We start from the raw sequence: 54,254 nt of genomic DNA, 5'->3' as shown, positions 1-54,254 counted from the left end.
GGTTGACGACATCATTGTCTTCCCTCAGCTCACGCAGGACGAGATCATCGAGATCGTGGACTTGATGATCGGACGGTTGGAGCAGCATCTGGCCGACAAGAACATGGGCATCGAGCTGACAGCCGCCGCCAAGGTTCTCCTGGCCACGCGTGGCTACAATCCCGCCATGGGTGCCCGTCCGCTGCGCCGCACCATCCAGCGCGAGATCGAGGACCAGCTCTCCGAGAAGATCCTCTTCGGCGAACTGCACCCGGGCGACATCGTGGTGGTCGACGTGGACGGCGAAGGCGATGACGCGAAGTTCACCTTCGCGGGCAACGCCAAGCCGCGCATCCCCGACGCGCTGCCCGCAGTGGGCTAACGCGAGTTAAGCGCACGAGTCCGGCTGCCGTCGGGGTCGCTCAGCTTGGGGTGGCTCAGCTTGGGGTGGCTCAGTCACACGGCATGGCCGAGGCCCGAGAGCAAGCGGGCGACGGCGTCCTCCGCAGTGGGCGGTGGGCCGAAGACCTCGCTTTGCCTGGCGGTGTCTGCGACATAGCGGCCTGTTGCGAACCAGTCCATCATGGCCTTGAAGTCCTTGGCCATGGTGTTGCTCGTCCCGGGGATGGCCAGTACCTGCCTGCCGAGCAACCGGGCGGAGATCGCGGCGATTTCCTCCATGCTCACCGGTCGGTCCCAGCCGATGTCGATTCGTTGCCCGTCGACGCCGGTTGCGTCCACTGCTGCTGCCAGGTATATCGCAAGGTCACGGGTGAGTACGAAGGTCAGTGGAACGCTCAAGGACCCGAACCATGTGAGTTGCCCTTTGCTGAAAGGGTCGCCACCGAAACGCGTGACCTGGTCAAGGAAAGCGCCTGGCCGTAGGCCCACGAACGGAACCCCGAGTTCTTCCAAGCGATCCTCGGCGAGTTTCTTGTGCCAGAAATGCGGCACGTCCGGGGTTTGATCGCACGTGAGGATGCTCGTCAGGACGAATCTCCGAATGCCTGCCTGGCTGGCCGCGTTGACGAGATTAATGTTGCCCACGGTGTCGATGAGGGGGCTGTCTCCCTCCCGGTGGCGGGTGTATCCCGCCGCCGAAGTCACCACGCTATCGACGCCGTCCATGGCCCGCAGCAGCGAGTCCGGCTCCATCATGTCGCCTCGTGCGATCGTGGCCCCGAGGGTTTCCAAGCGCGCCGCGTCCGAACCGTGACGCACCAAGGCTCGGACTTGTTTGCCTCGCGCCAACAGCTCGGATACCACTTGGGCACCCAGCAGCCCGGTGCCACCGACCACTAGCACTGGTCCGGGGCCAGCCATTATCGCCCTTCAATTCCACGAGACTCGATGAACTCCTTGAATTTGTTCAAGTCCGCCGTCACCTGCATCTCGTCAACTTGGAGCGCGGCTCCGGCCTTCTCCACGAGCGTTTCAGGTGCCCATTCGAAATGGACCTTGACGTGCGTGTGATTGGCGTCCAAGGGTGAAAACCTGATGATGCCTGCGTGCGACTTTCCATCAATGCTCCGCCAGGCAATCCGGTCGTCGGGTTCCTGATCGACTATTTCCGTATCGAATTCCCGTTCCACGCCGCCGACCTTGGTGACCCAATGGTTGGTTGTGTCACTCAGCCGGGTAACGGATTCAACACCCGACATGAATCGGGGAAACGACTCGAACCGGGTCCACTGCTCGTAGGCCGCCCGAACGGGTACAGCTACGTCAATCGTCTCTTCAACCTTTTTCATTTTCCAACCTCCCTGGGACTTGCGTGAACTGGCCGCAGAGATTGCCCGTGGGGGCCGTCCGACGGGAAGCCAGCCACTCTTGAACATTAAGCCTGCCCATTATCCAAGTCCAGACCGGCCACCTCTTTGCCGAGATCAGATATTTTCGCGACTGTTGTGTTCGCTGAGTGCCTGCCCGCGGCGGATTTCCTCTTCATCCTGCTCCTGCAGCTTCTTGCTGCGCTTGGTTCCCCGCGGACGCAGTTGGATGGTTTCCTCCGCGTTGATTCCCGCCTGGAGTTCCCGTCCGCGTTCCATTTCGGCGTCGAACTCCGCGCCGAAGAGGAGGGACATGTTCAGTATCCATAGCCACAGGAGCGCCACGATCACACCGCCGATTGTCCCGTAGGTCTTGTTGTAGCTGCTGAAGTTGGCCACGTAGAAGGCGAAGGCCAGCGAAGCCAGGACGAAGACCAGGAGGGCCATGAACGAGCCGATGCTCATCCAGCGGAACCTCGGCTGTTTCACGTTCGGCGTGGCGTAGTAGAGGACGGCGATGACCGAGATGACCAGCAGAATGATGACCGGCCATTTGGCGACACCCCAGACCGCGAGCAGGTCGCCGCCGAGGCCCAAAGCAGTGCCCGCGGCGTCCGCCACCGGTCCGCTCATGGCCAGCATGCCGGCGATCATGGCGACGACGGCAATTCCCAGCACGGTGACTCCAAGCATGGTTGCGCGAAGCTTGAGGAACGCCCGGCCCTCGTCGACTTCGTAGACGCGGTTCATGGCCCGGCTGAAGGCCCCCACGTAGCCGGAGGCGGACCAGAGGGCCGTGGCAATGCCTATGACGAGGGCGAAGCCGGCCGATCCCGAGGTGGTTAGTTCCTCAATGGGCTGCCGGATGGCGTCCACCGTGGAGCCCGGAGCGATCTTTTGGACCACATCGAGGAGCGCCCCGGTGGTCTTTCCTGCCTGCCCGAAAAGTCCGAGGAGGGAGACGAGCGCGAGCAGTGCGGGGAAGAGCGAAAGCACCGCATAATAGGTCAAGCCGGCTGCGGCGTCAGGGCATTGGTCCTTGCCGAACTCGCGCAGGGTTCTTTTGGCGATATACGCCCAGGTCGGTTTGGCCACTTGCGTCGGGCTGGTCGGTTTTCGGGAATCGTCGGCAGCGGGGGCTCCGTCCGCCTTGACGGTGCTTGTCTGGGCGGGAGGTTCCGTCGTCATGGTTGTCCCTCCTTCCTATAAGGGTGGAGGAGTGCCGGCCCCGCTCCCGGGAATGTGGGAAAGCGGGAGGGGGTCGGCACGCCTTCGCCGGGATCAGGACGGCTGGATCCTGTCCTTTGCTTCCGCCGCACTTTCCGTGACGTCGGAGACCGCGGCCTGACTCTCTTCCTTGACGTGGTCGGCCGCCTCGAATGCTGCATCCTTAACGTTGTCCACGGCTTCCTGGGCGGGCTCCTGAAGACCCTGCGCCACGTCCTTCGCAGCGTCGGCGAGTTCGGTGGTCAGCGGTTCCGCAGCTTCCTTGAGGGCGACGGCCGCTTCTTTTTCCTTTTCGCTCGCCGGGGCGAGGGAAGCCAACAGCATTCCGGCGCCAAAGGCTATCAGCCCGGCGGCCAGCGGATTTCCCTCGGTCTGTCTGCTCAGCCTGCGGGGAGCGTCGGCGATCGCCGTACCGGCGTCGTCGATTGCCGAGCGGCCCCGATCAGCGACGTCGCCTGCAGCACCCATGACGTTCTCCCTGGCACCGAACACGGCGTCCCTGACCTTGTCGGTCTGGCGGCGGACGACGTGCGACGGCGTCACCTTGTCCGCCACGGCGTCGACATTGGTTCCGAGCCGCCTGCGGGTTTCTTCAATCTCTGCACGGATGTCATCCGGGTTTTCACTCATCGTTGTTCCTCGCGTGGTTTGAGTGTTTCTGGGATTTCCTGGATTGTTTCGGCTGTCTGGGGCATGCCCTTGATGGATTTGAGCTCCGCGCGTCCCTTGGATGCCAGGACGGCGCCCACGATCGCCCACAAGACCGCCACAACGACGGCGGACCACCCCAGCCCCATCAGAACGCCCAACGCGTACCAAAGGGCCACCGACAGGAAGAGGAGGACGAAATGCCCGGCAACGCCGGCACCCGCCAGCATCCCCGCTCCTCTTCCCGCCCGTGCGGTGGACTGTTTCAGTTCCACCTTCGCCAGCTCCACTTCCTGGCGTATCAGGGTGGAAATGTCCTGGCTGACTTCCCCCAGGAGGTCTCCGAGGGAGGTCGTGTCCGCCTTTGCTTGTGCCGGGGTCGGCGGGAATTCGCTATCGGTCATCGTTGCCCACCGCGGTCCGTACCGGTTCCGAATCGTTGCCCTGCCTCATCCGGTTCCGTCCTGACGACCGGAACCTCGGCATGCAGACCCTTCGAGCGGTCGCGGGTAAGCGGTTCCGTCAGGTTTTCCTCCGGTTGGAGCTGATTCGTCCCCCCGCCGGCCCACGATTGCCCTTCCTGCGGGTTCCCGTAGACGGGGTCAGCGGGATAGGCGGTGGGTGCCTCCCGGGTGCGCTCATTAGAGGAGGCGAGCCTGCCGCCATCGTTCACCGGGACCTCCGTGGCGTCAGGGTAAGCAGCCTTTGTCACGCTCGGACCCGGGAGGTGGACAGGGGGAGGGGGAACCGAGTTTCCGGCTGCGGGGGCGTATCCCTCAGTTGCCCTGTCGCCGGGCCGCGGCGCGGTCACGCCGGTGCTCTGCGTGCGGGCAGGGGCGTCCCCGACGTCGCTGAGGCTCCGACCGAGCCTTCCGGCCAGGACGCCGGCGCCTGCTGCGAGCAGGAGGAACGCGCCCGGACGCCGCCGGGCGAAGGTCTTCACTTCGTCGACGATCGAGCCCGGCTCCCGGTCGTCCAACCAGGTTGCCGCGGATGACGTCCGTTCCGCCGCTTGTCGCACCAGATCTGTGGCAACTCCGGGGTCATTCGTGGCCTCGGCCATGGAACGAAGCTCTTCCGAAATGGACCGAAGCCCGGCGGCGACCTTTTGCTGCTGTATGCCGGCTTGGTCGCTCAGCTCCAGTTTCGCCTGGCTGAGCAGGTCCTTCGCGTTCGCTTTCACTTCGGACGCAACGTTGGCCGCTTCGGCCTTTGTGGTGTCCACCACGGACGTCGCAGATTGTCTGGCCTGTTCCGCGGTGTTCCCGGCCTCGTCCGTGATGGTGTCCAAGGTAGATGTATCAGCGGCCGGATCCGGCATGGTGCCTCGTGTGTCCGGTGCTCGTTGAGTGGTCGGGGAGGAGGCGTAGCTCCCGTCCATCGGCCATTGGTTCTCTGTCATCTTCGCTCTCTTTCCAAGAAGCTCTGCTGCGGATCAAGAACCAGAAGTACTGGCCTTAAGATACTAAGCGTGCTTACCTTTCTGGCGAAAGCCCCCAATCATGGCAACTTATGACCGAATGCGGATGCGAGCTAATTCTGCGCGCAGGCGCAGGCGCCGGCGTTGGCGGCCCGCCGCTCGGCTTTCAGCAGGCGCAGGCCGTCGGCCAGCACGCCCACATGGCTGGAAGGCTGAGGGCAGAGGGTACGCCGTTTCCCTATCTGACAGGGGCCGAGCCGCGGTATCCCCGCAACGGCGGGTCCTGCAACCTCATCGGGCGGCTGGGAGCCATCCAGCGCGTACATCACGTGCGGGACACCGTCCCGCTCAACGTTCGTCAGAACCCAGGCAAGGAAAATACACGGTTTGGTCCATGAGTTTCTTGCTTTCCGGACGCTGCCGGAGGCGGAACCGACCCGACCAGCGCAGGACCATGGTCAATGTTTCTCCCGCGCGAAGCGTCGCCGATAGGTCTCGCCGTTCCCGCCCGCACGCTCCAGCCGATGTTCCGTCGCTTGCGAGGGTGGTTTGCCTAGGGGGTGAGCAGGACCTTGATGGCCCGCCGTTCGTCCATCGCGCGGTAGGCCTCGGGCGCTTCCTCGAGTGGCATCACAGTGTCGAAGACCCTGCCGGGATTGATCGTGCCATCGAGCACGTCAGCAAGCAGTTCCGGGATATAAGTCCGGGCTGGGGCCATTCCGCCGGCAACGGAAATATTCGTGTCGAAGAGGTAGCGCAGCGGGGCTTCGGCGCCACCGGTCGGGACGCCGACGAAACCAAGAGCGCCACCGGGACGGACACTGTGTAGAGCCTGTTCCATGGATTCCTTGGTGCCGACGCACTCCAGGACGGAATCCGCGAGGACGCCTCCGAGTAACTCGCGGACCTTCGCGACACCGTCCTCGCCACGCTCTGCAATGATATCTGTGGCTCCGAACTCGCGGGCTATCGCTTGGCGGTCCGCGTGCTTGGACATGGCAATGATCCGCTCGGCTCCGAGCCGCTTCGCCGCGAGCACGCCGCAGAGCCCCACCGCGCCGTCGCCGACAACGACGACCGTCCTACCCGGGCCGGCCTTCGCCGCAAGAGCCGCGTGGTGGCCGGTGGCCATCACGTCGGACAACGTCAGCAGGCTCGCCCGGAGGGCTTCGTCAGGTTCAGTCACGCCGGGAACCTTGACCAAGGTGGATTCGGCGAGCGGTACCCGCACTGCCTGACCTTGGCCGCCGTCGATCGCGTGGCCACTGTCATCCTTTCCGCCCCAGCCTGCCAAATGATCGCAGGCCACCGTGACGCCGTCCAAGCACTGGGGACAACTGCCGCAGCTGACCACGAACGGAGCAATCACGAAGTCGCCCACTGCCAGGGTGGTGATGTCGTCGCCGATCCTCTCAACGGTGCCGATGAACTCGTGCCCGATCGCGGACGGCTGGTGCGTGGGCTTGACGCCGCGGTACGGCCAAAGGTCCGAACCGCAGACACAGGAGGCGGTGACTTTCACGATGACGTCGGTGGGCAGCTGGACCGTGGGGTAGTTACGGTCTTCAACACGGATGTCGCCGGGACCGTGGATGATGGTGGCGCGCATGGGGCTCCTCAAATGGTGGTTGTTGGGCTTGAACCGAGTCTATCCCCGGGGCACGGCTCGTCGCTTCCCCTGCGTCGAGCGAGCCGGCGCTGGCAGGGCCTCCACCTCCCGGACGAGGATGAGTCTGCTTCTCAGCCTGGCGTGCTAGTGTCCACGCGAGCTTCCTCTTGTGGCTGGCGCTGCCGGGGATCCACCTGCCCGTCCGCCATCCGCACAAACAACCGAATGGAAACCGCATGACCGTACCTATTTTGACCGCTCGCGAGCTCACTAAGTCCTACGGACGTGGTCCCGATCGCTTCGACGCCCTGAAGGGCGTCTCGCTGGACATTGAGCCCGGGGAATCCGTAGCGATCGTCGGGAAGAGCGGATCGGGCAAATCAACGCTGATGCACCTTCTTGCCCTCCTGGACACGCCGGGGAGTGGCACCATCACCGTGGACGGGACGGCGGCCCGGAGCTTGAACGGGCGCAAACTCAACGGGCTACGCAACGAGATGTTCGGATTCGTTTTCCAGCAGTTCTTCCTCAACCCGGCTGCGAGCGTGCTCGAGAACGTGGTGCTTCCCCTGAAAATCGCCGGCATCGGGGCAAGGGAACGTCGCCGCCGCGGCATGGAAGTCCTGGAACAGCTCCAGATGGCAGACAAGGCCCGGAACAAGGCCGCCAATCTTTCCGGTGGACAGAAGCAGCGTGTGGTGATCGCCCGCGCGTTGGTGAACAAGCCCCGGGTCTTGTTCGCCGATGAACCGACGGGAAACCTCGACACCGCCACGAGGCGGATCGTCGAAGACATCCTGTTCGACTTGAACCAAAACCATGGCATCACCCTGATCGTGGTAACCCACGACCACGAGCTGGCCGAGCGCTTCCAGCGCCGCCTGTACATCCGAGATGGCCTGCTCATCACTACCGACGAGGAGCACGCGGCATGAAACCGCTCGAAATACTGAAGACCGCCATCGCGAACAGCTTCCGCAGCAAACTGCGCACTACGCTAACTGTCCTGGCGATCTTCGTCGGCGCATTCACGCTGACCATCACCAATGGGCTGGGCACCGGCATCTCCAACTATATCGACTTGCAGCTTGCCGCCGTGGGACCGGGCAACGCCTTCACGGTGACCAAAACCGACACCAGCGGCAATCCGGGAACCGGACCCAAGAAATACGACCCCACCATCAAGCGCGTGGCTACCAGCGGCAGGCCCGGATCCTCGCAGCTGGCCCTGGACCAATCCGACCTGGACAAAATCGGGGCGGTACCTGGTATCACTGGAGTTGCGCCCGTCACCAGGATCAACCCGGAATACATCCAGTGGAGCACTCACGACAAGTACCAACTCTCCGTAAGCGCACTTGCCGGAGCCCAGCCCCAACTAGCTTCGGGCACCAACCTCGATGACACCAACAGCCAGGCCCAGCTTCTTTTGCCGGTGGGATACATCGCCCCGCTCGGATTCGCCGACAACAACCAGGCGATCGGCCAAGTCGTCACTATCGGGATCACCGACGCCACTGGCACGATGCACACGGTGGCTGGGAGCGTCGCCGGCGTAGAGCAGGACAGCCTGCTCAGCAGCTCCGGTATAGCCGTGAACAAATCCCTCTCCGCTGCCCTGAGCCAAGCCCAGGCTACCGGTGCCGTTGCCGTAGTTGCCAGCACCTGGACGGACGCGACCGCGAGCTTCGCGACGTCGTCGTCGGCCCAAGTGAGCGACATGAAATCCAAGCTCTCCGCCGCCGGTTACACCGCCCAGACACTTGACGACAGGATTGGCACGGTCAAGACCGTGATCAGCGGGATCATCGGGGTCCTGGACGCCTTCGCCGTCATCGCCCTTCTGGCCGCGGGATTCGGCATCGTCAATACCCTGCTCATGTCCGTCCAGGAACGTACCCGCGAAATCGGTCTCATGAAAGCCATGGGCATGGGAAGCGGTTCCGTGTTTGCGCTTTTCAGCACGGAGGCGGCGTTCATCGGCTTGCTGGGGAGTGTGATCGGTTCAGCCGCAGCCATCGGCCTCGGGACCGCAGTGAGCGGCGCTCTCGCCCGCGGTCCGCTGAGCGACCTTGCAGGACTACACATCCTTGCTTTCGCACCGGGACCCGTGGGGGCCGTTGTCCTCCTCGTCATGGTGATCGCGTTCATCGCAGGCACGCTGCCGGCGTGGCGGGCAGCACGGCAGAACCCCATTGATTCGCTGCGCTACGAATAGGGGATGGTGCTCGAACGCGCGTCACGGTGGAACGTCAGCCGTGAAACCGGGACCCGTGCCGTGGGTTCCCAGCCGATCATCACCGGGCTACTATCGTCCTCTGAGACCGCTGTGACCTAGGTCATGCGGCGGCAGTCCGACGAACTGGAGGCGCCCGATGGTGAATCCCTTGCAATGGCCCGTTCTGCGTCAGCTCCTTGAACACGACCCCACCGGCAGACATCATGCTGCCAAGTCACCCGCGACTGAACGGCTCACCGCCCGGATTGCGACGGCCGACCGGGTGGTGCCCTCGGTCTGCCCGTTCTGTGCGGTGGGCTGTGCGCAGAACGTCTACGTCAAAGACGAAAAGGTCATCCAGATCGAGGGCAACCCGGATTCGCCCATCAGCAGGGGACGTCTGTGCCCCAAAGGCTCCGCGTCGCTGCAATTGACCACGGGGGAATCACGCGAGAAGCATGTGCTTTATCGCCGTCCCTACGGCACCGACTGGGAACGCCTCGATCTCGACACGGCGATGGACATGGTCGCCCGGCGGGTCGTGGACACCCGGCGTCGGACGTGGGAGTGGGAGAAAGAAGGCGTCCGGACCCGGCGGACACTCGGCATCGCGAGCCTGGGCGGGGCGACGCTGGACAATGAGGAGAACTACCTCATCAAGAAGTTGTTCACCTCGCTCGGAATCGTCCAAGTGGAAAATCAGGCCCGGGTGTGCCACAGCTCCACTGTGGCCGGCCTCGGCACGAGCTTCGGCCGGGGCGGGTCGACGACCTACCTGCAGGACCTCCAGCGGGCGGACTGCATCATTATCCAGGGTTCCAACTTCGCCGAAGCACACCCCGTCGGCTTCCAGTGGGTGATGGAGGCCAAGGACCGCGGGGCCAAGATCATCCACGTTGACCCGAGGTTCTCCCGCACCAGCGCTTTGGCCGACACCTTCGTGCCGATCCGGGCCGGCACCGACATCGCGTTCCTTGGCGGCCTGATCAACTGGGTCCTCACCCATGAGGCCTATTTCCGCGAGTACGTCGTCAACTACACCAATGCAGCCACCATCCTGCGGGACGATTTCCGCGACACCGAAGACCTTGACGGCCTGTTTTCCGGCTTCAATCCCGAGGGACCCTCCTACGATCCTGAGAGCTGGCAATACGAGGGAGCCAACGTTGCCGCTTCCTCCGGAGAGCGGGAGTCGCAGGCGCACGAAGAGGGAAGCACGCTGGGGGAGTCCGGTCACGCCCATTCCCATGGTTCCGGCGGCCCGTCGCTCCGCGGCCATTGGCACCGGGACGAAACGCTGCAGGACCCGCGGTGCGTGTTCCAGACGCTGCGTCGCCACTACGCCAGGTACACCCCGGAGATGGTCGAACAGATCTGCGGCGTGCCGCAGGAGCTGTTCAACGAGGTAGCGGAAGCAATCACCGCGAACTCCGGCCGCGAGCGCACCACCGCGTTCGCCTACGCCGTCGGATGGACCCAGCACACCACCGGCGTGCAATACATCCGGGCCGCCTCGGTCCTGCAACTGCTGCTCGGGAACATCGGCCGGCCCGGCGGCGGGATCATGGCCCTCCGCGGCCACGCGAGCATCCAAGGCTCCAGCGACATTCCGACGCTTTTCGACCTCTTGCCCGGATACCTGCCGATGCCGCACGCCGAGCAGCATATCGACCTGGACGGATACATTGCGGCCGACGCGGCGGAGCGCGGCTTCTGGGCCAACATGCGCGCCTACACGGTCAGCCTGCTCAAGGCCTGGTGGGGAGACGCCGCCACTCCGGAGAACGATTTCTGCTTCGACTACCTGCCCCGGATCACGGGGAGCCACAGCACCTATGACACGGTCGCGGCCCAGCTTGACGGAAGCTGCAAGGGATATTTCCTCATGGGCGAGAATCCCGCCGTCGGTTCGGCCAACGCACATTTGCAACGCGCGGGCATGGCCGAGCTCGAGTGGCTCGTGGTGCGCGACTTCTCCTTGATCGAAAGCGCTACGTGGTGGAAAGACGGCCCGGAGATCGCCACGGGACAGATGCGGACGGAGGACCTTGCCACCGAGGTGTTCTTCTTCCCGGCTGCCGCCCACACCGAAAAGGCCGGCAGCTTTACCAACACCAACCGGCTGCTCCAGTGGCGCGAGCAGGCCATCGAGCCCGAGGCGGACCGCCGCAGCGATCTGTGGTTCATGTGGCACCTCGGGAATCGAATCCGCGGCCTCCTTGCGGGATCGAGCGACCCGGCCGACCAGCCGGTGCTGGATCTGACCTGGGATTATCCGACCGTCGGAAGCCAGGCTGAGCCGGACTCGGACGCCGTCTTCGCTGAGATCAACGGCACGAAGGCCGACGGTACGCCCCTTTCGGCGTACACCGAGTTGAAGGACGACGGATCGACGTCGTGCGGCTGCTGGATCTACTGCGGATGCCGGTCCGACGGCGTCAACCAGGCTGCGCGCCGGAAGCCCCACAACGAGCAGGGCATCTCGAGCCGCGAATGGGGCTGGGCCTGGCCGGCAAACCGCCGGGAACTCTATAACCGGGCCTCCGCGGACCCGGAGGGGCGCCCGTGGAGCGAGCGGAAGAAGCTCATCTGGTGGGACGAGGAAGCCGGGAAATGGACCGGCGACGACGTACCGGACTTCGAGCCGACGAAGCCGCCGTCCTATCGCCCCGACAAGGATGCGATGGGCACGGAGGCGATCTCCGGCGTCGACCCTTTCATCATGCAGGCAGACGGGAAAGGCTGGCTCTACACGCCCTCGGGTCTGGTCGACGGACCAATGCCGGCCCATTACGAGCCCCAGGAGTCCCCGTTCGAGAACATGCTGTATGGCCAACAGCGGAACCCGGTGCGCAAGCTCATGCCCCGGGAAGGAAACCGGTACCACCCCAGCGGGCGGGACCCAGGGGCGGAGGTATTCCCTTATGTGCTGACCACCTACCGGCTCACCGAGCACTTCACCGCAGGGGCCATGACCCGCTGGCTGCCGTACCTCGCGGAACTCCAGCCGGAGTCCTTCTGCGAAGTCTCGCCCGAGTTGGCCGAAGCACGCGGCCTGACGCACAAGGGCTGGGCAACCCTCGTCTCGGCCCGGGGCGCCATCGAAGCCCGTGTCTTGGTAACGCACCGAATGAAGCCGCTCATGGTACAGGGGCGTGTTGTCCACCAGATTGGAATGCCCTACCACTGGGGGCCAAACGGCCTGTCAAAGGGAGACGCCATGAACGAGCTCTCTTCCATCGCTATGGATCCGAACGTCCACATCCAGGAGGTCAAGGCGCTGACCGTAGACATACGTCCCGGGAGGCGGCCCCGGGGGCAAGCTCTGTTGTCTCTGGTCAAGGATTACCGCTTGCGGGCCGCCATTGACGAGAACACCGGAATTGAAGGAGCGAAGGCATGAGTGTCACGCAATTGGGAATGCCGTCGATCGGAGTGCCGCGCAAGGGTTTCTTCACCGACACGAGCCTGTGCATCGGCTGCAAAGCGTGCGAGGTGGCGTGCAAGGAGTGGAACTCCGTGCCGGCAGACACCGCGCTCGAACTGAGCGGTGAATCGTTCGACAATACCTCCGCCTTGGGCGCGAATTCATGGCGGCACGTCGCGTTCATCGAGCAAAAAGTCCCCGCCACGGATCCTTCCGCGAACGACGGCGTCAAGTGGCTGATGTCCTCGGACGTCTGCAAGCACTGCACCCACGCCGCGTGCCTGGACGTTTGCCCCACCGGTGCGCTGTTCCGCACCGAGCACGGCACCGTCGTCGTACAACAGGACATCTGCAACGGGTGCGGCTATTGCGTTTCCGCGTGCCCTTACGGAGTGATCGACCAGCGCCCGGAGGATGGCCGGGTATTCAAATGCACGATGTGCTACGACCGGCTCGGTGCCGGCGAGGAGCCCGCCTGCGCGAAGGCCTGCCCCACCAAGTCCATCCAGTACGGCGAACTCGACGAGCTACGCGAACGGGCGGATGCCCGCGTGGCCGAGTTGCACGAACGCGGCGAAGAAGGCGCCAGGCTGTACGGGCACAACCCGGAAGACGGGGTCGGCGGGGACGGCGCGTTCTTCCTGCTGCTGGATGAGCCCGAGGCGTACGGCCTGCCCCCGGACCCGGTGGTGACCACGAAGGACCTGCCGGTGATGTGGAAGCGCGCCGCGGGCGCCGCAGCCGGACTTCTGCTCGGCGCCGTCGCCGTTTTCTGGGGAGCCAAAAATTGAGCCCGCGCCGGAAGCATCCCGAGGAGTTCACTTCCTACTACGGCCGGCCGATTCTCAAGAAGCCGACATGGAGCGCGGTAGACATCGCGGGCTACATCTTTGCCGGTGGATTGGCAGGGGCGAGCTCCATGCTGGCAGCCGGAGCACAGCACAGCGGTAGGCCGTCGCTCGAGCGGCGCTCCAAGGTCTTGGCCCTGACCGCGATTTCAGCCTCTGCGGTGTCCCTCGTGCATGACCTTGGGCGCCCGGAACGGTTCCTCAATATGCTGCGCATGGCCAAGCCGACGTCGCCGATGAGTATGGGTTCCTGGATCCTTTCCATTTATGGCCCGCTGGCCGGGGCGAGTGCCGCATCCAACGTACTTGGCATCCTGCCGCGTGCCGGCCGTGCCTGCGGAGTCGGCGCAGCCGTGGCCGGGGCTGCCGTTGCCACCTACACGGGCGTGCTGCTCGCCGATACCGCAGTGCCCACATGGCACGACGCCCACGAAGTGCTGCCGTTCGTCTTCGCCGGGTCCGCGGCGGCCTCGGCCGGGGGCGTCGGCGCCGCCCTTGCTCCGCTCTCCGAGGCCGCTCCCGCACGCCGCATGGCGGTGGGCGGGGCAGTGGTGGAAACGCTCATGAGCTTCAAGATGGAGCGCAGCGGCCAGCTGTCCACCGAGACCCTGCACCAGGGCCGCGCGGGGACGCTCTTGCGGCTCTCGAAGGCTTTCACCGTCGGAGGGGCCGTCGCACTCGCCTTGGGCGGACGCCAGTCGCGCCTCCTCAGCACGATGGGTGGCCTTCCCGTCGCCGCCGGCTCGGCGCTGCTGCGGTTCGGAGTGTTTGAAGCCGGCGTCGCCTCGACGCTCGATCCCAAGTACGTCGTCGTGCCGCAACGCCAACGCGCCGACGCTGCCGCGCAGAAGACGGATTCGGTGGGTGTGTAGCGTGAAGGCGAACCGGGAGCGAACCGGACCCGTACGCAGGTTTTTCGGTCTCCCCACCGCACGCGGAGTCTCCGGAGCGCTCGGGGAGCTTGCTTTATGGTGGCTGGCGGGAACGCTCTCGTGGCTCGTCACGGTAAGCACTGTGACGGTCCCGGAAACGGTGACGGCCGTGTCGACTGCGCTGCTCGGCGCAATGCTTGCCCGTATGGCCAGACGGGCCATGGGGTTCCAGGCCGCAGCGCAGGGTATCTGGCTACGCTGGGCTGCCCTGGTCCCGCTCGCGGCCGTGACCGACACGGTCCGCCTGGCAGGCTGGCTTACGGGCCCGCAGGAGGAAACCCTGGGCGAGCAGCCGATGCCGGGAACCCGGCAACCCCGGGGAAGAGGATGGCGGGCAGGCGCCATGATCGCACTGTCGGCAACCCCCGGATCCGTGGTGTTCTCTTCCGACCCGGTCATGAACCGGATCCGTGTTCACGTCCTGGCCTCCGGTTGGCCGGACCTTGAACGGCACATCGCGTCAGGCACCGGTTAAGGGCCATGAATGGATGTCACAATCGTGTGGTCGGCCGCGACCTTGGCGCTACTGCTCTTCGGGGTCGCGCCTAGCCTCTTTCTGGCTGCTCGCGGAAGCAACGTCCAGCGACTGGTGGGACTCCAGCTCCTTACCGGCTCCGGCGTCATGGTGCTCATCGGCCTCTCGATCATCGCCGGTCAGTCCTCGTACCTGATCGTCCCCCTTGCGCTCGCCGCCCTTGCCGCTACTGGAACGCTTGTGTACACCAGGCTCTTGAAACCGGGCATTGACGGGCAACAAACAGTGGAGGAAGAATGACTGCCGCCTTCTTTGAAGTGATTTTCGCAGGACTGGGCGTCCTGACAGCCGCTTTCGGCTGTGTCGGTGCGGCAATGGCGCGCGAGCCCCTCGCGAGGCTGCACTTCCTGGCTCCCGTGACGACGCTCGCCGTCCCGCTTTTCTCGATCGCCGCGGTGGGCTACTTCGGCTTCTCCCTGGGAAGCGCCACCATCATCCTCATTGCCCTGGTGGTCGCTTTCAGCGGGCCCGCAGTGACGATCGCGGTCGGAAGGACGCTCGCCGACGAGCGCGGACTGGACGTAGGGAGGTCTCCCGAATGAACGAGGGAATCCTCAGTAATGTCTTGATTGCCGTCAGCCTCACCCTCGTGCTTGCCGGGGCCGCGGCCGTCGTATTCACGCGCCATCCTTCAAAGCAAGCCGTGGTCCTGTCGTGCTACGGGCTGCTGCTCACCATCTTGTTTGTCGTCCTCCAAGCACCCGATGTGGCCCTCAGCCAAGTGGCGATAGGGACAGCGGTGGTTCCCTTGATCGTGGTTCTCTCGATCCGGAAGGTCTCGGCCATCCGCGCGCACCACCACCTGGAGGAGGGAGAGGAGGGTACATGACACGGCGGATCCGCCTCATCGTTCTCGGCGTCGGCATCGCTGCGTTCGCGGCGGCGATGTTGCTCGCGTTCACCGGTATGCCCCGATTCGGCGGAGACGTCCACGCTTATCGCGACGCGGCCGTCGCAGCAAGCTACGGACATGACACCGCCAACGCCGTCTCGAGCATCAACTTCGACCAACGGGGTTTCGATACTTTCGGGGAGGAGACCATCCTCTTCTGCGCCGTCGTCGGCGTCGCGGCGCTGCTGAGGCCAGTCCACCGCGAACGACGGCGGGAGGTCAGCGATGCGGGCCACGTGCTGGAGTCGACGGGCCTCCTTGTCTACGTACTTTTTCCTCTGACAGTCGTGCTTGCCGTGAACGTGGTCGCCCACGGAGCCGTCACCCCGGGCGGCGGATTCCAGGGCGGCGTCATCCTCTCAACCGGAATCCACTTGCTCTATGTCGGCGGCCGCTACTCCCTCCTGCGCAAGCTCCGGCCCCTGGCGTGGTTCCAGCAAGGCGAGGCGCTCGGCGTCGTCCTGTTCGGCGCGCTCGGAATCGCCGGCGCGGCACTCGGCTCGGCCCTGTTCGCGAACGTCATCCCGCAAGGCCAGCTTAGCGATTTCATCTCGGCGGGAACGGTACCCCTCTTCAACGTCGCCGTGGGGATGACCGTCTGCAGCAGCGTCGTCGTCCTGCTGGCCAGCTTCCTGGACCAGGCGCTCGCGATCCGAGCCGAGCGGGGGAACGGTTCCGGGCCCGACCCGCGCTCCGGACCAGAGGAGGGCACAGCCTCGTGAACCACTACGCATACTTTGTATCGGTGGGCGTCATGCTCCTTGGCGTGGCGGGGATCGCCACGAGCCGCAACCTGGTCCACACCGTTGTTTGCCTTTCCGTCGCCCAATCGGGCACGTATGTGCTGCTCATCGCCGTCGGCTTCCAATACGGCGGAGTGGCGCCTATTTTCGGCGGCCAGGTGGGCAGTCGCACGCCGGTGGTCGATCCGGTGGTCCAGGCACTGACCCTGACGGACATTGTGGTCTCGGCCGCGGTCACCTCGATGCTGCTCGCGCTCGTGATTCAGATCGCCAAGCGCCATCGGGCGATCGATCCTGACCGACTCGGTCGACTGGAGGGCTGAGCGGGTGCTGCCCGGGACCGTCGCCGCATCGCTCATGCCCACGGTCGTGATCGTCCTTATCCTGGCCGCGTGCGGCCTGATGTCCTTGGGGCCCCACCTGCCCCGGCGCTTCGCGGATGTCGTCTCCTTGGCCGCCACCGTGGCCGCGTTGACGCTCGAGGCGCTCATGGTGGTGCCGGCCGGCAGCGCCCGCCTCGTCTACTGGATGGCCGCGTGGCAGCCCGAGGGCGGGCGCGCCGTCGGAATCGCCCTGGTCGGAGACCAGTTCAGCATCGGGATCGCCCTCTTGGCGGCAGGGCTCATGATCGCTTCCCTCGTCTTCTCGTGGCGGTACTTCGAGTCGGACACCGTCCATTTTCACGGACTAATGGTGCTATTCCTGGCCGGCATGACAGGGTTCGCGTTTGCCGGTGATGTCTTCACCATGTTCGTGTTCTTCGAGCTGATGGGAGTCGCGGCCTACGCCTTGACCGGGCTCAAGAGCGAAGATCCCTCCGCTGTACACGGCGCCATCAACTTCGGCATCGTGAACTCGCTGGCCGCCTACTTTTCGCTTATGGGTGTCGGCCTCCTCTATGCCCGTACCGGAAGCCTGAATCTTGCAGCCATCTCCCAAGAGCTGCTTGGCGACCGGAGCCCACTGATTGCGATCGCGTTTGTCCTGTTGTGCGCAGGGTTCCTCGTCAAGGCCGCGATCGTGCCGTTCCATTTCTGGCTCGACGATGCCCACGCAGTCGCTCCCTCGCCCGTATGCGTGCTGTTCTCGGGAGTGATGGTCGAATTGGGACTCTACGGCGTGGCCCGGATCTACTGGGAAGGCTTCAGCGGCACCCCGATCGCATCCGCGGCACAGGTCCTTTTCGCCGTGCTGGGCATCCTGACCGCCGTCGTCGGCAGTACCATGTGCTTCCTCCAAAGGCACGTCAAGAGACTGCTCGCCTACTCGACCATCGCCCACATGGGTGTTTTCCTCGTTGTCCTCGGAGTCGCTTCCGCGGATGCGTTGGGAGGAGTCGCCGTCTATGTCCTCGGCCACGCCGCAGTCAAAGGCTCCTTGTTCCTGTTGAGCGGACTCACGCTGAACAGGTACGGCAGCGTCGACGAATACACCCTCCACGGGCACGGGAAGGACTCCAAAGTTCTGGGGATCACCTTCCTGGTGGCCGGCGCCGCACTGGCTGGAGCGCCGCCGTTCGCCGTCGGGCTCGGCAAGGGCATCGCCGAACACGCGTCATCAAGCGCAGGACAGTTCGGGGTCACGGTGCTCATGATCGGAGTCTCGGCCGTGACGGCCGGCGCCGTCTTGCGCGTTGGCGCCCGGATATTCCTAGGCATCGGCGGACGCCCAGCCGGGGTCGAGGCAGAGGGGATGAGCGGCGACGAGGAACGCATCGAAGTGCCGATCGGTCAGCGGCACATTCCGCCGTCGATGGGGGCGCCGGCCTTGGGACTGCTGGCGTGCGCGCTTGTCTTGGGGGTCCTTCCTTCGGTCGGCGGTGCCGCCCAACAGGCTGCCGCCCGGTTCATGGACAGGGCAGGCTACGTGACGGCAGTGCTTGACATCCCCGGCCCGTATCTGTCGCACGTCGCCGCGGGCGCCGTCTGGGAGCCGACGAACATCGCGCTGGGATTGCTCACGACGGCGCTCGCCGTCGGAATTGCCGGCGCGGCGCTTCACGGCCGGCGTCTGCCTTCCGCGCTGCGGCGCCCCTCGGAAGCGGCCCAGCCGACCTTGCGAATCCTCCGGCGTTTGCACTCCGGGCGCGTCGGCGACTATGTCGTGTGGCTGCTCGTGGGCCTGGCGGCGGGGTGGGCACTGCTGATCAGCCAAGGCGCGTGGGCATAGCCCCCGACCGCCGCCACACTTGCGAACCACGCCGCTACTCGGAGGTTTCAATGAGTCAACACGGGTGGTTGACAAGGGCAACCGGGGCCCTTAAATTTCTGACTATTCAGGGAGATTTCTGGTTTTTGGTTCAGATTGTTAGCTGTAGCGACGACGATTCAGCATTTAAGCTGCCAAAGCACAGGGAGTCACGATGTCGAAAATACCATTGGACAACTTCCTCAATGAGTGCGTCTGCACGGATTCGGAAGCGGACGGCCTGAGCCTCGAAGAGCTGTATGGGCTCTACCTCAGTTGGTGCCAGCTGAGAGATTCGGAACCCGTCGATGCCAGGACGTTGCGGGCAAGCCTCCGCGCTGCCGGTGTCGCTCCGAGCCATCGCGGGAAAGCGTGCCCGGGATTGGTGATGGTGGGACCGGCGGCGTGCGACTACATCGTCCACCGGGAGCTTCCACTTGCGACCTTGGACACGCAGGACGGGGGCGCTCCACAAATCCGGTCCCGGCGTACCGGTGCTCATCCGATGCCACTCCAAGACCGGGAATCCGCGAACGAGCGGGATGCGGCGCCGGCTGCTTGAGGTGACGGCTTGAGGTCGCGCTCTTAGCCGCGGGCGAGCCCGCCTGATTCGCTGATTCGCTGGAACCGGGCGGGCTGCTTCATTCAGGTAATTTCTCCCGAGCCTCGCGCTGTTGCCGCTCGAGCTTGGCTTCCGCATCGGTTCGCCTCTGGCCCACGATGCGCATCTGGTGCGTGGTCGGGTGTTCGTATTCCTCCACGAAAGAGCCCCTGTCCCTGAGAGGGTCGCGGTCGACTGCGGGGGACGGGAACTTTTCGTCTCGATTTTCGTCCATACAAGAAATGGTCCCACCACACAGCGGTCTCCAAAAGAGGTCTTCCGAGGAGCGCGCGCCTGTATTGTTCGGCGCCGGAGTGCGGCGGTCCGGTCCGGCCAGGTTCGTGGTGCGGGGCTGGTCGGCAACCACGATACTAAGTAAACTTAGTAGATTATTTTTCAGGAGTGTCGAACAGGAGGTAACGATCATGGCAGGCCATCTGGAATTGATGGATGCCCCGGAAGGCGGCTACCGGGTGGCATTGGTGGATAAGGATGATTTTCTTGTGGCGATGTCCGTGACGTTCTCCGATGGCGGTGCCGCCGCCAGGGGGATCGCCAGCATTCGGGAAATCGCCGGGACGGCCACCGTCAGGGACCGCAGGCACGGACACGACGAGATGGCCTCTGCCCGGAACCGCCGTGCGTTGTCTTCGCCTGCGGACGCCGAAGAAAGATACGGGCAAGCAGCCGGGGGTTGATTTGACCTTGTAGCAGGCAGGCTGGACGTGCGTGGCTACTACATTAGCCATTGCACGGTGATGTTCATGGCGAGCAAAGCATTTGTCAGGGGGGCGATGACCATAGAGTCAGCCTCCATGCGATGTAGCGTGTCGAGGAATTCGTCCATCTGGACAGTGGTGAATCCGCCGTCCCGAAGTTGCTGGATGGCGAGGTCTTTGTTCTGATTCCTGGTGTTGCTGAACCGGGGGTTAACCTCCAGCGGCATCGGTTCGGTATCCATGGTCTTTACTCGCCCCTTGGTTCCATGCGGAAGAAAGCCCAGCGCCTCCGTAATTATTGTTGCATGCAGGATACTACTATCCGGAGATCTGGGGGGCAGCTAGAAAAGCCCCCCACCGCGCGCACGCCCGCCGGATACCGAGCGCCGCCGAAGGCAGGACGACCATGCCCTGCATCCAATAGCACTGGGCCATGAGGGAAGAGTCGTCAGCTCCGGGTGAGATAGCCAAGGAAGTGGCCCTTGATCCTCGCCGGGTGCACTGGATGGAACTCTTTTTTCGACCTTGTGTTTGTTGCCTTTGTTGGGAACTGGCGCGGGGGATTCACGGGGAATCGCCGGCTCGATCGCGACCGAGCCCCAACTGGCTCGCAGTTGTTGTCGTTCTGGGGGCTCAGAACGACAACAACTGCGAGCTAGTTGGGCTGAACCGCGTGTGCTTAGCCGTTGATGATCTGCGGCACGCCGAGGGCTTTGAGGCCTTCGACGCCGAATTCGAGGCCGTAGCCGGATTGCTTCGCGCCGCCGAACGGGATGCGGGGGTCCACGGCGCCGTGTTTGTTGATCCACACGGTTCCGGCTTGCAGGCGGGCGGCGACGTTCCGGGCCTCGTCGAGGTTGGCGGACCAGACGGAGGCGCCGAGTCCGACGTCGAGCGCGTTCGCTTTGGCGATGGCGTCATCGATTGTGTTGTAGCGGACGATGGGCAGGGCCGGGCCGAACTGTTCCTCGGCAACGAGGGGGTTGTTGTTGTCGATGTCGGCCACGAGGGTGGTGGGGTAGAAGTTGCCGGGTTGGCCGTCGTCGGGGTTTCCGCCGAGCAGGATTGTGGCGCCGGATTCGCGTGCTGCGTCCACAAGCCGGGTGACGATGTCGAACTGTTGCCGGTTCTGCAGCGGGCCGAGCACGTTGGCCTCATCTAGTCCGTTGCCCATGGGCATTGCTGCGGCAACCTTGGTGAGTTCGGTGCACACGGCTTCATAGAGCGAGTCGTGGACGTAGAGGCGCTTGAGTGCCGCGCAGGTCTGGCCGGTGTTGATGAACGCGCCCCAGAAGAGGCCTTCGGCGATCGCTTTCGGGTCGGCGTCGGGCAGGACGATGCCGGCGTCGTTGCCGCCGAGCTCGAGGGTGAGGCGTTTGACCGTGTCCGCCGAGGAGCGGATGATCGCTTTGCCGGTGGCGGTGGAGCCGGTGAACATGACCTTGCCGATGGAGGGGTGTTCGGCCAGGCGGGCGCCGACCTCGCGGCCGCCGGAGACCACCGTGAGCAGGCCTTCAGGAAGTTCCTCGTTGATGATCGCGGCCAGTGCGAGGACGGACAGCGGGGTGTATTCGGAGGGTTTGACCACCACGGCGTTGCCCATGCGCAGGGCGGGGGCGATCTGCCAGACGGTGATCATCATGGGCCAGTTCCAGGGACCGATCGCGCCCACGACGCCGATGGGCCGGTAGTGCAGTTCGGCGCGGGTTTCGCCGTCGTCCACCACGGTTTCCGCCTCCAGCGGCGTGGCGGCGGTGGCGCGCAGCCACGCGGCGCAGGCGCCGACTTCGAAACGGGCGTTGGGGCCGTTCAGCGGCTTGCCCTGCTCGCGGGAGAGCAGCCGGGCCAGTTCTTCGGCGGAGCGTTCGACGGCGTCGGCGGCCCTCATGAGCGCGGCGGACCGGGCGTCGTGGCCCAGCGCAGCCCACGCGGGCTGGGCGGCAGCGGCGGCAGCGACCGCGGCCTCGAGGTCCTCAACGGTGTGAACGGGGGCCTCGCCGACGGCGGTGCCCGTGGCGGGATCGAGGATGGTCCGGGTTTCTCCGGTGGTCGGGGTGATTGAAGCCAGGAGGGCGTCGTAGCTTTCCAAGGGTTTACTCCACTCTGAGTTGGTTGGGTTTCTAAGGAGAACGGTTGAGGGGTCAGACGGCCATCAGGATCATCGCGCCCAGGGCACCAGCCGAAGACAGGGCCTCAAGCGATGCAGACGCGTGACGACGGTGTGCGCGCCCGTTTGGCCGGACTGTTTGGGTCGAAAGGACGATTGAATACGCGATGACTGCTGCGGCAAGGGCTAACGCCAGGACCGGATTCGCTCCACCAAGGCCCGAGTGCTCGTGTGCTGGCTGGATTGCACCGGATGATGCCTGGGGAAGGGTTGTTACGAGAATGGCGAACATTGCCACGATTGACATGGAGCGGTGAGTTTCCATGCCGTTGCGGCGATTCCTGGGCAGAAGCACCAGCGGGAGTGGGGAGCTCAGGAGCAAGAGAAGGCCCCACACGACGCCCGGAAGAATGCCCGGCCCCATGGTGGTGTCCGTCATCGCTACGAGCATGAGCGCCATCGGCCCCCACTGGCTGAGGTTCCTGACCGGGCCTTCGCGCATCGGGCTCCAGATTCCGACGGCGCAACAGGCCAGCATGATGATCGAAAGTGTTGTGTGCATGGTGTTCACCGGTCATCAGTCCCGCGCTACAAGTCTTCTTCGTCCCCAAGATGGACGGCTGCCGGACCCTCTTCGCCGTGCCCGATCCGCCGGTACACGGCGGGATTGCTCCGGCGGAGGCGGAGGCCCCAGACGATTCCCGCCAAGCCGGGCACGATGATCGCGGCCGGCAGGATGAACGTCAGCACATTGCTCTCGTTTTGCCCCAGCAGGACGTTGAAGTTGACCACGATCAGAACGAAAATCACGGCAAGGAGGAGGAAACCCAAGGCAGGGGCGATTGCCCGGGTCCAGATTCCGGCGTCATGCCTGTTCTTGCGGAAAAACCCAATGACCGCCAGCGAAACAACGGTCATCAGGAGGACAAGCCCCATGGCGCCGTCATTCGTCAGCCACGTGAACATGGTCAGGACCGGGTAGAGGTCACCCAGCGTTGATCCGGTTCCCGCGATGGCGAAGGCCACCGTGACCACGACGGCGATAACCGTCTGGGCTATCGAGCCGGCGTAGGGTGCGCCGCTGTGCCGCCGTACTGCACCCAGCCTTCGGGGAAGGACCTGCTCCCGGCCAAGCGAGAAGAAGTAGCGGGCCGCGGCGTTGTGGAAGCTGACGAGGGCTGCAAAGAGGCTGGTGACGAAGAGCAGGCGGGCCAGGTCGGCGAGAAGGACTCCGGCGTGGTCGCTGAGGAAGCCGAACATCAGGTCCGGTCCTTGTTTTGCGGAAGCATCGACCACCGCGGACGGTCCTGTGCCAACGGCCATGGCCCAGGAGGAAACAGCGTAGAACAAGGCGATGATGGCGACGGCCGTGTATGTGGCCCGGGCGACAGTGTGCTTTGGGTCCTTGCTTTCCTCACTGTAGATCGCGGCCGACTCGAATCCCATGAACGCCGCGATACCGAAGGACAAGACAGCCCCGACGCCCGGTACAAACAGGCTCTGCGGAGTGAGCGGCGCTCCGCTGACTCCCTCGGGTGCCACGACGAAGGAGACGACGTCGTAGACGATGACTACGAGGAACTCCAGGCCGACGAGCACCCCGAGGACCTTTGCCGACAGGTCCACCCGGTTCACGCCGAGGAATGCGACGACCGCGATGCACAGTAGCACCGGAATCCACCAAGGAACTGTCACGCCGAAGCGTTCGTTGATCAGGCTCGAGACGGTGAAGCCGAAGAGCCCGTAGATGCCGACTTGCATCAGGTTGTAGGCCATCAGCGCCACCATGGAAACCCCGACGCCGACGGGCCGGGAGATGCCCTGCGCCACGTAGGAATAAAAAGCGCCGGCATTCACGACGTACCGGCTCATCGCCGCGTATCCGACCGCGAAAACCGCGAGGGTTCCGCCGAGCAGGAGGAAGGACAGCGGTACGCCTGTGACCCCGGTGACGGCGAACGTCGTCGTGACTCCGCCGGCGAGGACGGTGAGCGGTGCCGATGCTGCGATGATCATGAAGGTCACCGCCGGGACGCCGAGACGGCGCCGATGGTGATGCGGGTGACCCACCTCAGTGGTCTCTTTCCCGGTTGTTAAACTCATTTCTGGGCCTCCAAATGGCAGTGGCCGCCTTCAGAGGGCTTCGACGCGGGGACGTCGAGGACGGGGCTCCGATCGAAGAAACCCTCAGGGCGCAATTTGAATCCCACCGTGTCGACCGGCATGATCGGCCAGTCCTCCGGGCGGGGAAAGTGGGTCAGCCCGAAGGTATGCCACACGACGATGTCTTGTCCGTCAATATCCCTGTCATCGGAAATGTAGGACGGCAAACCGGCTCCTCCGGAATGCTGGTTGACGAAGTCGCCGCTGGGGTAGCGCTCTTTCTCGTCGTAGCGGGTCACCCACAGGTCCTTCGTGGCGAATGCTGCGCGCCGGGCGATGGATGATTCCGGATCAGCCAGCAGCATGGGATGCCCTTGTCCGTGGAGTTTGTACCCCACGGGGTCGCCCAAGCGGTTGAGTGATTCGGGATTCGAGATGACCCAGGCGCGCCCGGCCGCCATGTCTGACTCCCGAACAGCCTCGGATTCGCGCTTGAGTACAGTCCGACGGCGCGCGAAGGCGTTGCCGCGTTCGTTGCCTTCTCCCATGGGTACGCGAACGGCGTCCTCTTCCTCCACCCGGTTCGTCAAGCCGTCGATGGCGAAGTCCAGACGGGCACTGAAAAGGTGCTGGTGGAAGGGAGCCCCAAGCCCAGGGGCAAGCTCCGAGGCGTAAGGGTAGCCCTTCCCGGGATGGGCGCTGGTGAAGACGACGCCCGTGGCCTTGGCTTCGAACTCGATGGTGCCGTCGAGGTAGAGATACCAGTAGAAGCCGTAATCGTAGTTGCCGATGGTCGTGAAGAAACTGACGACGAGCCTGCGGTTCCTGCGCGTGTAGTTCACGCCGCTCCAGAGGTCGCTGTGCTTGGCGAGGATGCTCCAATCCTCCTCGTGCATGCAGATTCCATTGCGTATCTCGCGCGGCCGTCCGAACGCATCGCTGACCACCGGGCTGAGGTAGGTGATTTCGCCCAGGCAGTCGCAACCGAGTTCCAGGGAGTTTGCGTACTGGCCCACGAGGTACTCGCCGGTGTCAAAGTAGTTCTGCCAGGAGCGCACAGGGGAGGGGTCGCCGTACGGCACTACCATTTCGGCGATGGAAGCCCGCTTGAGGATACTGCGGCGGCGATCGCCGTCGTCGAACGCTACATTGTGGAGGACAACGCCTTCCCGGATATCGAAGCCGATGTCGAGGCTCCACTTTTCCCATTCGACGTGGTTGCCGTTTTGGACGGTAAAGCTGGGCCCTTCCGGCTGGGTGATGTGGATCGGCTTCTGGGTGGTGCGCAGCGGTCCGGTCAGTTCCGGGTCCGTGAAGTTGCCGTGCTCGGCCGGGACCGGAACGATCCCGAAATCCAGGACCTGATCGACGGTCTTGCTGACGACGTCGACGTAGGCAACCAGTCCGTCCACCGGGTGGGCCCAGGCGCTGTCCTCTGGGAAGTCCTGAACGAAAGCCAGGCCGCGGAGGATGCGGCGGCCCTTCTCTTCGGGGTATTCGAAAACCCCGGCGGACAGAGGAGCAACCCGCACTTTGCTGACATCGAGATTGCGGTCAGCCAGGGCCTTGAGCCATCGGGCATCCTGGGCGAGGATCTCCTCCACCACTTCGAATTCTTCTTCGATGACCGGAAGTTCGCCTGTGACGGACGTGTCCAGCTCTACTTTTGTGACCACTTCCTGGTGCGTCACGGAAACGACCACGTCATGTGCCGATCCGGAGGAAACGTCGTGCAGGAAAGCTCTGAATCTGCGGTCCACGGCTTCCGCTTCCCGCGAGGGGTCAAGCAGTCCCAGGTATGCGACGCGGGTGGTGTCGTCGAAAAGCCCGGCCTCGGCAAGGATCGCCCTGACCGCCGCGATGTCCTCGGCGCTGGTCATTGCGTAAGGAGACAGCCCGGTATCCGCGGCCGTGTCGGTGATTTCTGGAGAGGAAGTTGTGCTCATGGAAGGCCTTTGTGAGTGGCGATTTATTTTCTATGTATGTAGAGAATAGCATCGTGTAATCTAAGTCACAACGGTTGTAGAAAAAAGATTTGGGGAACGCGTGCCGAAGATCGTAGACCACGACAAGCGCCGGGTTGAGCTGGTCGAAGCCACGTGGCGGATCATCGCCGCACGGGGAATCGAAGGTGCCACCATGCGCGAAATAGCCACGGAGGCCGGCTTTGCCAACGGTGCATTGAAACCGTATTTCCCGAGCAAGGACGATCTGCTGACGTTTGCTTTCGCCCACGTTTTCAACCAGACGAACGCCCGCATGGGCAGCTCGACTGCCCACTTGCACGGACTGTCGGCATTGCGCAGCTATTGCCATGAAATCCTGCCGCTCGATGCCGACCGGCTCAACGAGGCACGGATAGCCATCGCCTTCTGGCAACGCGCACTGACAGACCCCGCGAAGGCCGCGTTGCATGATTCCTCGATGGAGCAGTGGCGCGAGTCGCTGTTCGCGAAGCTCCGTGAAGCCAGGGATCTTGGTGAACTGAAGGAGGGACTGAACGACGACGACATTGTCGGCGGGATCATGACGTTCGCCCTCGGTGCCCAGATCACGGCCACACTGACGCCCGAGCATCACTCTCCGGAACAGTTGAAGTCCCAATTGGAGGCTTACATCTCACTCATTTCATCCGAGAGTGGTGCGCTTGTGGAGACCGGTGGCTCGAAGGGTTCCGCCTAGCGATAACTCCTGTTGTCCCATAGCGCCCCTCGCTAGACTTAAGTGGCGCCGAATTGACGCAAAGTTGATGCGGGAAAGGCACGATCATGACCGACAGCAGCAGCGGCGTCGACGAACCCACTGAAGACGAGAAGGGCGGAGGTTCCGGGGAGCCGGAGCTCCGGGGCCGGTACGTCGAGGGCGACTACGGAAAAACCGGGACGCAGCCCGGCCGGCATTCGGAAGACGAAGAAGGCCAATACAGCGAAGGCGACTACGGCACCGCCGGCACCGAAGGCGGCTTGCCCGAACCCTTGGGCAGCAAAGCCCAGGAATCCGGCCGTTACGCAAGAGCAGATCTGGGCGACGCCGGAACGGTTCCGGGACGCACGGCGGAATCGGAAATCGGACAATACGCCGAGGGAGACTACGGTGCGGACGGATCCGTGGGTCCCCTACGCAAATCGGCCGGCACCCCGGCGACACCGGATGAACCGGCACCTTTGGATGAAGAGGGCGGCACCTGACGGCGAAGCCGTCCCGTCGACTACTTCGGCCGGGCAGGGCCTCCCTCAGCCTTGGCCCGGATGAAGCTGAGATCCTCGGGGGACAGGCTGACCTGGCTGTGCTGATCGGAGTCCGGAGTAATGCCGGTTTCCTGGTGGATTATTTCCGCCATGGTGCGGGGCAGGACGACGCATCCGGGATTGTCGGTGAGCCAATGCCGCGTTGCGGGGCTGAGCCTGTCCCAGTTCTCCCTGATGTTCATCTGCATTGTTGAGACCTAACTGAGTGGGGTGCCGACAGGGATGCCGGACGAGGGAAAGATGCCGGACGACAGAGCGCCGTTGCAGGTGCCGGAGACTTAATCAGGATACGTCGCGGCATGGACGAATGACAGTCTCCCAAAGTCCCTTGCCTCCCATTCGAGGAAGTCTCCGGGGAACCGGGGGATGTGGCCAGGCAAGGAGACTACGCGAAGGGGTGGTAGTTGTGATGAGCGTTCCAATCAGGACCACGCAATGACAACTCCAAGCGAAGGAGTAGGCTTCCGTTCCAAGCGCGGCCCGGTTCTCATAGCGCTGATGCTGTCGAGCGGCCTCGTCGCGATCGACGCCACCATTGTGGCGACCGCCGTGCCTTCGATAGTGCACGACGTCGGCGGGTTCTCATCGTTCCCTTGGCTCTTCTCTGCGTATTTGCTCGCGCAGGCAGTCTCGGTTCCGGTGTACGCGAAACTCTCCGATATGGCAGGCCGCAAACCGATCATTCTCACGGGCATCGGACTCTTCCTGCTCGGATCGATCCTCTGCGGGCTCGCGTGGAGCATGCCTACCCTCATCGCCTTCCGCGTCGTGCAGGGCTTGGGTGCCGGCGCGGTCCTGCCCGTTGCCATCACCATCGCTGGCGATATCTACTCCTTGGCAGAGCGCGCGAAGGTGCAGGGGTATCTCGCTAGCGTGTGGGCTGCCTCGTCAGTGGTAGGGCCGACCCTCGGCGGGGTGTTCTCTTCGCTCGGCATTTGGCGCGGAATCTTCTTTGTCAACATTCCCTTGTCCTGCGCGGCTGCGTGGATGCTGGTCCAAAGGTTCCACGAGAACATCGAGCGCATAAAGCACCGTGTCGACTACTTGGGAGCGGCTCTTCTCACAGTCTGTTTGACGTTGGTTCTCCTCGGCGCCTTGGAGGGTGGGCAAGCGTGGGCCTGGGATTCCCCGACCAGCATTGCCGTGTTCGCCATTGGTTCAGTCCTGCTTGGTGTCTTCGTCCTGGTTGAGCGACGCGCGGCCGAACCGGTCCTTCCCCCGTGGGTCGTGTCGAGGCGCCTTCTCATCACCACAGCACTGATCTCCTTCGGCGCAGGGGCAATAGTGCTTGGCCTCACCTCCTACGTTCCCACTTTTCTTCAAGGTGCGCTTTCGGTCTCGCCTGTTCTGGCGGGCCTGTCCCTCGCGGCCCTGACCATTGGCTGGCCTATCAGCGCCTCGCAATCGGGACGTTTCTATCTTCGAATCGGGTTCCGGGCAACTGCGTTGATCGGGGTCACGGTCACACTTATCGGTTCGGCGGCCCTCGCCGTCACCGCCTATACGCCGAACGTGGTGCTGGTCGCAGCCAGCTGCTTCGTCGCCGGGCTAGGGCTCGGGTTCCTCGCTACGCCGAGCCTGATCGCAGCCCAGTCAAGCGTCGATTGGAGTGAGCGCGGGGTAGTGACGGGCACAAACCTCTTCGCCCGGTCCATTGGCAGCTCCTTGGGCGTGGCCGTCTATGGAGCGGTGGCAAATGCGATCTACGCCGGCAGTCCCGGCGGCGGGAAGGATTCGCAGGCGATCGTATCCGCCTCTGCGGCGATTTTCTTCGCCGTCCTGGTAAGTGCCGCGCTCACCGTCGCCGCGGTCCTCGCCATGCCGTCCACAGCGCCTGATGCTCGCGCTTCGCAGGGCATGGCTCCGGGCGCGCAGCTCCAAAAGGCCCGGCCACCCAACGTGCAGGAAGATGACCCCTAGTTTTGCCTGCTCAGGTGACGTAGTTCTCTGGATCTTCCGGAGACTGATGTGCTTCGTGGCTACCCGTACGGACCACCCTTATTTTGGTGGTCTGGGACTCGGACTGTTCGGGAACCCGGATACGGATTTCGAGGACCCCGTCCTCGTAGGTGGCAAGGATGCCGTCTTGGCTCACCCCGCGGGGCAGCGGGATGCTCCGGGACCGTTCGCCGTAACGGAGCTCGCTGCGGTAACCCTTCTTATCCAGGTGTTCGGCATTCTCCTCGCGCCGGGCCTGGATGTGCAGTGCGTCGTCGGCGACGCTGATGTCAACGTCCGTCTCAGGGTCGATTCCCGGCAGATCGATTCTCACCACCAGAGTGTCCCCCTCCTGGTATTGCTCGATGCGAAGCGAAGGATCGGATTCGCCTTGAAGGAAACGCCGGACGGGCTCAGGGACTTCGAGTCCGCCGCGTCGGAGAAAGTTGTCCATGATGACCTCCTGGTAGTTGCCGACTGCCAGCCAATTCAGGTTTGTCGGGATGAGAAAAAACTACGCCCAGCGTGCTCGCGTGGATAGCCCCAGCATCTCCGGGCACGTTTTGGCTCGGCCTCAGGACCAACCTTGACGTCAGGTTCGCTCCGTCGGAAACTGAGCATAGGAGGCGCGCCGTGGGCAATTTACCGTGGATATTCGTGCTGCTCGTCCCATCTCTGGGCTTCTTCGTCTTCCTGATCTATGCAAATATTCGCTTGGCAGCCAGACGGAAAGCTCTTGGGCTCCCCCCTCTCGGACTGACTCCACGTCGTTCCAAGTCTCGGCATAGGAAACATCACAAGTACGTGATCATTCATCGGGTCAAACACTGAGAACGCTCATCCACGTGTGTCAGCTTTGGTGGAAGTCCGGAGCTTTCGGAGCGTTGAGCATCCCGGCGATCTTCTCTTCCAGCGCCGCGATGGTCGCTTCAGGGAGGACAATCAACCCATCCAATTCGCGGCGGGCCCGCTTGTAGGCTATCTGCCGCTCTGCCGACGTCGCGGCGCTGTCCGAAGCGATCCTGAGGAGCTTCCTGGCGGTTTCGAGCCGCTGACGCTCGGGTACCGAAAAATTGCTGTCCTTGATGCGCTTGGCTTCGCGCTCTGCCACGTCGAATGCCAGTTCGAAGCTGCGGACGGCCGCACGATACTCCGCCAACCGGGCCGCCGTCGTGATTTCTCCCGGGTCCGCGGGGCGCAAGCCGTCCGCCTCGCGCTTTGCTCGCAAGAAGGCCACCGTGAGCGGCTCGCGCACATCCGACATGACCGGAAAGTCGATGAGTTTTCCGATGTCAAGCTCGTATTCGAGCCATCGCTGGTTCACTGCGTCGTGAGCCTTCTGCAGCCGCAGCACCTCGGCATGGCTGGCCTGCTCCGCCTCCGCCGCGTGGTTCTTGAGCCGATAGAGCTCTACCCGACGGCGGTGCCGGCGTTCACTGGCTCTCGACCAGGAACGGGCCCATCCGCCAGCTAGACCGCTCAAGGGAAAGACCAGCCACCAGTTGTGGCTGACAAACTCGAAGAAGGGGTTCACCGCTTCATCGTCCCACCGGTCCGGAGCTGCCTCAAGGGGCGCCCGTGCCCATGGCATTTGAGGTTGAGCCGTGCCATGGTTGCAGCATGGAACGGCAGCCAACGTGCCCGGGCGTGGTTGGTTATGAAGTACTTCCCCCATCGACACGCCCCCGGCCCGGGAATAGCCTTAAGCCGTCCCATTTGACCGACAAGGATGACGGAGAGGTATCCGACATGGGAGCTACAGAAAACGCCGAATTAGTCCGGCGTGGGTATGAGGCGTTCAATGCAGGGGATATGGCGGGACTCAGCGAATTGTTCGCCGAGGACGCAGTCTGGTATGCCGCGGGTAACGGCGTACTTTCCGGGACGAAGCAAGGACGCGACGCCGTCTTGTCCTACTTCGGCGAGCTGGGAGCGCGGTCCCAAGGATCCTTCAAAGCGACCCTGCAAGACGTCGTCGGTGGAGAAGACCACACAGCAGGGATCCAGCAAAGCCACGCCGAGAACAATGGAAAGACCCTCGACCTGGCCACCACAATCGTCTTCGTCCTCCGGGATGGAAAGGTCGTCGAAGGCCGGGAGTTCTTCGAAGACACAGCCAAGTCGGACGAGTTCTGGACTTGATTCCTCGCAAGTAAACACCAACAAATCCACACCATCCAAGGAGTACTAATGGAAGCCGCCCCATTCGGAGTCGTACATTTCTTCCCAGGAGGAACCAAGGAGCAATACGAGGCCTCAATCGCTGCCGTCCACCCAGGAGAAGGGCTCCTGCCTGACGGACAGACCTTCCATGCCGCAGGCCCTTCGGCCGGTGGCTGGACGATCATGGCCGTACATGAGTCGAAAGAGAGTTGGGAGAAGTTCCGCGATGAGATTCTCATGCCCCGCATGCAGGCGGGCATCGAGGGTGGATTCGCATCGCCCCCGGAGGAAACCGGCGTCGACCTCTACAAGGTCCTGCCCTAACGGTATGGGAGGCCCCCGTTGCGCTCCGGCGGGCGGCCTCCCAAACAACCGGTCTGAAACAACGGCCACAGGCGCCCACTTGCGGGGCTCGATGAAAGGACTGATTGCATTGGCACTCGATACATTGCCAGTACTCGATTTCGCACGTTTAAATGCTGGACCGGACGAGGCCGCCGGGTTCCGCGAGGAGCTGCGCGATGCCATGCATGAGGTCGGGTTTGTCTACTTGTCAGGCCACGGCATCCCGCAGGAGTTGACGGACGCCATTCTCGACGTGTCGCGCCGCTTCTTTGAGCTGCCGGAAGAAGAAAAACTCGCTATCGAGAATGTCCACAGCCCCCAGTTCCGCGGCTACACCCGCGTTGGCGGCGAGCTCACGGACGGCGGGATCGACTGGCGCGAGCAAATCGACATCGGCGTCGAGCGTGACACTGTTGAGCAGGGCCCGGGCGTCGCGGACTATTGGCGTCTGGAGGGGCCCAACCTCTGGCCGTCGGCCCTGCCGGAAATGCGGCAGATTGTCTCGGAATGGACCGAAAGACTGAGCAGCATCTCGCTAGCCTTGCTGCGGGCCCTCGCAGTATCCCTCGGAGCGCCCGAGGACACGTTCGATGCGGCATTCGCCGCACGGGCGTTCCCCATGCTCAAGATCGTGCGATACCCGGGGGAGTCCGACCCGGAGCCCAAGCAGGGTGTCGGGTCGCACCGGGACGGGGGAGTGCTGACGCTTCTCCTGGTCGAGCCCGGCAAGGGCGGCCTTCAAGTCGAGTACCAGGGAAAGTGGATTGACGCGCCGCAAGTGCCGGGAACATTCGTCGTCAACATCGGCGAGATGCTGGAACTGGCCACGAACGGCTACCTCAAAGCGACCCTCCACCGAGTGATCTCACCCCTTCGAGGCACAGACAGGATATCCCTGCCCTTCTTCTACAACCCCGCCCTCGACGCGACCATGCCGCAGCTTGCCGTGAGCCCGGCGTTCCAAGCCAAGGCCCGCGGTTTGTCGGTCGACCCGACGAACAGCCCGATCCTGGAAACCTACGGGGACAACGCCCTCCGCTACCGGCTTCGGGCCCACCCGAACGTAGTGGAGGAACACCACGCGGACCTGCTGGCGAGCTGACGGCGTCAACTCAACATGCCCGGGCGGATAATGGGGACATGGACTTCGAGCTGCTCACCATCCAGGGGTGCCCGCATGGATCTGCGGCCCGGGAGCTGTTTTCCCAGGCTGCGGAACTGGAAGGAACAGATCCTGCCGTGATTGCGGTCAGGGAGATCACGAGCGATGAAGAAGCCGCCGCGTCCGGTTTCCGCGGATCTCCATCCTTCACCATGGACGGAATCGACCTCTTCGAGTCGACGGCGGCACCTGCACTGACGTGTCGCGTCTACCGCACGGACGGCGCCCTCACCGGCTTGCCCGGCCTGGAATCGCTTCGGCAAGCCATCCGCGCAAGGCTGGCCGCGCAGGGCGCGCCTGGCTAAGCGACTTGTGCCTCCGTAATGACCGGGTGGTCCCGCCCGAGGTTCCCGAGCGCCGCTGCCCCCTGCGGCGAGCCGATGTCCTCGAAGAACTCCACGTTGGCCCGGACGTAGTCGGACCACTCGTCCGGGACGTCGTCGGAATAGTAGATCGCCTCGACCGGGCAGACGGGATCGCAAGCACCGCAATCCACGCACTCTGACGGGTGGATGTACAGCGAGCGTTCGCCTTCGTAGATGCAATCCACAGGGCATTCGTCGATGCAGGCTTTGTCCTTGACGTCGACGCAGGGCTGCGCGATCACGTAGGTCATGGCGCACTACACACCCGTGTAGACGGTCTTGCCCCAGGTAAAGAAGTCCAGTGCGGACCTGCCCTGTTCGCGGAAGGTGTTGGTGGAGGAGTCCTTCACTCCACCGAACGGCACGTTGAGGTCCAGGCCCGCCGTGGGACGGTTGACCTTGATGACCCCTGCCTGGGCCCGCGCGGCGAAGTCCGTGGCCGAGGCCAAGGAATCGGTGCAGATGCCTGCGGTGAGGCCGTAGCGGGAATCGTTGATCGCGGCGAGGCCAGCCTCGTAGCCGGCAACCTCCAGGACCGCAACCACAGGGCCGAAGATTTCCTCGGTGACGGCAGCGTCGTCGAACTGAAGGTCGGTGAGTACAGCGGCCGGGAAGAAGAGCGCCCCGGAGGACTCGCCGTCGTACTCTCCGTGCAGGAGGGTGGCGCCGCGTTCGACGGCGGTGCGCACCGCGGCCTGGTCCTGCTCGAACTGCTGGCTGCTCACCACGGCGCCCATCTTGGCGCCGTCGAGCCCGTCACCGGCGGTGTACTTGGCCGCCTCGGCGACGAGCGCGTCGAGGAACGCGTCGCGGATCCCTGGCGTGACATAGACGCGGGACGTCGCCGTGCATGCCTGGCCGGTGAGTCCGAACGCGCCGGCCGCTACTACCGCAGCGGCCTTGTGCGGATCGGCGTCGTCGAGGACCAGCACACCGTTCTTGCCGCCCATCTCCAGTTGGACACGCGCACGGCGGCCGTTCAGGATTTCCTGGAGGCCGAGCCCCACCGTGGTGGAACCGGTGAAGGACAGGCCGGCGATGCGTGGATCGCGGGCCAATGCGTCACCGACCACGCGACCTTTGCCGTGGACCACGTTGAATACTCCGGCGGGGAGCCCGGCATCCTGGAGGGCGTGGGCAAGATGGGTCGCGGAGAGCGGAGTGAGTTCGGCCGGCTTGATGACCACGGCGTTGCCGCTGATGAGCGCAGGGGCCGCCTTCCATGCCGGGATGGCAATGGGGAAGTTCCACGGCGTGATGAGCCCGACCACGCCGAGCGGTTCGCGCCGAGTGGTGATGGTCGTGTCCGGCAGGCCGCTGGGAAGTACCTCGCCGCTGGCGGACCACCCGAGGGAACCGAAAAAGCGCAGCACGTCCGAGGCGCGTTTGACCTCTCCCATGGCTTCGGCGAGGGTCTTGCCTTCCTCCCGGACGAGGTCTTCGGCAATAGCGCTTTGGCGCTCCGCGAGAAGGTTGCCTGCAGTCATGAGGATGGCGCCACGGGCAGGGGCGGGCAGGGCAGCCCAAGCCGGCTGGGCGGCGGCAGCGGCTGTGACGGCCGCGTCGACATCGTCCGCGGTACCTCGCGGGGAGAGCGCAGCCAGTTCGTCGGGGCGGGCGGGATTGATGCGCTGGATCTCGGGCTCGCCGGACCATTCTCCGTTTATCAGATGCTGCGCTATCGCTACGTCCCGGTGGGTGGAGGTTGCGGTTTCGGTGGCGGTGTAAGTCATTGGTAGTCCTTTGGCTTGGCGGTTTGCATTGGAAAAGGGGCTGTCTGCTTGGAAGCCATGTTTAGAGGCTCCGGATCAGGCCGCCGTCGCAACGCAGTGCGACCCCGGTGATGTACGACGCGGGGGCGCTGCAGAGGAAGGCTCCGGCGGCGCCGAATTCCTCCGGTTCTCCATAGCGCCGGGCAGGGATGGTCTTGCGGGATTCGAGTTGGATTTCCTCCGGCGTGGTGCCGCGGCGTTTTGCTGCGGCCCGGTCCAGTTCGGCGACGCGGTCCGTGGCGATCCGTCCGGGCAAGAGCATGTTGACGGTGACGGCGTCGAGGGCCACTTCTGCCGCGAGAGTTTTGAGGTAACCGCTCAACGCCGCACGGCCGGTGTTGGAGACGGCGAGGTTGGGCAGGGGGGCCACGATTCCGCTGGATCCGATGGCCAGGATGCGTCCCCAGCGCCGCTCACGCATGCCCGGCAGGATTTTCGAGACGAGCGCATGGTGCGGTTTCACGAGCAGTTCGAACGCTGCAGCGATGTCCTCGGCTCCCAAGCTGGCGGCTGCCCCGGGCTTGGGGCCGGGACCGTTGAGCACGAGGATGTCGATGGGTCCGAGCATGTCCACAGCGCGTTCGACGGCGGCGGACACGCCGCCCGGGGTGCCGAGGTCCGCCTCGACAGCCACGGCGGTCTGGCCGTCAGCCTGGAGCTCGGCCGCGATCTTTTCTGCCAGTTCGCCGCGGCGGCCGGTGATGGCAACCCGGACGCCCTCGGCCGCGAGGCCACGGGCGACCGCGAGTCCCAGGCCTCCGGTGGAGGCCGCGACGAATGCGGTCTTTCCGCTGATTCCGAGATCCATCAGACCCTTTCTGAGGTGGTGGGGACGGGGAAGGCTTCCAAGGCACGGGCAGCTTCAGCCAGGTGCGTCAGCATTCCTTGCCGCAACACGCTGGGGAAAGGCGCCGCAGGCGGCCGGGCCGCGGAATCCTTGATGAGCCCCCGTTCGCAGAAGCACTCCTTCCGGATGGCCAGGGCGATCCGGGCCTGCTGCTCGAAGTTGATAAGCGGCAGGTAAGGCAGAAGCGCGTCCCGGGCGGCGTCGTAGCCGCTGGATTGCCATGCGCGGACGCACGCCACCAGCGCTTCGGGGTACGAGAACCCCGTCATGGCGCCGGCGGCGCCGGCCACCAGTTCGTCCAACAGTCCTTGACCACCCAATCCGCCGAAGACTGAAACCTCGACGGCGGCCGTCAACTGGGCGATCGCCACGCTGGTCGGTGGGGCTTCAGCCTTGACCGCGACGACGAACCTGCAGGTCTGGACGATGTAGATCAGTGCTTCCGTGCTGATGCTGACTCCGCTGGCCACGGGGTAGTCCTGGAGGACCACCTTGGCGCCCGTGGATTGGTGGATGGCGTTCAAGTGCGCGATGACCACCTCCGGCCGCGCCGAATTGGCCTGCACCATGACTGCCGCGAGCCGGTCTCCGGTCACGGCCTGGGCAGCGCGGATTTCCTCGATGGCGGCTCCGGTGAAGAGCGAGGTCACGCCCACCACGAGGGGCAATCGGGTTTCCTCGACCACCACTTCCAGTGCCAGGCTGCGCTCCGCTGCGGTCAGGGCGGCAGCTTCACCGAAGACACCCAAGACAGTCAGCCCCGTGGCGCCGATGGTTTCATAGTGCTCCACCAACCGGGCCAGGCTGTCGGTATCCAGATCGAGGGTGCTGCCCTGGAATGGTGTGGCGACGACGCCCCACACTCCGGGTGCTAGTGATTCCCGCATTGGATTGTCCTTCCGTTCGTTCTGAAATTCGGTGCCTTGCAGCGGTTCGTGCTGCATCTAGCGGCCCGGCCAGACTGGTGGGCGCTTTTCCTGGAAGGCGCGCACACCTTCGGCGGAGTCTTCGCTGTCCAGTGCGGCCATGAGGGCCGGCAGCCTGAGGCCGCGGGCTTCCGCGGCAGTGAGATGGCTGGTCCTGCTGACCATTTGCTTGACAGCCCGGACGGAGCTGGGCGCACAGGCGAGGATCTGGTCCACCCAGCGCTGCACCGCGGCGTCGAGCTCGTCTGCGGGAACCACCTCGTTGACGAGGCCCATCGCCTCCATCTCGGCGGCGTCCGCCTTGCGGCCTGTGAGGAGCATGCCCATCGCTTGGGTGTAAGGGACACGGCGCACCAGTTGGTGGATGCCGCCGTCGAGCGCCAGGCGCCCGACGCGTGGTTCGGTGAGGCCGAAGCGGGCCGTGTCCGCGGCCACGACGATGTCGGCGCCGAGCACCATCTCCATCCCGCCGCCGAGCGCATAGCCGTTCACCCGGGCGATGACAGGCACGTCGAGACTGGTGCGCAGGCTCAGCCCGCCGAAGCCGTTGGGGTCGAGCTCGGCCCAGTACTGCAGGCCTGTCTTGTCCACCGCAGAGGCGGACATGTCCGCCCCGACGCAGAACGCCCGCGTGCCGGCGCCCGTGATGACGACGGCGCGCACATCAGGATCGGCTTCGATCCGGTTCCAGATCCCGTTGAGCCGGGACTGGGCGCTGCCGTCCACGGCGTTGAGCACGTGCTGGCGATCGATGACCACCGTGGCCACATGGTTCTCGATGGTCAGGGTGACCTGGTCAACCATTTCCTGTCCCGGCCTCTCCTTGGTGGAAACAGTCACCGGAGTACCCCCAACTTCTGCAGGCGTTCGATGGTTTCGGCGTCGAAGCCGTTCTCCAGCAGGACCTCCACATTGTGCTCGCCGAGCCGCGGCGCCACGCGCCTGACGGTGGGCGGCGTGGCAGAGAGACGGATGGGCGCGTTGAGCATCTTCACCGTGCCGACGCCCGGGTGCTCTGCTTCGACGATCATGCCGTTGGCCTCGGTCTGTGCATCGGCCAGGGCCTGTTCCAGAGTGTGGACGGGCGCGTTGAGCAGGCCTTGGCTTTCCAGCTGGTTGGTCCAGTACTCGGTGGTGTTCGCAGCGATGCGCTCCCGGAAAATCGCCTGCAGGGCCGGCTTGTGCTTGAACTGCTGTTCCAGGTTGGCGAACTCGGGCCGCTGGGTAAGGTCTTCGTCCAGGCCCAACGCTTCGGAAATCCGAGCCAGCGGGTCGGGGGTGAAGCCGCCGACCATGCAGACGGCGCCGTCGGTGGTTTCAAAGACGCCGCTCAACGGCATGGCGCCCCAGTTGACTTCGTATCCGCGGTTGAGCTGCATGCAGGCCTCCTGCATCTGCAGGTGGAGCATCGAGTCGTACATCGTCACCTCGACTTTCTGCCCGACACCGGATGCCTCCCGGGCGCGCAGTGCCAGCAGGATGCCCTGCATGAGGTGCATGCCCGTGATGTAGTCGCACAGCGTGGTGGGGTAGATGGAAGGCTTCATGTCGTCCGACTCGCGCCGCCACATCACCCCCGAGTACGCTTGCGCGATTGCGTCCTGGCCACCCTTGTGCGAATAGGGACCAACCGGGCCGAAGCCCGTGCCGGAGGCCCAGATGATCCCCGGGTTCTCCGCCTTGAGTTCCTCGTAACCGAAGCCCATCCGTTCCATCACTCCGGAGCGGAAATTGCTGACCACCACGTCGGCGTCGGCCATGACCCGGCGGAGGACTGCCTTGCCCTCGTCGGTGCGGGTGTCCACGGAAACGCTGCGCTTGTTGCGGTTGATGGAAAGGAAGATCGGGTTGTCCTGGCCGTCCTTGTCCGGGAAGGAGTTGCGCGAGATGTCGCCGGCGCCCGGACGTTCCACCTTGATGATGTCCGCGCCGTAGTCGCCCAGCAGCTGGGTGCAGGACGGTCCCATGAACACCTGCGTGAAATCGACGATCTTGATGCCGTCGAGCGGGAGCGGGACTCCGGAGGGCTTTCCAGCGGCGCCGGGCACCGCCGTCGTGCTCTGCAGTTCATCGATGATGGTGCTCATGCTCCCACCACCGCTTCGGCGTCGACGGTAGCGTTCGACGACGGGACGTCGCCCGGGTCGGCGCCGTGCCGGCGCATGCCCTGCTGGATGTCCTGCGCGGACACCTCGCGGACGAGGGTACCGTTCTGGACCGCCAGCGCGGCGGCGACGCCCACTGCCTGGCCCATGGCCATGCAGGGCGGGATCTCCCGGGACATTTTCTGGGCCTCGGGGGTAGCCGAGTAGTGGCGGCCGGCGACGAGCAGCTGGTCCACTTCCTTGGGAAGCAGCGAACGGTACGGGTAGTAGTAGTCACGGCCGCGGGCCACGGTGTCCGCGAAGTGGCGGCGGGAGGTGACATCCTCCTTCGTCATGACGTACTCGCCCTCGAGCAGGCGGGTCTGGCGGACGCCCATCTGGGACGCGACGTCGAGCATGTAGCAGTTCTCGAAGCCCGGCAGGTGCGCACGCACGTATTCCACGGCCTCGGTGATCCGGTCCCGTGCGGCGAACTCGGCGGCGGTCATGTCCGCAGGGTCCACGCCGTCGTATCCGGTCATGTGGGGAGCGTTGCACCAGACCACGCCGTCGATGGGTGTCTTGAGCCACCACAGTTCCCAGGCACCGCCGAGGAGCCGCTTAATGGTGCGGTTGATGGCGCGTGCTTCCTTCGGGTTGGCCTGTTCGAAAGCTTCCGCGGCTGCAGTGTCTACGTTGCCGAGGCGGAAGACGAGGGTGGTGAGGTAGCTGTCCTTGATGTGGCTGGCGCCGGCACGGGAGGCGACGTCGATGTCGCCGGTTGTGTCGATGACGATGTCCGCCGTGAAGGCTTGCGGCCCGGACTTGGTTTCGCAGATCACGCCCTTGATGACACCGTTGTCCACGATCGGGCGGGAGAACCAGGAGTGGAGGCGGAGGTTGACGCCGGCTTCGCGGACGAGGTCGTTGGAGACTCGCTTCCAGCCGTCCGGGTCGAACGCCGCGGCATAGCAGATGGGCTTGGGGGTCGTGTGGGAGTGGAAATCGAAGGTGCCGTAACGGCCCCACTTGTTCCAGAGTTCCTCGGAGGTTTTGCGGTCATCTGCCGGCGGAACGATCGCCAGGCCGAGCTTCTGCAGGCGTTCCACGTACTCGGAAACGATGCCGGTAACCGTGATTTCCTGGCCGTTGATCATGTCATCGAGAACCAGGACCATGCCCCCGGAGGCCAGGCCGCCGAGGGAAGAGTAGCGCTCCAGGAGGGTGACGGATGCGCCGGACCGTGCTGCGGTGACCGCGGCGGCCACGCCGGCGGGCCCACCGCCGACCACGAGCACATCGGAGCGGGAGATGACGGGCGCGGTGAGATCCGCCGTCGTCGTACTGAGTTCCAGTGACGATGTGGTGGCAAAGGGGTTCATGGTGGAGGATCCTTACTTCCCGGCGGGCATGCCGTTGGAACGGTTGCCGGGGTGTAGACGAGGTGCTCAGGAGGAGCTCGCGGCGGTGCACGCAGCGAACCAGCCTGGCGGAGGGCATGACGAGTAGAGGTCCCCGGGGACCTGGACACGGAAATGGAGATGTTTGCGAACGGACGTCCAAGGGTCCGTGCGTGTATGGGATCGAGCGGCAGTTAGCGCCGGCTGATCACCACACGTGTGGGGCGTTGACCCAGATCGCTACGCATACCTCTTCGTAGCTGTTTTTGTACCAGTGCGGCGTATCCGACGAGAAAGTAATCGAATCGCCCGCTTCTAGCGTGTAGCACTCACCGTCGAGGAATATGTCTTTCTTTCCCGAGAGGATGATGCCGAATTCTTCGCCGCTGTGGCGAAAAGGGGTGGCGCTGGTGTCGTGGCCTGGCGGACTCACGATCCATTGTGCTTCCAAGGCACCGTTCAGATCCGGAGTCAGGAGCTCGTAAACTGCCTCTCCCACGGATTTTTTGGTGACGCCTTTGAGGTTTCGACGTTCGGACTTGCGGACAACCGGTGACCTGGTCTCTTCCTGGCCGAGGAAGAACTTCCCTACGGGAATGTCCAGGCCGTGAGCTAGTTGTGCCAAAGTGGTAAACGACGGGTTGGCTATTCCCCGCTCGATCTGGCTGACGATCGCCGGGCTGAGCCCGGTGATCTCCGAGAGTTTGGACAAGGTCATCCCCTTGTCCTTGCGCATGGTCCGGACCTTGTTGCCGACAGTTGCAAGAAGTGCGCTCGTGCCGGCAGGTGAGGATGCGGTAATGATCTCGTTTGCCATGATCCAGCTTTCTCTCGGTGAGCTGACTCACATAACTATAGTGAAAAATTTTAGCGAATCAAGCATTGACCTGATGAAAATTTTCAATATAGTTATGTGAGTCGCATCACTTGGGGAAGTTTGCAACACGATCAGGGACGCGGGCGCTTCAGCCTTCTGGCGGAAGGCCCAGCCCAGCCCCACGTCCACCCTCGTGTTTCCCCTGCTGATCCTGCGGCATCCAAGCAAGCCATCCACGCTACCTATTACCGGACTGGATGTCCCCGTTTGCTTCAAAGCGCTACGAAGAGGCACGCGTAGCTATCTGGGCTAACTCGCTTCCCATGAGGTGAGCTGGTTCGGCTACGCCGAACCGGGCCAAAATGATAGTTTCGATCACCGTCCATACCCCCTGGATGTCAACGGTGATCCGTACCCTCACGCACCGCGAAGGTGCGGAGGAAGGAAAGAATCATGACTGACACTGTCGTCAAGAATGGCCCGGAGAGTGCCCGGAAAACCCGGCTCTCTCCGCAAATCCGCCGCGGGCTGCTGGGCCTCGGACTCGGGAACACCCTTGAGTGGTACGACTGGATGGTCTTCGGACTCCTGTCGGCCTTCATCGGGCCAAAGTTCTTCCCCTCGCAGGACCCCACCGCCGCAACCCTTAACGCCCTGGCGGTCTTCGCAGTCGGCTTCGCATTCCGTCCGCTGGGCGGCGTCCTGCTCGGTACTTTCGCCGACAGAATCGGCCGTCGAAAAGTGATGCTCTGGTCCATCATGATGATGGCAATCACCACGCTGATCATCGCCCTGTGTCCGACGTACCAGCAGATCGGCGGCGCTGCCGGCGTCACCCTCCTGGTCTGCCGGATCGTACAGGGCATCTCGACCGGTGTTGAAGCTCCGCTTTCCACCGCACACGCCGTCGAACTGGTTCCCGTGGGACGCGAAGGCTTCGTCGCAGGCATCATCTCCTTCTTCGTCAACTCGGGAATTCTCCTCGCTTCGCTGGTCAGCTACCTGTGCAGCTTGATGCTGAGCGGTGCTGTTATGGCCGACTGGGGTTGGCGTGTTCCCTTCATCGTGGGGGCAATCTTCGGTTTCATCGTGGTCTACCTTCGCCGGACCCTTCCGGAAACCATGCGGCCCGAGGAGCTTGCCGAGAACTCCTCGAAAGCTGTTTGGGGCGGGGTGCGCAAGCATTGGCTGAGCGTGCTGGCCATCACCTTCGTCGTTGGGGCGGCGCAAGCCTACAACTACGCCTGGAATACGGGACTGCCCACCGCGGCCCGCAGTGGCTTCAAAGAAGACGCGACCGCGGTCTTCGCCCTCACCACCATTCTTGGCGTGGTGCTGGTTGTCGGCAGCCTGGTGGTCGGCAAATTCGCCGATGGCAAGTCGATTTCCAAGTGGTTCCTGATCACCCGCGCCCTGTCCATTCCGTCGGTCTTTCTTATGCTGATGTACTTCCGTCCGGGCATCGGCGGATTCGCCGCGGTCCTCCTGGGCGGCTCGGTCGTCCTGGTGCTGAACATGACCCTGTACAACGTCGTGACCAGTTCCCTGATGCCCAAATCCTGCCGCGGCGCCGGGACTTCCCTCGGTTACGGAATCGGCGTCGCGATCTTCGGTGGCACGGCCTCTTACCTTCTAGTCTGGCTCCAGTCCATGAATGCATCCTGGATCTTCCCGGTTTACGTCGCAGTGCTGTCCGTATTGAGCATCGTGTTCTACCTGCTGGCACGTCGGAAGAGCGGCATCTTCATTGGAAGCTAGGAATGCGCCCGGATACGTTCGGCCCAGACCATTGTGGTTCCGGAGGTGCCCGTGATCTCGTTTGACCTTAGTCCGTCCGATGTGGAGCTCTACACCGCGGCCCGTCAACTGCTCCTTACGGCCCATCACGGCGAGAACCATCGTGTAGCCGCTGCCATGCGGGGCGCCTCAGGGGCGATCTACCTTGGCCTTCATGTCGGTTCCAAACGAATCAACGTGTGCGCCGAATCCAGCGCCCTCGCCAACGCCCGCATTGCACAGGAATCCTCCATCAAGTCGACCGTTGCGGTCAGCATGGACGAACGCGGCGAGCCCCAGGTGACCAATCCTTGTGGCGTTTGCCGGGAGCTGCTTCGGAACTATGGGGCCCAGGCGACTGTCCTGGTTGATGCCGGGGGAGAAGTGGGAAGCGTCAACCTGGAGGAACTCCTGCCGTATCCCTGGATGCGGGCCACTGAGACCGAATGGACCACCCAGCCGCCGGAAGCCATGAAGACCTACTAAGCGAGACGGAAATGGCCGGAACTCTTTTGAGTCCCGGCCATTTCCGAAGTTCGCCACTATTTGACGCCGCTATTTGACCAGTTCAGCCATCGCTTGGACGTCAGCGCTTTGTGGCCACGCTTACGAACGATGGAGGTGCGGCCCAGCCAATTCCGGACCCGGATCGGCTCTGCCTCGGCAGGGGCTGGCGCGGAGATTCCCGGTACCGGTCCGGATGCCGCCCGCTGGTTCGAACACAAGTCCGTGATCAGACCCATTCCCGCGCATGCCCGCACTTCGCGGATTCCCAGCACTGCATCGCGCTTGGTCTCAAACTCCTTCGAGACCGCCATGACAGTCCCGTCGGCTGCCTTCAACCGGAACCTGTAGCGTTCCCGGGCATCGACAAACAATTCAAACTTACCTGCCATTCATTGACCTCCCCAATAGACGTTTGGTCCTTAATGGACCGTACCCGGCGGTCACGAAAATGCAAAGCACCCTTAGTATTTTTAGTGGCGTGCCGCGCAGATGCCGGATTCCGCGGCTTGTGGTTGCCGTATGTGGTGACGCCGTGTAACTTTGGCGATGCCAAGTAACCTTAGTAATACCCGCCACCGCCGGGTCCGCGGTTCAGCAGGAGGTACAGCAGTGGGTATCGGATCATCCATCTTTCTTATCGCCATAGGCGCAATTCTGGCCTTCGCCATCCCCGGGGATGTCGTTTCATTCATTGACCTCCACATGGTCGGCTACATCCTCATGGTCGTCGGCGTCATCGGCCTGATCGTTTCGCTCTTCGTTTTCGGCCCGCGCCGGACCCGCCGGATCAGCGAAAGCCGCTCCACTGTAGACCCGGTCACGGGGGACCGCATCGTGACCCGGGATACCCGCGACGGCGGAATCTAGCAAGAGCAACAGACTGGCTCAACCCCAGCACGGCAAACAAACACACCATTGCTGTCCGGGCCGCCCGCGGGGGACCATCGAGCATGACAAAATATCTCATCTCCTTCCCGAGCGAAGCCATGGTGCTCACCGACGAGTACGACCCGGCAACCTAACTGCCCTTGGCTCCGGCGCCGATGTCCCAAGAAGGGAATGCTGGCCCGGCATCAGCCGCCTTGTTGCCGCTGATGCCGCGGCAGGATTCCCCTTTGGGTTATTTGCTGGCGAGGCCCTTGTCGGCAGATTCAACTTGGCCGGCATCGTGCGTGGACCTTTCCAAAGCGCAGGTCTAGGTTACTGGGTGGATGACGCTTACGCGGGCCGTGGTCCGGCATCCGCTGGCGTCCAGATAATCGTCGAAGCGGCACGAGACGTACTTGGGCTGCACAGCACAGAGGCGAGCGCTCTCCTGCACGATGCTGGTTCGCAATGGGTGCTGTGGAAGGCAGGCTTTCGGCAGATCGGGATGGCTCCGCGGTACTTGAAAATAGCCGGGAAATGGCAAGACCACAACCTATACCAAGCTGTCCTCCACGAATAAGACCCTGACCTGCCGCCAACAAACGTCCGGCGGTATATACGGCACCTCCCATTCCGTTTGAGGATCGGTGGGCGCACAACCGGAAGCGGTGTCGATGCTTTGGCGAGATAGTGCTAGCCGAGCATCCCGAGGTATTGGGGGCGGCATTTCATCGCGTGGATGAGTTCTTCGCTACCGTCGTCCCAGACGAGCACCACGAGTTCCAGCAGCCGGCCGTGGGTGTCAAAGCCGAGGCGGAGGAACCTGCGCGGGTCGTCATCGTCCACGGGGGACTGATACCAGCGGCCAGGTCGCCGCCTCGATCCCGTCAGTGGAGCTGATCCCGTGTTTGTGTGCGGAGCGGCGGACGATCACGCCGCGTGCGACCAAGCAGCCAGGGCAGCGCGGATCGCCTCGGACCGGTTGAGGTGCTCGCGCTCGGCCCGTGCCATCACCGCTGCAAGCTCCTCGACCGTCAGCCGTACGGGAATGACCTGAGACGCCTCCGCGCCCCGGGCAGGGCGCCCCATCCTCGCCTTCAGCTCTTCAAGGTCGTAACCGGCTTCGGCTTCCTCGACCCACCCATCGGTCTCGGCCTCCGAGACCTCCCGTCCGTGCATCGTGCGTTCCATGCAGACAATCGTATTACGAATTCTCCTGGTGGCCAGGGGAGGTGACCGTTGTTCGTAAGGGGATCCCTCACCGGACGGACCGATATCATCGAAGGCCATTCGCCTCGTATGGCGAGGGTTTCGATGCCCATGGTTTTCGACGTGATGAATAGGCTGCTCAGTTCATCGCGGCGATAGTTCCAGCTGTAACCCTAAGGAGTCGCACAATCCTTTTGGCGGCACGGGGAACGTGAAGAAATCGAGGGCTGCTCGCCTGGCCGATTGGCAGCGCCCTGTTCGACGTCGGACGCAGCAGTTTCTGGGGGCGTCCTGGAAGGCATCGAGTCGGAAATGAAACTAAACGTCGAGTTCCATGTGGCGGGCCATCTCTTGGGCTATCTAGCTGCTGCGTAAGTGTCGTTTAGGAAGGGTCATGACTTGCTTACGCAGCGATAGACGCAGCCTTCGTCTATTTCAGGATTCCCTGGGTGGTGGGGGTGAACTGTCGCTGAGCGGAAGTGAATTGGTCGGAGGTAAGGATGCCTTGGGTAATGACCGGGTTGAGGATTTGACCGCTGAAACCCTCGCCGAGACGCACCGGCTGGGTCGTGGAGGGAAGATGGCTTGCGGGAGCTGCGGCCGTAACCCAGGTGCCGGCGAAGCCAGCTGAGCTGACCGTTACGCGAAGTTGCTTGTTACCTTTGTCATAAGCCGCCGATAGGAAGAACCATTGGTTGGCTACCACACCGAACGGGTCGACGACTTGTTCGAGGGTGTTGCTCGTCGTCAAGGTATCCATTTCGAGCTTTCCGTCGGGATTCAACCGGACGGCTAGCCCAGGATCTCCGGTATCGGCGATCTGGGTGATCAATGACTGGGTGGTGGTCCCGCCCGGCGCCGGATTGGTAGCGCAGAACCACCCGGAAACGCTGAAGCTCTCCGCCGTATTCACGGCAGGCGCCAGCGTCTCGCCGAACTGGCCGGGAGCTCCGTTGAGTTGAAGCGCATCTATCGTCGTGCTTCCGGGGTAACCTGTGCTCGCGTCTCCCTGACACGACGCCGTGGCATAGGGCGTACCGTTGGCCTGGGTCGCTACGGGAACCCAGCTTCCGCCGCTCGGCGCCGTGATCGGCAACACGGTCGACGGAACCGGGATGCTATTGGCCACCCTAAACTGGTAAGTCGTCGGATAACTGACGTTACCTGCATAATCGAACGCCCAGACACTGATAGTGGTGGTGTAGTCGATTGGCCCCACCGTCGCGGTCGCCTTCCGCCCATCAGACGGACAAACCACCACCCAAGCTGCGACCCGCGGAGTTTCGCAACTGAGATTGACTGGCATTGAGCTAGGTGCGTTCGCATTCGTGACCGCGTACGCGAAACCCCGTGCCGGATACGTACCGGGCTCGCTGATGGTGAACTCATATTGGCCGACTCCGACAGTTCCTCCCCCGTTGACCGTGCCGGTATCCGTTCCGGGGATGGTCGTAATGCTCGCGGGTGGGGTGAGAACCGGCTTTTCGGGCGGCATGAGTTTCCCCATGAAGTAGCCGGAGACGTCGGCAATCAGTTGGGTCGTCCCGGACGAACGGTTGAACAGGGACACCTTCCCGTTAGCACCCACCGGCACTGTCACCGAATTGGCCACTGTCTGACCCACACCAAAATTCACATTCGACGCATTCGGCCGGGCCGTTCCGGAAGCAAACGCACTCACAAACCCAAATGACTGCGAGCCCGTCACGGTCAGGTTGAACACTACCGCCGACACGTTCGCAGGAATCCCGGACACCCCGCCCACCTGGAAGGACACCGCGGAATCAGGACCAGCAGGCGAACCCCCACGGGTATCCAAGGCACGGAACGGCGGCAGGGAGACAAAGGTTCCAGGATCCACCGGTTCGGTCGGACCGAGCAATGGCACGGAGTTGGACCTATTCCGGATAACGCCGGCTGAGGCCGGAGCAGCCGAAACCCAGACAGACACCAACAATGCCAGCAGAACAGTGAAGACAGCCGTGAACTTTGTTCCACGCACGTGCAAGGAGACCCCCAAACCCCGACGGCACGGCCACCGTCATTTCGCGACAATCTATCAGAGCAGGAGGAAGGACGTCGCGCCCAAGCGAGCCGCACAGGACGTCATCGCTCCTCAATCCGCAGCTGCGAAAGTGTCGTCTCGGCGCCGCGACACTTCGAAACCGAAGTGTAAGCCTGCGACTTCACGGCGATGCGGTTGCTGCCCGACTCGGATAATCGGCTCCATGAGAACAACCTGGGAGCTGATTAGACCCATGGCCCTCGATCAGGGGCGTCCGTAAGCCGGTCGTTCAGCGGCGCAAGAGCTACGCATAATTTTTGGATCTCGATCACCGTATTTCCGCAGCCGGCCGATTCCCGTCGGACCCGCCCGAGAAAATGCCCGTTGACGGGGGGGGACAAATGGTACTTTCAACACCATGATCGGACTCCTCATCGGATACGCCCGCGTATCCACCAACGATCAAGACCTCACCGCCCAGAAAAGCGCCTGGTTGCTCTTGGGGTGATACCAGAGAAGGCGTTCACGGACCAAGGACTCACCGGCGCCGGTCGCGCCCGGCCGGGACTCAGGGAAGCGCTGGCAGCCTGCCGGGCCGGGGACACCCTGGTCGTGACCAAACGCGACCGACTGGCCCGGTCGCTGGGCGCTGCAAAGACATCGTTGACGAACTCACCCGCCGCGAGGTCAAGCTCAGCATCGGCTGCTCCGTCCAGGACCCCACCGATCCCTGTAGGCCGGCTCCTCTTCAACTTCAACGTCCTTGCCATGGTCGCCGAATTCGAAGCCGACCTGGTCCTGGCACGGACCCTGGAAGGCATGGCGGTCGCCAAGGGGAAAGGGCCGCCTTCGGGGGAAACAGCCCAAGCTTTCCAAAACACAGGAAGCCCACCCGGTCTCCGTTCACCGAGCAGGGACACACACGGCGGTGGAACTTGCCGAATTCTTCGCGATAGCGTGTTCAACCGTCTACCGTGCCATCAAACACGCAGGCGACACCGCAGGACCGCTTAGCCTGAAATTCCGTACCGATCCTCCTTGGACCCCGGGATACCTTGATCGTGGCGAAACTGGACACGCTGGCCCGATCAGCCACGGTGACCTCTCTATCGGCGGGCAAACCTACGACCTCACTGCTCCTTCCACCGGCAAGATGTTCTTCAACATCCTCGCTGCCTTCGCAGAATTCGAAGTGGACCTTCTGCGCAGGCGCACACGCGAGGGCACGGCCATTGCTGACGCCAAGGGAAAACTCCGCGCCCGCGCCCGCGACCCAGACTCAGCCCCAAGCAACAACAAGAACTCAAACGAACGAACGCAAACGGCAACTACACGATCACGGACATGACCATCAGGGGGATCCCCGGAGCTGTCCCATCCCTCACTTCACCGCTGGCCGCAGAGTCCGGGTTCAGGCCCGTGAGGCAAGTGAGGTCCCAACCTTGCTGTGCATCACGGGAAAACAGTGGAAGAATTGGGGCTGGACCAAAACGGCCGGCGGCGCATCTTGCCTGCTGAGACCCAGGTAAGTCCCCCAGTGCGCCGTCGGTCCTGAATTTCGCTCGGAAGGACGGTTGCGGCCGGTTCGCGTACGCCCGCGGCTGGGCAAAGGTCGGTGACCAGTCCCATGCCTGCACACTCGCGCGCAGCGGCGATGCCGGCGACCACTGCGGGCTTGTCCTTGAACGGCGTCGAAACAGCAATAACCATTCCGTCAGGTGATTTGAGGCGGAACCTGAATAAGGACTCCCCGTCAACAAACACTTCGAATATTCCGGCCACTGCTACCTCCCGGTCTGCGGATCCTGCTCCGTAGCGACTTCACTAGGAGCGGGACGGAGCATCACTGCATTCCTCGCCCGCTGCTCTGTTTGAACAACCACCGTGAATCGTTTTTCACATGATATTCAGTCTGTGCTGACTGCCTTGAGGCTAACAAGACCGCGTGAGTAAACCCTGTGTAAAACGTGTGCAACCCCAGGGGAGTCAGTTGCCACTGGCCCTGTTCATCAGGTGCTCGAGCAGTGCCAGTTCGGGGAATCCAGGGTGTCGGGCAATGCTGGACCGGAGTTTTGCCCGGAGATGTTCCCCGCTCGGCTCGGTTTCATTCAGGACTTCGTCAATAATGTCCTGAGCTTGCTCACGCAGGGCCGCCAGACTGTCGCTGTTGCCCCCGGCAACCAGAACCGGTTCCGGCTCGACGAGTGGGTCTTGAGATTCCAAAGGTTCCGACACTGCCAGCTCCCGATTTCCATTCCGGCAAGTCCCAGCTGAGTCCGGAATTCGCCCCCATTCACTATGATAGTAATGAGGGTGATCGGATTGTTCATGGCTTGAGCGACAGATGCCTGAATATGGCTTGGAAACGATGGTTTGTGACGCGAAAACTTTGGGGGACCGGAGCCTCCGGAGACGAAGATTCCATCCGGAATATCAGCCGCGGTCTTCTTCTCATGCCGGATCCCGCCACCTCCCTGATCAGGCAAATTGAGGGCCGGAAGCTCGCCAGCGGTGTTGAGTTCTCAGCCCGGCTTATCCGGCGGAGCTCGGTCGCGACCCCCAAAACGGCAAAAGTCTAGGTTCATTCACCCTACGCCGGGGCCGGCATTCGTGGCCTGCGCGGTCAGTCCATGAGCAGTCCACGGGCTGCGGCAACGATGTGGCGTGCGGAAATACCTGCTGCGTTCAGCAATTCCTTGGGTTCGCCGGAGCCCGGCAGTTCCCGGACTGCGAGCAGCGCAATGTGGAGCTTGGGAGTGTTCGCGCTTGCGAGAGCTTCAAGTACGGCCGAACCGATGCCGCCTTGAGCGTAGTGGTCTTCGGCAACAACAATCCGTCCCCCGGTTTCGAGGCAGGACTGCCGGACGGCGTCGACGTCGATCGGCTTGAGGGAGTACAGGTCGATAACGCGGGCCTTGATTCCCTCCTTGGCAAGTTCCCCGGCGGCTGAGAGACATTCGTGAAGGGTGACGCCGGCTCCGATGAGTGCCACTTGGTCGTCGGGGCTGGCACCGTGGACTTTGCACCCGCCGGGGGGGAACTGTTCGTCCGGCCCGTAGATGACGGGATAGGCTCCACGGGTAGCGCGCAGGTAGGAAATTCCTGGAATATCAGCCATGGCCCGGACGAGCTGGGCGGTGGACGGGGCATCGGCCGGATAAAGCACCGTGGAACCGTGGATTGCCCGCATGGCGGCGATGTCTTCGAGCGCCATTTGCGAAGGACCATCCTGCCCGATTTCCACTCCGGCATGCGTGCCGACGAGCCGGATGCTGACCTCTGACACTCCCGCCATGCGGATGAAGTCGTACGGCCGCGAAACCAGGAAGGCCGCGAAACTCGAGGCAAAGGCCACGTAGCCGCGGACCGAGAGGCCGACGGCGCCCGCGACGAGTTGCTGCTCGGCGATGAAGATTTCGAAATACCGTTCCGGGGCGGCCTCCTTGAATTCCCCGGCATGGGTCGAATTGCCTACCTCGCCATCCAGAACCACCACTTCGGGACGGGCGGCAAGCGCGGTCACGGCGGCCCCGAAGGCAGCCCTCGTGGCCACTTCGTCGCCGATCTTCCACTGGGGAAGCGTGACCGCGGCCCTGGCGTCCGGCGTGATCGCGGGGTCGGCGGCCTCCGGAAGACGTGTGGACACATGGAGGCTGGTTGGTCCGCCGAGCCCTGCGATGGCTTTCTCCGCCATGTCGGCCGGGAGGGCTTTTCCATGCCAACCGTTCTTATCTTCGATCTCGGGCACCCCTTTGCCCTTGATCGTCTTGGCCAGAATGACGGTCGGCTGATCGGAACCGTTGTGCGCCCGGCGCAGGGCGTCGTCGATCTGGCCAAGGTCATGACCGTCGATGATGAGGGCCTCGGCTCCGAACGCTTCCACCCGCCTGGCGTAACTCTCCATGTCCCACTGGAGTTCGGTAGGGCCGTCCTGGCCGAGCCTGTTGACGTCCACGACGGCGGTGAGGTTGCCGAGGTTGTAGTAGGCCGCCTTGTCGATGGCTTCCCAGATGGACCCTTCGGCGAGTTCGCTATCTCCGCACAACACCCAGGTGTGGAAGGGCAGCTTGTCCAGCGAGCGTCCTGCGAGGGCCACCCCGACCGCAACCGGCAATCCCTGCCCCAGGGAGCCGGTCGCCACGTCAACCCACGGCAGTAGCGGGGTCGGATGGCCCTGCAGCCGGGCACCGAACCGGCGATATGTGTTGAGCAGCTCATCTTCGTCGACTACGCCGACGGCCCGATACATCGAATACAGGAGCGGGGACGCGTGTCCCTTCGAGAATATGAGGTGGTCGTTGTTGGGTAACGACGGACGCTCCCAGTCGTAGCGCAGGTGCCGCATGAGGAGGACGGCCATGAGATCCGCGGCGGACAGGGAGGACGTGGGGTGGCCCGATTCGGCGCTGGTGCTGCACCGGATGGAGTCCACACGCAATTGCGCGGCAAGAGCCCGGATGAAATTGGCTTCTTCGGCCTCCAGGCTCGTGGAAGGTATTTTTCGCTCGTTTAACATGCCCGTCGCCTTTCGTGCGCCGCGGACTCTGCCGCGTTCACTGCTCAGTGCTCGTCCAACTGCTGGAGCAAATCTCCCAGGGCCCGGCGGATATCGTCATAGTCGTATTGACTGGCCCTGCTTTCGGCTGAAATAACAGCACACCGGTGAATGCGTTTGAAGTCCCCGTAGGGAAATTTGTAGTGGCCTTTCTGGCCTTCCGGATGTTCATCATCTATGCCGAGAAACCATGCCGAATATTCAGCGCTCCCCTTCCTATCAAGGAACTTGTTCTGGTCTTGAGTCGAGGGCGCGTGTTCGCTCCAATCGTCCCGGCTATCAAGGACAAACTTGCTGTCCTTGATGAGTTCCTTGGCATGATCGAATGCCTTCTTGTTGAGCTTCACGGCCATGGCGTTGGCTCCGTTTCGTGGAAAGGCCTATATCCGACGTCTCCTGCCGACGACAGCCCCGTAAATCAGGAGCACAATGATCGACCCGCCGATGGCAAGCAACCACGTCCGGAGCGAGAAGAATTCCTGCAGGCCGCCGCCGAAGATCAGACCCCCGATCCATCCGCCCAGTATGGCTCCTATGACGCCCAGGAGCATGGTGATCAATATTCCGCCGCCTTGCCTGCCGGGAATCAGCAGCTTGGCAATAGCTCCGGCGATCAGCCCAAGCAGCAGAAATCCAAAAAATCCCATCACTTTCTCGCTTCCTAGAAATTCACCAATTAGTGGTCCCGCCGATCCGCGGAAGGCTACCCCATCGTGAGCGGTGGTTCTCCCAGGGGGCGCGTAGGCCGGAAGGGAAGATCGGGGTCCGGGTTCGGGACGGGCGAAGGGCCCGGCTCAGGCAGGGGGACCGGTTCGGGGGTTCCGGGGCGGGGGCCCGGTTGGGGTTCCGGGCCCGGGGACGGGACGGGCGTCGGTCCCGGCTCCGGTAGGGGTACGGGCTCCGGAGTTGGTGCGGGGCCGGGTTCCCGGGTGGGGTCTGGTTCTCGCGTGGGATCGGGAGGGAATTCGCTCATGGTTTGCTCCCCGGATTGTCCCGCTCGTCGGCAGGGACCGCCGGTGGTTCCTCGGTAGTGTAGTCGCCCTGGATCTTTTCGACGGGAACCTCGGGGACGCTTTCCTTGCCGTAGTCGCCCTCGGTGTATTGGCCGACGCCCAGTTCCTCGCCTGTCGCCGAGGGGCCCCGCAGGGACGCCTCGACGTCGGCCGTGTTCGCGGCGGCGGGAGCGGTGAGATCGGGATCGACGGCTGGCAGTTCCGAGGGGGCGCCGACGCCGGACGCCTCGCCGCTGTCATCGACGTCGCCGCTTGTCACGGAGCCGCGCCAGGCGCCCGTTTCCCGGCCCCGCTCTTCGATGAATTTCTTGAACTTGTCCAGGTCGGCGGAAACCCGCAGATCGTCGATGCCGACAATCGAGCCGGCTTTTTCGGCGAAACTCTCGGGCTCCCACTCGATTTCCACGATAACGCGGGTGCGTGTTGCGCCAAGTGCTTCGAAGCGCACCGAGCCTGCGTTCCGGGGACCGTCGACGCTTGCCCAACTGACTAAGGAATCCGGAACCTGCTCCAAGACCTGGGCATTGAATTCGCGCTTGACGCCGCCGACGTTGGTGGAAAATTGCAACGCGGTTTCGTCGATCTGCTCTACGGCCTCGACGCCCTTCATGAATTCCGGGAAAGTTTCGAACTGCGTCCATTGGTTGTATGCCACAGATACAGGGACGTCCACGTCAATTGTCTGGTTAACGGTAGCCATCTTCATGCTCCTTCGGATTGGTGAGTGGTTGGCAATCTTGCTGCGGTATCAGCCCGCGTCGAATCGTTCTTCGTCATCATCCTTGGGCGACTTGTCGTCCGGGAGACCAGTTGCATCGCCTTTCGGCTCAGAGGAAAACGGCTGGCCGGCCTCGGTTGAGTCGGTGTTGGACTCGTCCAACTCTGCATCGGCTGAGGGCACGGAGGCTGAACCTTCGCCGCTTGCCTCTGATGTCGATCCGGGGTGGCGATTCTGGTCCTGGGGCTTGGCCTGCTGGTTGACGGGCGTTGCTGTTTCTTGTTCCGGCGTCGGCGTTCCGTAGCCTCCAGCTGCCTCTTGCTCCGCTGAATGCTGCTTGTCCATGTCCATGCTGTCCTTTCCGTGCTGCGTGAACCTTCTGATCGAAAACCGAGGGAGACCCAGAGAGCGGTCCCTAGAGGCCTTTTCCTCCCGTGACCGGCAAAACGGCGCCCGAGATGTAGGACGCTTCGTCGGAGGCAAGGAGGACATAGGCAGGAGCCAGTTCCGCTGGTTGCCCCGCCCTGCCCAAAGGGGTGTCCTGGCCAAAGTCCGGTAGTTTGTCCGGCCATT

The 54,254-nt window shown here is 63.5% G+C and carries 65 protein-coding genes (2 of these 65 only partly in view); 29 read left to right on the top strand and 36 right to left on the bottom strand.

Annotated features, from left to right (window positions below; genetic code table 11):
* On the top strand, positions 1-361 hold the final stretch of the coding sequence (locus A3M3_RS0116380) for an ATP-dependent Clp protease ATP-binding subunit (protein ID WP_028267229.1). It extends 2,135 nt beyond the left edge of the window; the window shows 361 of its 2,496 coding nt (coding positions 2,136-2,496); the start codon falls outside the window, past its left edge; its stop codon occupies positions 359-361.
* A gap of 74 nt (positions 362-435) precedes the next feature.
* Here A3M3_RS0116380 and A3M3_RS0116375 read toward each other — a convergent pair whose 3' ends face one another.
* The 6 genes from A3M3_RS0116375 to A3M3_RS25600 all read right to left on the bottom strand — a co-directional run bounded on the left by A3M3_RS0116375 (position 436) and on the right by A3M3_RS25600 (position 5,025).
* Positions 436-1,302 (bottom strand): SDR family oxidoreductase, encoded by an 867-nt coding sequence (locus A3M3_RS0116375; protein WP_028267228.1) that lies wholly within the window; start codon positions 1,300-1,302, stop codon positions 436-438.
* On the bottom strand, positions 1,302-1,730 hold the full coding sequence (locus A3M3_RS0116370; protein ID WP_028267227.1) for an SRPBCC family protein: 429 nt from the start codon (positions 1,728-1,730) through the stop codon (positions 1,302-1,304). Before A3M3_RS0116370 ends, A3M3_RS0116375 begins: the two co-directional genes overlap by 1 nt.
* Before the next feature lie 135 nt (positions 1,731-1,865).
* Complete coding sequence (locus A3M3_RS25605; RefSeq protein WP_035741938.1) at positions 1,866-2,936, bottom strand: YihY/virulence factor BrkB family protein; 1,071 nt, start codon at positions 2,934-2,936, stop codon at positions 1,866-1,868.
* A 93-nt stretch (positions 2,937-3,029) separates the two neighbouring features.
* Positions 3,030-3,605, bottom strand: a complete 576-nt coding sequence (locus A3M3_RS0116360; protein ID WP_028267226.1) for a DUF3618 domain-containing protein — start codon at positions 3,603-3,605, stop codon at positions 3,030-3,032.
* Positions 3,602-4,027: a phage holin family protein gene (locus tag A3M3_RS0116355; protein WP_028267225.1), complete on the bottom strand. Its 426-nt coding sequence runs from the start codon at positions 4,025-4,027 to the stop codon at positions 3,602-3,604. The genes A3M3_RS0116360 and A3M3_RS0116355 overlap by 4 nt, the downstream gene beginning before the upstream one ends.
* On the bottom strand, positions 4,024-5,025 hold the full coding sequence (locus A3M3_RS25600) for a hypothetical protein (RefSeq protein ID WP_051423236.1): 1,002 nt from the start codon (positions 5,023-5,025) through the stop codon (positions 4,024-4,026). The genes A3M3_RS0116355 and A3M3_RS25600 overlap by 4 nt, the downstream gene beginning before the upstream one ends.
* A gap of 110 nt (positions 5,026-5,135) precedes the next feature.
* Here A3M3_RS25600 and A3M3_RS29035 point away from each other — a divergent pair, with 110 nt between their 5' ends.
* Positions 5,136-5,441 carry a hypothetical protein gene (locus A3M3_RS29035; RefSeq protein WP_155854407.1) on the top strand — a complete coding sequence of 102 codons (306 nt, stop codon included), beginning with the start codon at positions 5,136-5,138 and terminating at the stop codon, positions 5,439-5,441.
* A 155-nt stretch (positions 5,442-5,596) separates the two neighbouring features.
* On the opposite strand, the gene A3M3_RS0116340 is transcribed toward A3M3_RS29035, so the two are convergent.
* Entirely contained in the window at positions 5,597-6,652 is a 1,056-nt protein-coding gene (locus A3M3_RS0116340) for a zinc-dependent alcohol dehydrogenase family protein (RefSeq protein WP_028267224.1), read from the bottom strand.
* 236 nt (positions 6,653-6,888) lie between these two features.
* Between A3M3_RS0116340 and A3M3_RS0116335 the strand changes: the two genes are divergently transcribed.
* The 13 genes from A3M3_RS0116335 to A3M3_RS25585 all read left to right on the top strand — a co-directional run bounded on the left by A3M3_RS0116335 (position 6,889) and on the right by A3M3_RS25585 (position 18,996).
* Positions 6,889-7,587, top strand: coding sequence for an ABC transporter ATP-binding protein (locus A3M3_RS0116335; protein ID WP_028267223.1), 699 nt, complete (start codon positions 6,889-6,891; stop codon positions 7,585-7,587).
* On the top strand, positions 7,584-8,870 hold the full coding sequence (locus tag A3M3_RS0116330; RefSeq protein ID WP_028267222.1) for an ABC transporter permease: 1,287 nt from the start codon (positions 7,584-7,586) through the stop codon (positions 8,868-8,870). The genes A3M3_RS0116335 and A3M3_RS0116330 overlap by 4 nt, the downstream gene beginning before the upstream one ends.
* 157 nt (positions 8,871-9,027) lie before the next feature.
* On the top strand, positions 9,028-12,273 hold the full coding sequence (gene fdh / locus A3M3_RS0116325; protein WP_028267221.1) for a formate dehydrogenase: 3,246 nt from the start codon (positions 9,028-9,030) through the stop codon (positions 12,271-12,273).
* Positions 12,270-13,088, top strand: a complete 819-nt coding sequence (locus A3M3_RS0116320; protein WP_028267220.1) for a 4Fe-4S dicluster domain-containing protein — start codon at positions 12,270-12,272, stop codon at positions 13,086-13,088. Before fdh ends, A3M3_RS0116320 begins: the two co-directional genes overlap by 4 nt.
* Complete coding sequence (gene nrfD, locus A3M3_RS0116315) at positions 13,085-14,017, top strand: NrfD/PsrC family molybdoenzyme membrane anchor subunit (RefSeq protein ID WP_155854406.1); 933 nt, start codon at positions 13,085-13,087, stop codon at positions 14,015-14,017. Before A3M3_RS0116320 ends, nrfD begins: the two co-directional genes overlap by 4 nt.
* 1 nt (position 14,018) lies before the next feature.
* The gene (locus A3M3_RS25595; protein WP_035741933.1) at positions 14,019-14,552 is read left to right on the top strand and encodes a hypothetical protein; all 534 of its coding nucleotides are present in this window, start codon (positions 14,019-14,021) and stop codon (positions 14,550-14,552) included.
* 9 nt (positions 14,553-14,561) lie between these two features.
* A complete protein-coding gene (locus tag A3M3_RS0116305) occupies positions 14,562-14,852 on the top strand; it encodes a monovalent cation/H+ antiporter complex subunit F (RefSeq protein ID WP_035741932.1) in 291 nt (96 codons plus the stop codon).
* The gene (locus A3M3_RS25590) at positions 14,849-15,154 is read left to right on the top strand and encodes a monovalent cation/H(+) antiporter subunit G (RefSeq protein WP_035741930.1); all 306 of its coding nucleotides are present in this window, start codon (positions 14,849-14,851) and stop codon (positions 15,152-15,154) included. The genes A3M3_RS0116305 and A3M3_RS25590 overlap by 4 nt, the downstream gene beginning before the upstream one ends.
* Positions 15,151-15,441, top strand: a complete 291-nt coding sequence (locus tag A3M3_RS0116295; protein WP_028267217.1) for a Na(+)/H(+) antiporter subunit B — start codon at positions 15,151-15,153, stop codon at positions 15,439-15,441. Before A3M3_RS25590 ends, A3M3_RS0116295 begins: the two co-directional genes overlap by 4 nt.
* Entirely contained in the window at positions 15,438-16,226 is a 789-nt protein-coding gene (locus A3M3_RS0116290; RefSeq protein WP_028267216.1) for an MnhB domain-containing protein, read from the top strand. The genes A3M3_RS0116295 and A3M3_RS0116290 overlap by 4 nt, the downstream gene beginning before the upstream one ends.
* Positions 16,223-16,570: a sodium:proton antiporter gene (locus tag A3M3_RS0116285; RefSeq protein ID WP_028267215.1), complete on the top strand. Its 348-nt coding sequence runs from the start codon at positions 16,223-16,225 to the stop codon at positions 16,568-16,570. Before A3M3_RS0116290 ends, A3M3_RS0116285 begins: the two co-directional genes overlap by 4 nt.
* Before the next feature lie 4 nt (positions 16,571-16,574).
* The gene (locus A3M3_RS0116280; protein WP_028267214.1) at positions 16,575-18,416 is read left to right on the top strand and encodes a complex I subunit 5 family protein; all 1,842 of its coding nucleotides are present in this window, start codon (positions 16,575-16,577) and stop codon (positions 18,414-18,416) included.
* A gap of 193 nt (positions 18,417-18,609) precedes the next feature.
* The gene (locus A3M3_RS25585; protein WP_035741927.1) at positions 18,610-18,996 is read left to right on the top strand and encodes a hypothetical protein; all 387 of its coding nucleotides are present in this window, start codon (positions 18,610-18,612) and stop codon (positions 18,994-18,996) included.
* Positions 18,997-19,075: 79 nt separating this feature from the next.
* On the opposite strand, the gene A3M3_RS25580 is transcribed toward A3M3_RS25585, so the two are convergent.
* Positions 19,076-19,270 carry a hypothetical protein gene (locus tag A3M3_RS25580; protein WP_035741925.1) on the bottom strand — a complete coding sequence of 65 codons (195 nt, stop codon included), beginning with the start codon at positions 19,268-19,270 and terminating at the stop codon, positions 19,076-19,078.
* A 190-nt stretch (positions 19,271-19,460) separates the two neighbouring features.
* Here A3M3_RS25580 and A3M3_RS25575 point away from each other — a divergent pair, with 190 nt between their 5' ends.
* A complete protein-coding gene (locus tag A3M3_RS25575) occupies positions 19,461-19,733 on the top strand; it encodes a DUF1508 domain-containing protein (protein WP_035741922.1) in 273 nt (90 codons plus the stop codon).
* A 38-nt stretch (positions 19,734-19,771) separates the two neighbouring features.
* Here A3M3_RS25575 and A3M3_RS0116260 read toward each other — a convergent pair whose 3' ends face one another.
* The 5 genes from A3M3_RS0116260 to A3M3_RS0116240 all read right to left on the bottom strand — a co-directional run bounded on the left by A3M3_RS0116260 (position 19,772) and on the right by A3M3_RS0116240 (position 25,910).
* Positions 19,772-19,996, bottom strand: coding sequence for a hypothetical protein (locus tag A3M3_RS0116260; protein WP_028267213.1), 225 nt, complete (start codon positions 19,994-19,996; stop codon positions 19,772-19,774).
* 437 nt (positions 19,997-20,433) lie between these two features.
* Entirely contained in the window at positions 20,434-21,843 is a 1,410-nt protein-coding gene (locus A3M3_RS0116255) for an aldehyde dehydrogenase family protein (protein WP_028267212.1), read from the bottom strand.
* Positions 21,844-21,895: 52 nt separating this feature from the next.
* Positions 21,896-22,423, bottom strand: a complete 528-nt coding sequence (locus A3M3_RS0116250) for a hypothetical protein (protein WP_155854405.1) — start codon at positions 22,421-22,423, stop codon at positions 21,896-21,898.
* A 26-nt stretch (positions 22,424-22,449) separates the two neighbouring features.
* Positions 22,450-23,964 (bottom strand): APC family permease, encoded by a 1,515-nt coding sequence (locus A3M3_RS25570; protein ID WP_051423235.1) that lies wholly within the window; start codon positions 23,962-23,964, stop codon positions 22,450-22,452.
* Positions 23,961-25,910: a primary-amine oxidase gene (locus A3M3_RS0116240; RefSeq protein ID WP_051423234.1), complete on the bottom strand. Its 1,950-nt coding sequence runs from the start codon at positions 25,908-25,910 to the stop codon at positions 23,961-23,963. Before A3M3_RS0116240 ends, A3M3_RS25570 begins: the two co-directional genes overlap by 4 nt.
* 100 nt (positions 25,911-26,010) lie before the next feature.
* Here A3M3_RS0116240 and A3M3_RS0116235 point away from each other — a divergent pair, with 100 nt between their 5' ends.
* Entirely contained in the window at positions 26,011-26,646 is a 636-nt protein-coding gene (locus tag A3M3_RS0116235) for a TetR/AcrR family transcriptional regulator (RefSeq protein ID WP_028267209.1), read from the top strand.
* An 86-nt stretch (positions 26,647-26,732) separates the two neighbouring features.
* Complete coding sequence (locus A3M3_RS25565; RefSeq protein WP_051423233.1) at positions 26,733-27,152, top strand: hypothetical protein; 420 nt, start codon at positions 26,733-26,735, stop codon at positions 27,150-27,152.
* 20 nt (positions 27,153-27,172) lie between these two features.
* Here the strand turns inward: A3M3_RS25565 and A3M3_RS25560 are convergent, their stop codons facing one another.
* Positions 27,173-27,400 carry a hypothetical protein gene (locus tag A3M3_RS25560; RefSeq protein WP_231497288.1) on the bottom strand — a complete coding sequence of 76 codons (228 nt, stop codon included), beginning with the start codon at positions 27,398-27,400 and terminating at the stop codon, positions 27,173-27,175.
* Positions 27,401-27,647: 247 nt separating this feature from the next.
* On the opposite strand from A3M3_RS25560, the gene A3M3_RS25555 reads away from it, so the two are divergent.
* Positions 27,648-29,132: an MFS transporter gene (locus A3M3_RS25555; RefSeq protein WP_081736840.1), complete on the top strand. Its 1,485-nt coding sequence runs from the start codon at positions 27,648-27,650 to the stop codon at positions 29,130-29,132.
* A 10-nt stretch (positions 29,133-29,142) separates the two neighbouring features.
* Here the strand turns inward: A3M3_RS25555 and A3M3_RS25550 are convergent, their stop codons facing one another.
* The gene (locus A3M3_RS25550; protein WP_035741916.1) at positions 29,143-29,604 is read right to left on the bottom strand and encodes an Hsp20/alpha crystallin family protein; all 462 of its coding nucleotides are present in this window, start codon (positions 29,602-29,604) and stop codon (positions 29,143-29,145) included.
* A 396-nt stretch (positions 29,605-30,000) separates the two neighbouring features.
* Positions 30,001-30,684, bottom strand: coding sequence for a hypothetical protein (locus A3M3_RS0116210; protein ID WP_028267208.1), 684 nt, complete (start codon positions 30,682-30,684; stop codon positions 30,001-30,003).
* 215 nt (positions 30,685-30,899) lie between these two features.
* On the opposite strand from A3M3_RS0116210, the gene A3M3_RS0116205 reads away from it, so the two are divergent.
* The 4 genes from A3M3_RS0116205 to A3M3_RS0116190 all read left to right on the top strand — a co-directional run bounded on the left by A3M3_RS0116205 (position 30,900) and on the right by A3M3_RS0116190 (position 33,125).
* Positions 30,900-31,292: a nuclear transport factor 2 family protein gene (locus A3M3_RS0116205; RefSeq protein WP_028267207.1), complete on the top strand. Its 393-nt coding sequence runs from the start codon at positions 30,900-30,902 to the stop codon at positions 31,290-31,292.
* Between the two features lie 48 nt (positions 31,293-31,340).
* Complete coding sequence (locus A3M3_RS0116200; RefSeq protein ID WP_028267206.1) at positions 31,341-31,637, top strand: hypothetical protein; 297 nt, start codon at positions 31,341-31,343, stop codon at positions 31,635-31,637.
* 109 nt (positions 31,638-31,746) lie between these two features.
* Entirely contained in the window at positions 31,747-32,760 is a 1,014-nt protein-coding gene (locus tag A3M3_RS0116195) for an isopenicillin N synthase family dioxygenase (protein WP_028267205.1), read from the top strand.
* A 38-nt stretch (positions 32,761-32,798) separates the two neighbouring features.
* Positions 32,799-33,125 (top strand): hypothetical protein, encoded by a 327-nt coding sequence (locus A3M3_RS0116190; protein WP_028267204.1) that lies wholly within the window; start codon positions 32,799-32,801, stop codon positions 33,123-33,125.
* Here A3M3_RS0116190 and fdxA read toward each other — a convergent pair.
* The 8 genes from fdxA to A3M3_RS0116150 form a co-directional block, all read right to left on the bottom strand.
* Positions 33,122-33,436: a ferredoxin gene (gene fdxA / locus A3M3_RS0116185; RefSeq protein ID WP_028267203.1), complete on the bottom strand. Its 315-nt coding sequence runs from the start codon at positions 33,434-33,436 to the stop codon at positions 33,122-33,124. The two genes, A3M3_RS0116190 and fdxA, sit on opposite strands and share 4 nt — an antisense overlap.
* Positions 33,437-33,442: 6 nt before the next feature.
* Entirely contained in the window at positions 33,443-34,918 is a 1,476-nt protein-coding gene (locus A3M3_RS0116180; RefSeq protein ID WP_028267202.1) for an aldehyde dehydrogenase family protein, read from the bottom strand.
* A 61-nt stretch (positions 34,919-34,979) separates the two neighbouring features.
* A complete protein-coding gene (locus A3M3_RS0116175) occupies positions 34,980-35,765 on the bottom strand; it encodes an SDR family oxidoreductase (protein WP_028267201.1) in 786 nt (261 codons plus the stop codon).
* Positions 35,765-36,691, bottom strand: a complete 927-nt coding sequence (locus A3M3_RS0116170) for a dihydrodipicolinate synthase family protein (RefSeq protein WP_028267200.1) — start codon at positions 36,689-36,691, stop codon at positions 35,765-35,767. The genes A3M3_RS0116175 and A3M3_RS0116170 overlap by 1 nt, the downstream gene beginning before the upstream one ends.
* 57 nt (positions 36,692-36,748) lie before the next feature.
* Positions 36,749-37,570: an enoyl-CoA hydratase-related protein gene (locus tag A3M3_RS0116165; protein ID WP_442853108.1), complete on the bottom strand. Its 822-nt coding sequence runs from the start codon at positions 37,568-37,570 to the stop codon at positions 36,749-36,751.
* Positions 37,567-38,817 carry a CaiB/BaiF CoA transferase family protein gene (locus A3M3_RS0116160; RefSeq protein ID WP_028267198.1) on the bottom strand — a complete coding sequence of 417 codons (1,251 nt, stop codon included), beginning with the start codon at positions 38,815-38,817 and terminating at the stop codon, positions 37,567-37,569. The genes A3M3_RS0116165 and A3M3_RS0116160 overlap by 4 nt, the downstream gene beginning before the upstream one ends.
* Positions 38,814-40,196, bottom strand: coding sequence for an FAD-dependent oxidoreductase (locus A3M3_RS0116155; protein ID WP_028267197.1), 1,383 nt, complete (start codon positions 40,194-40,196; stop codon positions 38,814-38,816). The genes A3M3_RS0116160 and A3M3_RS0116155 overlap by 4 nt, the downstream gene beginning before the upstream one ends.
* Before the next feature lie 226 nt (positions 40,197-40,422).
* Positions 40,423-41,031, bottom strand: a complete 609-nt coding sequence (locus A3M3_RS0116150) for a helix-turn-helix domain-containing protein (protein ID WP_028267196.1) — start codon at positions 41,029-41,031, stop codon at positions 40,423-40,425.
* A gap of 453 nt (positions 41,032-41,484) precedes the next feature.
* Here A3M3_RS0116150 and A3M3_RS0116140 point away from each other — a divergent pair, with 453 nt between their 5' ends.
* Together A3M3_RS0116140 and A3M3_RS25545 are read left to right on the top strand one after the other, a co-directional pair.
* Positions 41,485-42,789, top strand: a complete 1,305-nt coding sequence (locus tag A3M3_RS0116140; RefSeq protein ID WP_028267195.1) for an MFS transporter — start codon at positions 41,485-41,487, stop codon at positions 42,787-42,789.
* A 51-nt stretch (positions 42,790-42,840) separates the two neighbouring features.
* Entirely contained in the window at positions 42,841-43,293 is a 453-nt protein-coding gene (locus tag A3M3_RS25545) for a hypothetical protein (protein WP_197023277.1), read from the top strand.
* Between the two features lie 56 nt (positions 43,294-43,349).
* Here the strand turns inward: A3M3_RS25545 and A3M3_RS25540 are convergent, their stop codons facing one another.
* On the bottom strand, positions 43,350-43,703 hold the full coding sequence (locus A3M3_RS25540) for a YegP family protein (protein ID WP_035741912.1): 354 nt from the start codon (positions 43,701-43,703) through the stop codon (positions 43,350-43,352).
* A 220-nt stretch (positions 43,704-43,923) separates the two neighbouring features.
* Here A3M3_RS25540 and A3M3_RS0116125 point away from each other — a divergent pair, with 220 nt between their 5' ends.
* Both A3M3_RS0116125 and A3M3_RS29395 read left to right on the top strand, forming a co-directional pair.
* Positions 43,924-44,181 carry a DUF6458 family protein gene (locus A3M3_RS0116125; protein WP_028267194.1) on the top strand — a complete coding sequence of 86 codons (258 nt, stop codon included), beginning with the start codon at positions 43,924-43,926 and terminating at the stop codon, positions 44,179-44,181.
* A complete protein-coding gene (locus A3M3_RS29395) occupies positions 44,159-44,761 on the top strand; it encodes a GNAT family N-acetyltransferase (protein ID WP_331280373.1) in 603 nt (200 codons plus the stop codon). The genes A3M3_RS0116125 and A3M3_RS29395 overlap by 23 nt, the downstream gene beginning before the upstream one ends.
* 113 nt (positions 44,762-44,874) lie before the next feature.
* Here A3M3_RS29395 and A3M3_RS29030 read toward each other — a convergent pair whose 3' ends face one another.
* From A3M3_RS29030 to A3M3_RS0116105, 3 genes are all read right to left on the bottom strand, one after another.
* The gene (locus A3M3_RS29030; RefSeq protein ID WP_231497287.1) at positions 44,875-45,027 is read right to left on the bottom strand and encodes a toxin-antitoxin system toxin subunit; all 153 of its coding nucleotides are present in this window, start codon (positions 45,025-45,027) and stop codon (positions 44,875-44,877) included.
* An 84-nt stretch (positions 45,028-45,111) separates the two neighbouring features.
* On the bottom strand, positions 45,112-45,372 hold the full coding sequence (locus A3M3_RS0116110; RefSeq protein WP_028267193.1) for a ribbon-helix-helix protein, CopG family: 261 nt from the start codon (positions 45,370-45,372) through the stop codon (positions 45,112-45,114).
* Positions 45,373-45,820: 448 nt separating this feature from the next.
* Positions 45,821-47,392, bottom strand: coding sequence for a LamG-like jellyroll fold domain-containing protein (locus A3M3_RS0116105; RefSeq protein ID WP_155854403.1), 1,572 nt, complete (start codon positions 47,390-47,392; stop codon positions 45,821-45,823).
* Positions 47,393-47,899: 507 nt separating this feature from the next.
* Here A3M3_RS0116105 and A3M3_RS25525 point away from each other — a divergent pair.
* Together A3M3_RS25525 and A3M3_RS29025 are read left to right on the top strand one after the other, a co-directional pair.
* Positions 47,900-48,409, top strand: coding sequence for a recombinase family protein (locus tag A3M3_RS25525; protein ID WP_197023275.1), 510 nt, complete (start codon positions 47,900-47,902; stop codon positions 48,407-48,409).
* Positions 48,324-48,743 (top strand): recombinase family protein, encoded by a 420-nt coding sequence (locus A3M3_RS29025; protein ID WP_028267191.1) that lies wholly within the window; start codon positions 48,324-48,326, stop codon positions 48,741-48,743. The genes A3M3_RS25525 and A3M3_RS29025 overlap by 86 nt, the downstream gene beginning before the upstream one ends.
* Before the next feature lie 104 nt (positions 48,744-48,847).
* On the opposite strand, the gene A3M3_RS27585 is transcribed toward A3M3_RS29025, so the two are convergent.
* From A3M3_RS27585 to A3M3_RS0116050, 8 genes are all read right to left on the bottom strand, one after another.
* Positions 48,848-49,159 carry a YegP family protein gene (locus A3M3_RS27585; RefSeq protein ID WP_331280372.1) on the bottom strand — a complete coding sequence of 104 codons (312 nt, stop codon included), beginning with the start codon at positions 49,157-49,159 and terminating at the stop codon, positions 48,848-48,850.
* 222 nt (positions 49,160-49,381) lie between these two features.
* Positions 49,382-49,630, bottom strand: coding sequence for a hypothetical protein (locus A3M3_RS0116085; protein ID WP_051423231.1), 249 nt, complete (start codon positions 49,628-49,630; stop codon positions 49,382-49,384).
* 388 nt (positions 49,631-50,018) lie between these two features.
* Positions 50,019-51,911 (bottom strand): transketolase, encoded by a 1,893-nt coding sequence (locus A3M3_RS0116075; protein WP_035741908.1) that lies wholly within the window; start codon positions 51,909-51,911, stop codon positions 50,019-50,021.
* Between the two features lie 44 nt (positions 51,912-51,955).
* The gene (locus A3M3_RS0116070; RefSeq protein ID WP_028267187.1) at positions 51,956-52,303 is read right to left on the bottom strand and encodes a hypothetical protein; all 348 of its coding nucleotides are present in this window, start codon (positions 52,301-52,303) and stop codon (positions 51,956-51,958) included.
* A gap of 27 nt (positions 52,304-52,330) precedes the next feature.
* On the bottom strand, positions 52,331-52,597 hold the full coding sequence (locus A3M3_RS0116065; protein ID WP_028267186.1) for a GlsB/YeaQ/YmgE family stress response membrane protein: 267 nt from the start codon (positions 52,595-52,597) through the stop codon (positions 52,331-52,333).
* Between the two features lie 322 nt (positions 52,598-52,919).
* The gene (locus A3M3_RS25510) at positions 52,920-53,663 is read right to left on the bottom strand and encodes an SRPBCC family protein (RefSeq protein WP_081736923.1); all 744 of its coding nucleotides are present in this window, start codon (positions 53,661-53,663) and stop codon (positions 52,920-52,922) included.
* Positions 53,664-53,711: 48 nt separating this feature from the next.
* Complete coding sequence (locus A3M3_RS0116055; RefSeq protein ID WP_231497286.1) at positions 53,712-54,026, bottom strand: hypothetical protein; 315 nt, start codon at positions 54,024-54,026, stop codon at positions 53,712-53,714.
* Between the two features lie 70 nt (positions 54,027-54,096).
* Positions 54,097-54,254, bottom strand: the final stretch of a protein-coding gene (locus A3M3_RS0116050) for an SDR family oxidoreductase (protein WP_028267184.1). 745 nt of this gene lie beyond the right edge of the window; only the last 158 of its 903 coding nucleotides appear in the window; its start codon lies off the right edge, out of view; its stop codon occupies positions 54,097-54,099.

Origin of the sequence: Arthrobacter sp. MA-N2 (assembly GCF_000517125.1) — a bacterium.
In the GTDB taxonomy this organism is placed as follows: domain Bacteria; phylum Actinomycetota; class Actinomycetes; order Actinomycetales; family Micrococcaceae; genus Arthrobacter; species Arthrobacter methylotrophus.
Note: the sequence above shows the minus strand (reverse complement) of the source record. Positions and strands in the feature narration are given on the sequence as shown.

Excerpts from the sequence above, each read along its gene's own strand:
- A3M3_RS0116375 (WP_028267228.1), bottom strand. The coding sequence starts at position 1,302 with ATGGCTGGCCCCGGACCAGTGCTAGTGGTCGGTGGCACCGGGCTGCTG.
- A3M3_RS0116370 (WP_028267227.1), bottom strand. The coding sequence starts at position 1,730 with ATGAAAAAGGTTGAAGAGACGATTGACGTAGCTGTACCCGTTCGGGCG.
- A3M3_RS25605 (WP_035741938.1), bottom strand. The coding sequence starts at position 2,936 with ATGACGACGGAACCTCCCGCCCAGACAAGCACCGTCAAGGCGGACGGA.
- A3M3_RS0116360 (WP_028267226.1), bottom strand. The coding sequence starts at position 3,605 with ATGAGTGAAAACCCGGATGACATCCGTGCAGAGATTGAAGAAACCCGC.
- A3M3_RS0116355 (WP_028267225.1), bottom strand. The coding sequence starts at position 4,027 with ATGACCGATAGCGAATTCCCGCCGACCCCGGCACAAGCAAAGGCGGAC.
- A3M3_RS25600 (WP_051423236.1), bottom strand. The coding sequence starts at position 5,025 with ATGACAGAGAACCAATGGCCGATGGACGGGAGCTACGCCTCCTCCCCG.
- A3M3_RS29035 (WP_155854407.1), top strand. The coding sequence starts at position 5,136 with ATGACCGAATGCGGATGCGAGCTAATTCTGCGCGCAGGCGCAGGCGCC.
- A3M3_RS0116340 (WP_028267224.1), bottom strand. The coding sequence starts at position 6,652 with ATGCGCGCCACCATCATCCACGGTCCCGGCGACATCCGTGTTGAAGAC.
- A3M3_RS0116335 (WP_028267223.1), top strand. The coding sequence starts at position 6,889 with ATGACCGTACCTATTTTGACCGCTCGCGAGCTCACTAAGTCCTACGGA.
- A3M3_RS0116330 (WP_028267222.1), top strand. The coding sequence starts at position 7,584 with ATGAAACCGCTCGAAATACTGAAGACCGCCATCGCGAACAGCTTCCGC.
- fdh (WP_028267221.1), top strand. The coding sequence starts at position 9,028 with ATGGTGAATCCCTTGCAATGGCCCGTTCTGCGTCAGCTCCTTGAACAC.
- A3M3_RS0116320 (WP_028267220.1), top strand. The coding sequence starts at position 12,270 with ATGAGTGTCACGCAATTGGGAATGCCGTCGATCGGAGTGCCGCGCAAG.
- A3M3_RS0116305 (WP_035741932.1), top strand. The coding sequence starts at position 14,562 with ATGGATGTCACAATCGTGTGGTCGGCCGCGACCTTGGCGCTACTGCTC.
- A3M3_RS25590 (WP_035741930.1), top strand. The coding sequence starts at position 14,849 with ATGACTGCCGCCTTCTTTGAAGTGATTTTCGCAGGACTGGGCGTCCTG.
- A3M3_RS0116295 (WP_028267217.1), top strand. The coding sequence starts at position 15,151 with ATGAACGAGGGAATCCTCAGTAATGTCTTGATTGCCGTCAGCCTCACC.
- A3M3_RS0116290 (WP_028267216.1), top strand. The coding sequence starts at position 15,438 with ATGACACGGCGGATCCGCCTCATCGTTCTCGGCGTCGGCATCGCTGCG.
- A3M3_RS25585 (WP_035741927.1), top strand. The coding sequence starts at position 18,610 with ATGTCGAAAATACCATTGGACAACTTCCTCAATGAGTGCGTCTGCACG.
- A3M3_RS25580 (WP_035741925.1), bottom strand. The coding sequence starts at position 19,270 with ATGGACGAAAATCGAGACGAAAAGTTCCCGTCCCCCGCAGTCGACCGC.
- A3M3_RS25575 (WP_035741922.1), top strand. The coding sequence starts at position 19,461 with ATGGCAGGCCATCTGGAATTGATGGATGCCCCGGAAGGCGGCTACCGG.
- A3M3_RS0116260 (WP_028267213.1), bottom strand. The coding sequence starts at position 19,996 with ATGGATACCGAACCGATGCCGCTGGAGGTTAACCCCCGGTTCAGCAAC.
- A3M3_RS0116250 (WP_155854405.1), bottom strand. The coding sequence starts at position 22,423 with ATGCACACAACACTTTCGATCATCATGCTGGCCTGTTGCGCCGTCGGA.
- A3M3_RS25570 (WP_051423235.1), bottom strand. The coding sequence starts at position 23,964 with ATGAGTTTAACAACCGGGAAAGAGACCACTGAGGTGGGTCACCCGCAT.
- A3M3_RS0116240 (WP_051423234.1), bottom strand. The coding sequence starts at position 25,910 with ATGAGCACAACTTCCTCTCCAGAAATCACCGACACGGCCGCGGATACC.
- A3M3_RS25565 (WP_051423233.1), top strand. The coding sequence starts at position 26,733 with ATGACCGACAGCAGCAGCGGCGTCGACGAACCCACTGAAGACGAGAAG.
- A3M3_RS25560 (WP_231497288.1), bottom strand. The coding sequence starts at position 27,400 with ATGCAGATGAACATCAGGGAGAACTGGGACAGGCTCAGCCCCGCAACG.
- A3M3_RS25555 (WP_081736840.1), top strand. The coding sequence starts at position 27,648 with ATGACAACTCCAAGCGAAGGAGTAGGCTTCCGTTCCAAGCGCGGCCCG.
- A3M3_RS25550 (WP_035741916.1), bottom strand. The coding sequence starts at position 29,604 with ATGGACAACTTTCTCCGACGCGGCGGACTCGAAGTCCCTGAGCCCGTC.
- A3M3_RS0116205 (WP_028267207.1), top strand. The coding sequence starts at position 30,900 with ATGGGAGCTACAGAAAACGCCGAATTAGTCCGGCGTGGGTATGAGGCG.
- A3M3_RS0116200 (WP_028267206.1), top strand. The coding sequence starts at position 31,341 with ATGGAAGCCGCCCCATTCGGAGTCGTACATTTCTTCCCAGGAGGAACC.
- A3M3_RS0116190 (WP_028267204.1), top strand. The coding sequence starts at position 32,799 with ATGGACTTCGAGCTGCTCACCATCCAGGGGTGCCCGCATGGATCTGCG.
- fdxA (WP_028267203.1), bottom strand. The coding sequence starts at position 33,436 with ATGACCTACGTGATCGCGCAGCCCTGCGTCGACGTCAAGGACAAAGCC.
- A3M3_RS0116180 (WP_028267202.1), bottom strand. The coding sequence starts at position 34,918 with ATGACTTACACCGCCACCGAAACCGCAACCTCCACCCACCGGGACGTA.
- A3M3_RS0116175 (WP_028267201.1), bottom strand. The coding sequence starts at position 35,765 with ATGGATCTCGGAATCAGCGGAAAGACCGCATTCGTCGCGGCCTCCACC.
- A3M3_RS0116170 (WP_028267200.1), bottom strand. The coding sequence starts at position 36,691 with ATGCGGGAATCACTAGCACCCGGAGTGTGGGGCGTCGTCGCCACACCA.
- A3M3_RS0116160 (WP_028267198.1), bottom strand. The coding sequence starts at position 38,817 with ATGAGCACCATCATCGATGAACTGCAGAGCACGACGGCGGTGCCCGGC.
- A3M3_RS0116155 (WP_028267197.1), bottom strand. The coding sequence starts at position 40,196 with ATGAACCCCTTTGCCACCACATCGTCACTGGAACTCAGTACGACGACG.
- A3M3_RS0116150 (WP_028267196.1), bottom strand. The coding sequence starts at position 41,031 with ATGGCAAACGAGATCATTACCGCATCCTCACCTGCCGGCACGAGCGCA.
- A3M3_RS0116140 (WP_028267195.1), top strand. The coding sequence starts at position 41,485 with ATGACTGACACTGTCGTCAAGAATGGCCCGGAGAGTGCCCGGAAAACC.
- A3M3_RS25540 (WP_035741912.1), bottom strand. The coding sequence starts at position 43,703 with ATGGCAGGTAAGTTTGAATTGTTTGTCGATGCCCGGGAACGCTACAGG.
- A3M3_RS0116110 (WP_028267193.1), bottom strand. The coding sequence starts at position 45,372 with ATGGAACGCACGATGCACGGACGGGAGGTCTCGGAGGCCGAGACCGAT.
- A3M3_RS0116075 (WP_035741908.1), bottom strand. The coding sequence starts at position 51,911 with ATGTTAAACGAGCGAAAAATACCTTCCACGAGCCTGGAGGCCGAAGAA.
- A3M3_RS0116070 (WP_028267187.1), bottom strand. The coding sequence starts at position 52,303 with ATGGCCGTGAAGCTCAACAAGAAGGCATTCGATCATGCCAAGGAACTC.
- A3M3_RS0116065 (WP_028267186.1), bottom strand. The coding sequence starts at position 52,597 with ATGGGATTTTTTGGATTTCTGCTGCTTGGGCTGATCGCCGGAGCTATT.
- A3M3_RS25510 (WP_081736923.1), bottom strand. The coding sequence starts at position 53,663 with ATGGCTACCGTTAACCAGACAATTGACGTGGACGTCCCTGTATCTGTG.
- A3M3_RS0116055 (WP_231497286.1), bottom strand. The coding sequence starts at position 54,026 with ATGGACAAGCAGCATTCAGCGGAGCAAGAGGCAGCTGGAGGCTACGGA.